The 56,088-nt window shown below is 61.6% G+C and carries 53 protein-coding genes (2 of these 53 running past the window's edge); 27 read left to right on the top strand and 26 right to left on the bottom strand.

Annotated elements, in window-relative coordinates; genetic code table 11:
* Nucleotides 1-326, top strand: partial view of a 3-hydroxyisobutyrate dehydrogenase gene (mmsB, locus tag ACEPP2_RS10550; RefSeq protein ID WP_395516567.1) — the 3' portion only. Its footprint begins 559 nt before the window's first position; only the last 326 of its 885 coding nucleotides appear in the window; the start codon falls outside the window, past its left edge; it ends in the stop codon at nt 324-326.
* A 14-nt stretch (nt 327-340) separates the two neighbouring features.
* Here mmsB and ACEPP2_RS10545 read toward each other — a convergent pair whose 3' ends face one another.
* Entirely contained in the window at nt 341-1,006 is a 666-nt protein-coding gene (locus ACEPP2_RS10545; RefSeq protein WP_152339353.1) for a sulfite oxidase-like oxidoreductase, read from the bottom strand.
* A 105-nt stretch (nt 1,007-1,111) separates the two neighbouring features.
* Here ACEPP2_RS10545 and ACEPP2_RS10540 point away from each other — a divergent pair, with 105 nt between their 5' ends.
* The 3 genes from ACEPP2_RS10540 to ACEPP2_RS10530 all read left to right on the top strand — a co-directional run bounded on the left by ACEPP2_RS10540 (nt 1,112) and on the right by ACEPP2_RS10530 (nt 4,618).
* Entirely contained in the window at nt 1,112-2,284 is a 1,173-nt protein-coding gene (locus ACEPP2_RS10540; protein WP_152339354.1) for an aminotransferase, read from the top strand.
* Between the two features lie 64 nt (nt 2,285-2,348).
* The gene (locus tag ACEPP2_RS10535) at nt 2,349-3,605 is read left to right on the top strand and encodes a DUF763 domain-containing protein (protein WP_395516566.1); all 1,257 of its coding nucleotides are present in this window, start codon (nt 2,349-2,351) and stop codon (nt 3,603-3,605) included.
* A 44-nt stretch (nt 3,606-3,649) separates the two neighbouring features.
* On the top strand, nt 3,650-4,618 hold the full coding sequence (locus ACEPP2_RS10530) for a TIGR03885 family FMN-dependent LLM class oxidoreductase (protein ID WP_395516565.1): 969 nt from the start codon (nt 3,650-3,652) through the stop codon (nt 4,616-4,618).
* A 14-nt stretch (nt 4,619-4,632) separates the two neighbouring features.
* Here the strand turns inward: ACEPP2_RS10530 and ACEPP2_RS10525 are convergent, their stop codons facing one another.
* The 5 genes from ACEPP2_RS10525 to ACEPP2_RS10505 all read right to left on the bottom strand — a co-directional run bounded on the left by ACEPP2_RS10525 (nt 4,633) and on the right by ACEPP2_RS10505 (nt 10,515).
* On the bottom strand, nt 4,633-5,832 hold the full coding sequence (locus ACEPP2_RS10525) for a pyridoxal phosphate-dependent aminotransferase (RefSeq protein ID WP_395516564.1): 1,200 nt from the start codon (nt 5,830-5,832) through the stop codon (nt 4,633-4,635).
* Between the two features lie 20 nt (nt 5,833-5,852).
* On the bottom strand, nt 5,853-6,488 hold the full coding sequence (locus ACEPP2_RS10520) for a TetR family transcriptional regulator C-terminal domain-containing protein (RefSeq protein WP_077545876.1): 636 nt from the start codon (nt 6,486-6,488) through the stop codon (nt 5,853-5,855).
* Nucleotides 6,489-6,603: 115 nt separating this feature from the next.
* A complete protein-coding gene (locus tag ACEPP2_RS10515) occupies nt 6,604-7,845 on the bottom strand; it encodes an MFS transporter (protein WP_077545877.1) in 1,242 nt (413 codons plus the stop codon).
* Nucleotides 7,846-8,105: 260 nt separating this feature from the next.
* On the bottom strand, nt 8,106-9,110 hold the full coding sequence (gene cydB, locus ACEPP2_RS10510) for a cytochrome d ubiquinol oxidase subunit II (protein WP_395516563.1): 1,005 nt from the start codon (nt 9,108-9,110) through the stop codon (nt 8,106-8,108).
* A complete protein-coding gene (locus ACEPP2_RS10505) occupies nt 9,100-10,515 on the bottom strand; it encodes a cytochrome ubiquinol oxidase subunit I (protein WP_395516562.1) in 1,416 nt (471 codons plus the stop codon). The genes cydB and ACEPP2_RS10505 overlap by 11 nt, the downstream gene beginning before the upstream one ends.
* 297 nt (nt 10,516-10,812) lie before the next feature.
* Here ACEPP2_RS10505 and ACEPP2_RS10500 point away from each other — a divergent pair, with 297 nt between their 5' ends.
* Complete coding sequence (locus ACEPP2_RS10500) at nt 10,813-11,082, top strand: hypothetical protein (protein WP_395516561.1); 270 nt, start codon at nt 10,813-10,815, stop codon at nt 11,080-11,082.
* A 40-nt stretch (nt 11,083-11,122) separates the two neighbouring features.
* Here the strand turns inward: ACEPP2_RS10500 and ACEPP2_RS10495 are convergent, their stop codons facing one another.
* Nucleotides 11,123-11,878 carry an endonuclease/exonuclease/phosphatase family protein gene (locus ACEPP2_RS10495; protein WP_395516560.1) on the bottom strand — a complete coding sequence of 252 codons (756 nt, stop codon included), beginning with the start codon at nt 11,876-11,878 and terminating at the stop codon, nt 11,123-11,125.
* Nucleotides 11,879-11,939: 61 nt separating this feature from the next.
* On the opposite strand from ACEPP2_RS10495, the gene ACEPP2_RS10490 reads away from it, so the two are divergent.
* A complete protein-coding gene (locus ACEPP2_RS10490) occupies nt 11,940-12,884 on the top strand; it encodes a putative bifunctional lysylphosphatidylglycerol flippase/synthetase (protein WP_395516559.1) in 945 nt (314 codons plus the stop codon).
* Here ACEPP2_RS10490 and ACEPP2_RS10485 read toward each other — a convergent pair.
* On the bottom strand, nt 12,864-14,366 hold the full coding sequence (locus ACEPP2_RS10485) for a phospholipase D-like domain-containing protein (RefSeq protein ID WP_395516558.1): 1,503 nt from the start codon (nt 14,364-14,366) through the stop codon (nt 12,864-12,866). The two genes, ACEPP2_RS10490 and ACEPP2_RS10485, sit on opposite strands and share 21 nt — an antisense overlap.
* Nucleotides 14,367-14,810: 444 nt before the next feature.
* Here ACEPP2_RS10485 and ACEPP2_RS10480 point away from each other — a divergent pair, with 444 nt between their 5' ends.
* Nucleotides 14,811-15,317: a ferritin-like domain-containing protein gene (locus ACEPP2_RS10480; protein ID WP_142587381.1), complete on the top strand. Its 507-nt coding sequence runs from the start codon at nt 14,811-14,813 to the stop codon at nt 15,315-15,317.
* Nucleotides 15,318-15,328: 11 nt separating this feature from the next.
* On the opposite strand, the gene ACEPP2_RS10475 is transcribed toward ACEPP2_RS10480, so the two are convergent.
* From ACEPP2_RS10475 to ACEPP2_RS10410, 14 genes are all read right to left on the bottom strand, one after another.
* Complete coding sequence (locus tag ACEPP2_RS10475) at nt 15,329-15,526, bottom strand: hypothetical protein (RefSeq protein WP_152335754.1); 198 nt, start codon at nt 15,524-15,526, stop codon at nt 15,329-15,331.
* Nucleotides 15,527-15,691: 165 nt separating this feature from the next.
* The gene (locus ACEPP2_RS10470; RefSeq protein ID WP_395516557.1) at nt 15,692-15,907 is read right to left on the bottom strand and encodes a hypothetical protein; all 216 of its coding nucleotides are present in this window, start codon (nt 15,905-15,907) and stop codon (nt 15,692-15,694) included.
* Between the two features lie 109 nt (nt 15,908-16,016).
* Nucleotides 16,017-18,182: a glycoside hydrolase family 5 protein gene (locus ACEPP2_RS10465; RefSeq protein WP_395516651.1), complete on the bottom strand. Its 2,166-nt coding sequence runs from the start codon at nt 18,180-18,182 to the stop codon at nt 16,017-16,019.
* Nucleotides 18,118-19,185, bottom strand: a complete 1,068-nt coding sequence (locus tag ACEPP2_RS10460) for a glycosyltransferase (RefSeq protein ID WP_395516556.1) — start codon at nt 19,183-19,185, stop codon at nt 18,118-18,120. Before ACEPP2_RS10460 ends, ACEPP2_RS10465 begins: the two co-directional genes overlap by 65 nt.
* Nucleotides 19,182-20,303, bottom strand: a complete 1,122-nt coding sequence (locus tag ACEPP2_RS10455) for a glycosyltransferase family 4 protein (protein WP_449619207.1) — start codon at nt 20,301-20,303, stop codon at nt 19,182-19,184. The genes ACEPP2_RS10460 and ACEPP2_RS10455 overlap by 4 nt, the downstream gene beginning before the upstream one ends.
* Before the next feature lie 372 nt (nt 20,304-20,675).
* Nucleotides 20,676-21,956 (bottom strand): glycosyltransferase family 4 protein, encoded by a 1,281-nt coding sequence (locus ACEPP2_RS10450; protein ID WP_395516555.1) that lies wholly within the window; start codon nt 21,954-21,956, stop codon nt 20,676-20,678.
* The gene (locus ACEPP2_RS10445; protein ID WP_395516554.1) at nt 21,953-22,723 is read right to left on the bottom strand and encodes a polysaccharide deacetylase family protein; all 771 of its coding nucleotides are present in this window, start codon (nt 22,721-22,723) and stop codon (nt 21,953-21,955) included. The genes ACEPP2_RS10450 and ACEPP2_RS10445 overlap by 4 nt, the downstream gene beginning before the upstream one ends.
* A complete protein-coding gene (locus ACEPP2_RS10440; protein WP_395516553.1) occupies nt 22,720-24,048 on the bottom strand; it encodes an O-antigen ligase family protein in 1,329 nt (442 codons plus the stop codon). Before ACEPP2_RS10440 ends, ACEPP2_RS10445 begins: the two co-directional genes overlap by 4 nt.
* 10 nt (nt 24,049-24,058) lie before the next feature.
* Nucleotides 24,059-25,678, bottom strand: coding sequence for a GumC family protein (locus ACEPP2_RS10435; RefSeq protein WP_395516552.1), 1,620 nt, complete (start codon nt 25,676-25,678; stop codon nt 24,059-24,061).
* Nucleotides 25,679-25,783: 105 nt separating this feature from the next.
* Nucleotides 25,784-26,857, bottom strand: a complete 1,074-nt coding sequence (locus ACEPP2_RS10430; RefSeq protein ID WP_395516551.1) for a GNAT family N-acetyltransferase — start codon at nt 26,855-26,857, stop codon at nt 25,784-25,786.
* Between the two features lie 77 nt (nt 26,858-26,934).
* On the bottom strand, nt 26,935-28,245 hold the full coding sequence (locus ACEPP2_RS10425; RefSeq protein WP_395516550.1) for a lipopolysaccharide biosynthesis protein: 1,311 nt from the start codon (nt 28,243-28,245) through the stop codon (nt 26,935-26,937).
* 5 nt (nt 28,246-28,250) lie between these two features.
* A complete protein-coding gene (asnB, locus tag ACEPP2_RS10420) occupies nt 28,251-30,218 on the bottom strand; it encodes an asparagine synthase (glutamine-hydrolyzing) (protein ID WP_395516549.1) in 1,968 nt (655 codons plus the stop codon).
* 93 nt (nt 30,219-30,311) lie between these two features.
* Nucleotides 30,312-31,685, bottom strand: a complete 1,374-nt coding sequence (locus ACEPP2_RS10415) for an FAD-containing oxidoreductase (RefSeq protein WP_395516548.1) — start codon at nt 31,683-31,685, stop codon at nt 30,312-30,314.
* Nucleotides 31,682-32,158, bottom strand: coding sequence for a DUF4126 family protein (locus ACEPP2_RS10410; RefSeq protein ID WP_395516547.1), 477 nt, complete (start codon nt 32,156-32,158; stop codon nt 31,682-31,684). The genes ACEPP2_RS10415 and ACEPP2_RS10410 overlap by 4 nt, the downstream gene beginning before the upstream one ends.
* 202 nt (nt 32,159-32,360) lie before the next feature.
* Here ACEPP2_RS10410 and ACEPP2_RS10405 point away from each other — a divergent pair, with 202 nt between their 5' ends.
* The 5 genes from ACEPP2_RS10405 to ACEPP2_RS10385 all read left to right on the top strand — a co-directional run bounded on the left by ACEPP2_RS10405 (nt 32,361) and on the right by ACEPP2_RS10385 (nt 38,827).
* Nucleotides 32,361-34,184 carry a sensor histidine kinase gene (locus ACEPP2_RS10405; RefSeq protein ID WP_395516546.1) on the top strand — a complete coding sequence of 608 codons (1,824 nt, stop codon included), beginning with the start codon at nt 32,361-32,363 and terminating at the stop codon, nt 34,182-34,184.
* Entirely contained in the window at nt 34,181-35,551 is a 1,371-nt protein-coding gene (locus ACEPP2_RS10400) for a sigma-54-dependent transcriptional regulator (protein WP_142587369.1), read from the top strand. Before ACEPP2_RS10405 ends, ACEPP2_RS10400 begins: the two co-directional genes overlap by 4 nt.
* A 211-nt stretch (nt 35,552-35,762) precedes the next feature.
* On the top strand, nt 35,763-36,746 hold the full coding sequence (locus ACEPP2_RS10395; RefSeq protein ID WP_142587368.1) for a tripartite tricarboxylate transporter substrate-binding protein: 984 nt from the start codon (nt 35,763-35,765) through the stop codon (nt 36,744-36,746).
* Nucleotides 36,747-36,846: 100 nt separating this feature from the next.
* On the top strand, nt 36,847-37,308 hold the full coding sequence (locus tag ACEPP2_RS10390) for a tripartite tricarboxylate transporter TctB family protein (protein ID WP_077549849.1): 462 nt from the start codon (nt 36,847-36,849) through the stop codon (nt 37,306-37,308).
* Nucleotides 37,309-37,321: 13 nt separating this feature from the next.
* On the top strand, nt 37,322-38,827 hold the full coding sequence (locus ACEPP2_RS10385) for a tripartite tricarboxylate transporter permease (RefSeq protein WP_077549848.1): 1,506 nt from the start codon (nt 37,322-37,324) through the stop codon (nt 38,825-38,827).
* 17 nt (nt 38,828-38,844) lie between these two features.
* Here the strand turns inward: ACEPP2_RS10385 and ACEPP2_RS10380 are convergent, their stop codons facing one another.
* The gene (locus ACEPP2_RS10380; RefSeq protein WP_395516649.1) at nt 38,845-39,855 is read right to left on the bottom strand and encodes a LacI family transcriptional regulator; all 1,011 of its coding nucleotides are present in this window, start codon (nt 39,853-39,855) and stop codon (nt 38,845-38,847) included.
* Nucleotides 39,856-40,136: 281 nt separating this feature from the next.
* On the opposite strand from ACEPP2_RS10380, the gene ACEPP2_RS10375 reads away from it, so the two are divergent.
* The 8 genes from ACEPP2_RS10375 (at nt 40,137) to ACEPP2_RS10340 (ending at nt 48,124) form a co-directional block, all read left to right on the top strand.
* Nucleotides 40,137-41,387 (top strand): ABC transporter substrate-binding protein, encoded by a 1,251-nt coding sequence (locus ACEPP2_RS10375; protein ID WP_395516648.1) that lies wholly within the window; start codon nt 40,137-40,139, stop codon nt 41,385-41,387.
* Between the two features lie 99 nt (nt 41,388-41,486).
* Complete coding sequence (locus ACEPP2_RS10370) at nt 41,487-42,413, top strand: carbohydrate ABC transporter permease (RefSeq protein WP_152339380.1); 927 nt, start codon at nt 41,487-41,489, stop codon at nt 42,411-42,413.
* A complete protein-coding gene (locus ACEPP2_RS10365) occupies nt 42,410-43,291 on the top strand; it encodes a carbohydrate ABC transporter permease (RefSeq protein ID WP_281976405.1) in 882 nt (293 codons plus the stop codon). The genes ACEPP2_RS10370 and ACEPP2_RS10365 overlap by 4 nt, the downstream gene beginning before the upstream one ends.
* Before the next feature lie 5 nt (nt 43,292-43,296).
* On the top strand, nt 43,297-44,400 hold the full coding sequence (locus ACEPP2_RS10360) for an ABC transporter ATP-binding protein (protein WP_281976406.1): 1,104 nt from the start codon (nt 43,297-43,299) through the stop codon (nt 44,398-44,400).
* 72 nt (nt 44,401-44,472) lie between these two features.
* On the top strand, nt 44,473-44,742 hold the full coding sequence (locus ACEPP2_RS10355) for a hypothetical protein (protein ID WP_077549843.1): 270 nt from the start codon (nt 44,473-44,475) through the stop codon (nt 44,740-44,742).
* A 38-nt stretch (nt 44,743-44,780) separates the two neighbouring features.
* The gene (locus ACEPP2_RS10350; protein WP_077549842.1) at nt 44,781-45,011 is read left to right on the top strand and encodes a hypothetical protein; all 231 of its coding nucleotides are present in this window, start codon (nt 44,781-44,783) and stop codon (nt 45,009-45,011) included.
* Between the two features lie 307 nt (nt 45,012-45,318).
* Nucleotides 45,319-46,968: an HWE histidine kinase domain-containing protein gene (locus tag ACEPP2_RS10345; RefSeq protein WP_077549890.1), complete on the top strand. Its 1,650-nt coding sequence runs from the start codon at nt 45,319-45,321 to the stop codon at nt 46,966-46,968.
* 46 nt (nt 46,969-47,014) lie between these two features.
* A complete protein-coding gene (locus tag ACEPP2_RS10340; protein WP_395516545.1) occupies nt 47,015-48,124 on the top strand; it encodes a DNA topoisomerase IB in 1,110 nt (369 codons plus the stop codon).
* Here the strand turns inward: ACEPP2_RS10340 and ACEPP2_RS10335 are convergent, their stop codons facing one another.
* Together ACEPP2_RS10335 and ACEPP2_RS10330 are read right to left on the bottom strand one after the other, a co-directional pair.
* Nucleotides 48,125-48,685: a type 1 glutamine amidotransferase domain-containing protein gene (locus tag ACEPP2_RS10335; RefSeq protein ID WP_077549840.1), complete on the bottom strand. Its 561-nt coding sequence runs from the start codon at nt 48,683-48,685 to the stop codon at nt 48,125-48,127. It abuts the gene before it with no gap.
* 36 nt (nt 48,686-48,721) lie between these two features.
* Nucleotides 48,722-48,916, bottom strand: a complete 195-nt coding sequence (locus ACEPP2_RS10330; RefSeq protein ID WP_281976409.1) for a hypothetical protein — start codon at nt 48,914-48,916, stop codon at nt 48,722-48,724.
* Between the two features lie 357 nt (nt 48,917-49,273).
* Between ACEPP2_RS10330 and coxB the strand changes: the two genes are divergently transcribed.
* From coxB to ACEPP2_RS10305, 5 genes are read left to right on the top strand one after another with little or no spacing between them, the layout of a single operon-like run.
* Nucleotides 49,274-50,155, top strand: coding sequence for a cytochrome c oxidase subunit II (gene coxB, locus ACEPP2_RS10325; protein WP_281976410.1), 882 nt, complete (start codon nt 49,274-49,276; stop codon nt 50,153-50,155).
* Complete coding sequence (ctaD, locus tag ACEPP2_RS10320) at nt 50,152-52,662, top strand: cytochrome c oxidase subunit I (protein ID WP_395516544.1); 2,511 nt, start codon at nt 50,152-50,154, stop codon at nt 52,660-52,662. Before coxB ends, ctaD begins: the two co-directional genes overlap by 4 nt.
* Before the next feature lie 3 nt (nt 52,663-52,665).
* The gene (locus ACEPP2_RS10315; protein WP_077549837.1) at nt 52,666-53,049 is read left to right on the top strand and encodes a hypothetical protein; all 384 of its coding nucleotides are present in this window, start codon (nt 52,666-52,668) and stop codon (nt 53,047-53,049) included.
* Complete coding sequence (locus tag ACEPP2_RS10310) at nt 53,046-53,681, top strand: cytochrome c oxidase assembly protein (protein WP_395516543.1); 636 nt, start codon at nt 53,046-53,048, stop codon at nt 53,679-53,681. Before ACEPP2_RS10315 ends, ACEPP2_RS10310 begins: the two co-directional genes overlap by 4 nt.
* Entirely contained in the window at nt 53,678-54,733 is a 1,056-nt protein-coding gene (locus tag ACEPP2_RS10305) for a c-type cytochrome (RefSeq protein WP_395516542.1), read from the top strand. Before ACEPP2_RS10310 ends, ACEPP2_RS10305 begins: the two co-directional genes overlap by 4 nt.
* Nucleotides 54,734-54,931: 198 nt before the next feature.
* Here the strand turns inward: ACEPP2_RS10305 and ACEPP2_RS10300 are convergent, their stop codons facing one another.
* A complete protein-coding gene (locus ACEPP2_RS10300; RefSeq protein ID WP_077549834.1) occupies nt 54,932-55,198 on the bottom strand; it encodes a hypothetical protein in 267 nt (88 codons plus the stop codon).
* 170 nt (nt 55,199-55,368) lie between these two features.
* Between ACEPP2_RS10300 and ACEPP2_RS10295 the strand changes: the two genes are divergently transcribed.
* A complete protein-coding gene (locus tag ACEPP2_RS10295; protein WP_152339390.1) occupies nt 55,369-55,572 on the top strand; it encodes a membrane lipoprotein lipid attachment site-containing protein in 204 nt (67 codons plus the stop codon).
* A gap of 69 nt (nt 55,573-55,641) precedes the next feature.
* Nucleotides 55,642-56,088 carry the 5' portion of a glycogen debranching protein GlgX gene (gene glgX / locus ACEPP2_RS10290; protein ID WP_152339391.1) on the top strand. Its footprint extends 1,632 nt past the window's final position, so 447 of the gene's 2,079 nt are visible here — the first part of the coding sequence; the start codon lies at nt 55,642-55,644; its stop codon lies off the right edge, out of view.

Raw genomic sequence — 56,088 nt, 5'->3', positions numbered from 1 at the left:
TCGTACTGGGGGAGAAGCTGGGTCTGTCCCACCAGGCACTGTTCGATGTCGCCTCGACCTCGTCAGGCCAATGCTGGTCGATCAACACCTATTGCCCGGTGCCAGGCCCGGTGCCCACCTCGCCGGCGAACAACGGCTACAAGCCGGGATTTGCCGCGGCGCTGATGCTGAAGGACCTGAAGCTGTCGCAGGACGCCGCTGGCTCGGCGGGCGCCAAGACGGAAATGGGAGCCCATGCGGCGGATCTATACGAGCGGTTTGCCGCGCTGGGGCACGGAGGCGATGATTTCTCCGGGCTGATCAACTTCCTGCGGGAGGGAAAGTAAGCCCCTCCGCCCGCTCAGTCATCGGCGTAACGCTGCTCGGCCCACGGGTCGCCCCGCATGTGGTAGCCGTTCTGCTCCCAGAAGCCGGCGCGATCGGATCCGATGAACTCGATCCGCTTCAGCCATTTCGCGCTTTTCCAGAGATACAGGTGCGGTACCACAAGCCGCACGGGACCTCCGTGTTCGGTCGCCAGCGGTTCGTTCTGCCAACTGTGGGCGAGGATGGCATCTTCTGCCGCGAAGTCGGCAAGCAGGAGGTTGGTCGTGTAGCCATCATAGCTCGTCAGCATGACGGCAGCTGCGTCGGCCTTGGGGGCGACCATGTCCATGACGTCCCGAGTCGAGACACCCTTCCAGTCATTGTCGTAGCGGGACCAGGTGGTGACGCAGTGAATGTCGGAGCGGCGCTCCGTCTGAGGGAGGGCGAGCAGGGCATCCCAGTCCAGCGAGCGAGCGTTCTCCACGAGGCCTGCAACGTCAAGACGCCATTGTGCCGTCGATACCTCCGGCTGCTCACCGAGATCCAGGACCGGCCAGTTCTTCACTAGGTGCTGCCCAGGCGGGAGCCGTTCGGTCTCAGGGCGCGCGGTCCTGCCCGTCAGGAAGCGGCCTTCGTGTGCCCATGCCCGTTTGCTGCGCGTCAGCTTGCTATCCTCGGGATGGGTAGGCTCGTCGCCCATGACATGTCCTTCCGTGAGATCTCGTCCTTGCCAGAGGCAATAAACTGGTAGATGTGGAGGCCAAATCAATGCCAGTTGCCGCAATCGCCTCTATTCGGATTTCCCATGCCTGCCTTCAATCCCCTCGTCGAGAAGCTCGCCCCGCCGCCCGTCCCCTCGGTCTTTGCCTGGGGCAGGGCATATGACGGGTCGCGCGGCCCATTGATCGATCTGTCGCAAGCCGTACCGGGCTATCCGCCGCATCCCGACATGCTTACCCTGCTCGGTGAAATGGCCTCTTCGACCGCCTATTGCGGCTACGGTCCAATCGAGGGGGACGCCGATCTGCGGCGAGCCTATGCGGAGCATGTGAGCCAGGTCTATGGCGCGACGCTGACACCTGAAAACACCCACGTCACTTCGGGATGCAACGAAGCCTTCGCCAGTGCCGCCATGACGGTCGCCGGCCCCGGCCAGACAGTGCTGATGACCAATCCCTTCTACTTCAACCACGACACGACGCTGGCAATGATGGGCGTCAAGATGCGCAGCGTTGCCTGCCGACCGGAGGACGGGTTCCTTCCGAAGCCCGATACGATAGCCGCTGCCATCACGCCCGAGGTGCGCGCTCTCGCGCTCGTTTCGCCGAACAACCCCACAGGAGCCGTCTATCCACCCGACCTGCTGCTGGCGATCTTCGAGCTGTGCCGCGCAAAGGACATCTGGCTGATCCTCGATGAAACCTACCGCGATTTCCTACCCGAGGCAGGCCGTGCACCCCATGGCCTCTTCGCCCAGGGTGATTGGCAGGAGCGCCTGATCAGTCTCTACAGCTTCTCGAAGTCTCTCTGCATCCCCGGTCACCGCCTGGGTGCGATCACCGCCGGTGCGAAGACCGTCGAGCAGATCGCCAAGGTCATGGACAATCTGCAGATCTGCGCGCCGCGGTCCGCGCAGGCTGCTGTCGCGCGGGCCCTGCCGATCCTGGCGGGCTGGCGGGAAGGTAACCGGCAGGAAATCGTCCGCCGTGCTGAGGCGCTGACGGTGACGATGGCGAAGCTGCCGGAGTGGCGGGTCGATTCGCTCGGCGCCTATTTCGCCTTTGTCCGTCATCCCTTTCCGGCGCTCGGATCGGCTGACGTGGCCGAGCGACTGGCCAGGGAGGCGGGGGTGATCTGCATTCCCGGCGCCTATTTCGGTGAGGGCCAGGAGGCCTACCTCCGTTTTGCCTTTGCAAATGCGGATGTCGAAACCATCTCTCTGCTGAAAGAACGGCTGGGGGATTTCCGGCCGGCCTAATAGAATGATCCTGTTTCGTTCTCGGATTCCAGCTATATAAGCTTGATCTGGAGAAGGACCGGCCATGGCACAGAGAGCAGGCAGCGCTGATCTTCCGCTTCACGGCGGCCGCGTTCCGCAATGGCTCGGGCAGCGCATGACCCGCCTCGGCGCGCTGATCACCGAGGCTGTGGTCCACCACTACGGCCGCGACGAATTCCTCCGTCGCATGGCGCATCCATTCTGGTTCCAGTCCTTCGGCGCCGTTATGGGCATGGACTGGCATTCCTCCGGCATCACCACGAGCGTGATCGGTGCGCTGAAGCGCGGGCTGACGCCGCTTTCGGCAGAACTCGGCATCCATGTCTGCGGCGGACGAGGACAGCATTCGCGCAGGACACCGGACGAACTCACGACAATCGGCGATCGCGTCGGGATCGACGGAGCGTCTCTCGCCACCACCAGCCGGCTCGTCGCCAAGGTCGACAGTGCGGCCGTGCAAGATGGCTTCGATCTCTACCTGCACGGGTTTATCGTGACGGACGACGGGAAATGGGTGGTGGTGCAGCAGGGAATGAACGGCGACCGGCGACAGGCCCGGCGTTATCACTGGCTGTCGGAGGGGCTGGAGAGCTTTCTGGACTCGCCCCATGCGGCGATCGAAGGGCGAGAGCAGGGCCGGATCGTCAACCTGGCCGACCGGCGGGCGGATGCGTCCCGCATGTCGCAACTGGAGATGCTTTCAAGCCTCGGGCCGGACCGGATCGTCAGCGAGCTCGTTTCATTCGAGCGGCGCGAAACGCCCCTCGATGCGGCGCAGCCGATGCTGCCGCATCTTTTCATGCCTGCCCATCACGATGTCCGCGAGAAGGATGTCAACATGAAGCGTCTTCACGGCACGCTGGCAGCGGCGGCGGACCGTGGACCCGCCGACTTCCAGCAATTGCTGCTCACGCCCGGTGTCGGCGCGCGCACGGTGAAGGCGCTTGCCATGGTCGCGGAAGTCGTTCACGGCGCCCCCTGTCGCTTTTCCGATCCCGCGCGTTTCTCGCTCGCTCACGGTGGGAAGGACCGCCATCCGTTTCCCGTTCCGCTCAAGGTCTACGATGAGACGATACGGGTAATGAAGTCTGCGGTCAGCAAGGGCAGGTTGGGGCGAGAAGAGGAACTGCAGGCGCTGAAACGGTTGGACGATCAGGCGCGGCGCCTGGAGCAATATGCGACTGGCCCGGATCTCAAGGAGATCGTGGCTGGTGAATTTCGCGATTCTCCCGCCCTGGGCGGACGCAGCATCTTCGGGTGGGAAGAAGAACTTGCAGCCCGCGGCTTGAAGCGAGGCTGACGTTTTCAACGGAACCAAGCGAGCGTTTCGGCCTTCTAGGTGCCATGACGATCATCGGTTACCACGCCTCCCACGAGCAGTTTTCCCCAAGCGAACTCGTCGCTTGCGTCCAAGCGGCGGAAAATGCGGGCTTCGGAGCTGTCATGTCTTCCGATCATCTGGCGCCCTGGAGCGAGCGGCAGGGACAATCAGGTTTCGTCTGGACCTTCCTCGGTGCCGCCATGCAGGCGACGAAGACGATTCCCTTTGGGCTGATTACCGTGCCGATGGGCTGGCGATATCATCCGGTGATCACCGCCCAGGCGGCGGCGACCCTCGGAGAACTCTTCCCTGGCCGCTTCCCCTGGATGGCGGTCGGGAGCGGGCAGGCCCTCAGCGAGCACGTGGTCGGGGAGCGCTGGCCGTCCAAGCCCGAGAGGAATGAACGGCTCCTGGCTGGGGTCGAAATCATCCGGTCGCTGTGGGATGGCAACACCGTCAGTCGCGAGGGCCCCATCAGGGTGGATGAGGCAAGGCTCCACACCTTTTCGCGAGAAGCTCCAAAGGTTATTGCAGGCGCACTTTCCATCGCCACAGCCGAATGGGCGGGAAAATGGGCGGACGGGCTGATCACGATCAACCAGCCGCGAGACAAGCTGTCCCAGATTATCGAGGCTTTCCGTCGTGGCGGTGGAGAAGGGAAGCCGGCCTATCTTCAGGTTCACGTTTCCTATGCCCCGACTGAAGCAGAAGCCCGCGAGAACGCATACGATCAGTGGCGGAGCAATACGCTGCCCGCCGCAGTCGCCGAGACGCTCAGGACGCCGGAGGAGTTCGATGCTGCCTGCGCCCGGGTCAGGCCCGAAGATATGGACGAGTTCGTCCGCATCTCGGCCGATCCCTCTCGCCACGTTGCGTGGTTCGAGGAAGACATGGGCATGGGTTTTGAGCAGATCTACGTCCACAATGTCGGACGCAATCAGTTGCAGTTCATCGATGTCTTCGGTGCGCAGGTCATTTCACGGCTGAAATGACCTGCCTTTGCCGCTCAGGCGGTCGCGCGTCGTCCTTCCGGCGCCATAAGGCGATCGGCGAGGTCCGAGATGCGCTTCATGGCGATGAGCAGCGTATCGTCGGGAACCGTAAGGGAGATGCGCAGGAAGCCGTTGGCCTGCCGGCCGAACGATCCTCCGGGCATGACCGCGACACCTTCCTGCTGCAGAAGCTCCCAAGCAAATTGAAGCCCGGTGAGGCCGGTTGCGGAGATGTCGAGAAGGATGAACATTCCTCCTTCCGGCAGCATGGGTCTCACAAGGTTGTTGCCGGCGAAAGCCTGGGCTGCAATCTCCGCGCGCCGGCGGTAGTTCGCGCGCATGGTCGGCGCCATGTGGAAGTCCTGCGAAAGCGCGAGCGCCGTCATGTCTGCAATGAACGGCTGGACACCAAAGAGCATCGTCTCGGAGACGGGAAGCAAGCGGTTGCAGAACTCTGCAGGGCCTGCGGCCCAGCCGCTGCGGAAGCCCGGCGCCGCATGGGACTTGGAGATCGACGAGACCACGATGGTCCGCTCTGCCAGTTCCGGCATGTCGAATGGCGATGCAAACGGGACGTCATCGAACACCAGTTGCTCATAGACCTCATCGCAGACGATCCAGAGGTCGTGCTTGCGGCAGATTTCCCCGATCGCGGAAATTTCACGGGCCGTCAGTACGGCGCCAGTCGGATTGTGCGGTGTATTGAGGAGCACCACGCGTGAGTTCGGCGTGATCGCCCGTTCGAGGTCCTCGGCCTGCATGTGGAACCGCTTCTCAGGACGAAGCGGAACCATAACCGGATGGGCACCGGTGGACGCGATCACCCCTTCATAGGTTGCGTAGAGCGGGTCGCCGACGAGTACAGCATCACCGGTTTCGACCAGGCCCGTCATCACGGCGTAGAGGGCTGTCTGGGTGCCGGGGAAGCAGAGGAAGTTCTGCTCCGTCACCCCGGTGCGGCGCTTCGCGTACTTCTCGACCAGTGCCTTCAGGACCGAAGGCTCGCCGCGTCCATTCGAGTAACGTATGCGTCCGGAATGCATGGATTTCGTCGCCTCGTCCAGGAGCGCCTTGTCCGGCGCGACATCCGGTTCGCCAATAGTGAGCTCGATGATATCGGCGCCCTCCTGCTTCATCTGGCGAGCGGCGGTGTGCACCGCCCAGCGGCCGGAACCGAGATCGGCAAGACGGTTTGTTATGGAGGCGTAGCGCATTTTAGGTCCTCTATTCATCTTCAAGCCAAAGACAGATCGCCCGGTGGAAGCCTCAGCAGGGCCTCCACCGAGACGATGGCTGTCCCGGCAATTTCGTTGTCTTCGAACATGTCCGGCGCGAGCGTTCCTTCGAGCCAGAGGCCGTCGATCAATCCGTTCAGCGCAATCGCATAGGAGCGGCACTCGGCGGCGCTCACCGTCCGCTTCCGATCTGCAAAGAAGTCCGAGAGGAGTTTTTCCAGTTCTCCGAGGAAGGCCAAATAGCTCTCGCGATGAATGGCGGCGAATGCGGGATCGAGCGGGATGTGGCTGATAAAGGCGGCCCACAGGGACAGCGTACGACTGTCGGTCACGGGTGGCGTGACGTTCGCGACGATGAACTGGCGCAGCCGGGTGCGTGGGTCATGTCCTTGAGCCGCTGCCGTGGTGGTCTGCGTGATGCCGTTCATCAATTGCCGGTAGGCAGCCTGCAGCATCTGGTCCTTGGTCATGAAGTAGTGACGGATCAATCCGGGCGTCACACCGGCGCGCGCCGCGATCTGGCGCACCGTTGCGCCCTCTATTCCAGCTTCTGCAATACAGTCCAGCGTTGCTGCGATGAGCTCTTCTCGCCGCTCGCCTTCGCTGGCACGGTGATAACTGCGGCGCGTATTCATGCAAGCCTTGGTCCAGTGGAAGGGAACATCCGAGATAGGGACACGGTGATATCACTTTCGTGTCCACCGTATCCGCTGTTGTTATACGTTTGGATAATAACCTGCAAGCGCCAAGTCAGCGGCGTCCATTGGCGAGCCGGGTCGCGGCAGGCAGCCGACGCAGGTACAGCATGGCAGCAGCGCCGACGAAGGGTCCGATCGCAAGCACGGAGAAAGTCCATTGCCATCCGCCCAGCAATTCGGCCAACCTGGGCAGCGCCCAGATCATGCCGATCGTCAGCGCGAAACCCATGCCCATCTGCAGGGAGAGAGCGGTGCCGATGTAATTGCGGTCGGCAAGTTCGGTGACCGCCGCCGAGAACTGTGCGGAATCGCCAATGATGCTGATCCCCCAGACGACGACCACGATGGCAAGGAGCCATAGCGGTCCGTCATAGGCGAAGCCAACGGTCAACGCGCAGAGGCCGGAGGCGATCATCATGCCGGCCGTCGTCGCCGTGCGTCCGACGCGATCCGAAAGCACCCCGCCAGCGAAGCAACCGACCACACCGAGAGCCACCGTGGCAAAGGTCAGGAGGGATGCATCCTGCGCCGTGCCGTAGTCGCCGGCCTCGAAGGCCGCCGTAAGGTAGGTCAAGAGCCATGCCCACATGGCATAGAGTTCCCACATGTGACCGAGGTATCCGATATTTACGAGGGCAACATGGCGGTCGCGCAGTACACGGCCGATCTGGTGTGGGTCGAACATAGCCTTGCCGTACGGAAACGGACCCTCTCTCACGCAAAGCAGGAAGAGCACCATGCTTGCAAGCGCTGCGATGGTCGACAGCACGACGACCTGCTGCCAGGCGATTGCGGAGGTCGTGCCACGGAAAAGATGTGGAAGAGCTGACCCGGCGGTTATCGCTCCGATCACGGCGGCGAAGGCAAGGCCGCGGCCGGCCACGAACCACGTGGAGACGAGCTTGAGCGCGGGCGGATAGACACCGGCGAGCGCGAAACCGGTGATGATCCGGCAGAGGATCGCGACGATGGGAGGCGGCTCGAGTAAGAGGGCAGCATTGGCGATGACGGCCAATGCAGCCGATCCGGCCATGAGGCGGTTCATCCTGATCAGGTCAGGCAGATTGAAGAGGCTCGCAAGCAAGGCGCCGGTGACGAAGCCGATCTGGACCCCATTGGTCAGCCAGGTCGCTTCAGCGGTCGAGAGGTTCCAGGCGCGGGTCAGCTCTGGAGCGATGGCGGTCGCTGAAAACCAGGTCGAGAAGGACAGGACGACCGCACAGCAGAGAAGGGCAAGGGTCGTCCAGCGTTGGCGCGCTTCGCTATCCCGTTGCACCAGTGGTTCTGCGGCCAAGTCCCATCGCCTCCTTACATGCCGATGCGCCGCATCCCGCGTCCGCTCAAGCGTTAGGCGACTGTAACCTGTTTGACGGTGGCGTCCAGCCGCTGCGTCCCGCTTGGTGGCAGGTGGTGTCGGCGCGCACGGCGTCGAGAGATGGACTTATGTACCGAGCCAGAGCTTGATGACCAGCCCGACGACAGTCACTGCAAGGACGCCCGCCAGCCACAGGCCGACGAACCACGCAAGCCGCCTGAGGGCCCCAGACGCTGCCATTAGTGGTAGCCTTCCTCGGGATCCACCTTGCCCCGGAACACCCAGTAGGCATAGGCGGTGTAGGCGAGGATCAGCGGCACGAGGACCAGCGCACCGACCAGAAGGAAGGCTAGGCTCTCGTCGGGAGCGGCAGCATCCCAGATCGTTACCGAGGTGGGGACAATATAGGGATAGAAGCTGATCCCGATCCCGGCATAGCCGAGCACGAAGAGACCAAGCGACGCAATGAAGGGACGGCTGTCGTGATGGGTGCGCAGGCCGTGGGCCAGCACCAGGAAGCAGGCGGCGACCAGAGCGGGGACGATCAGGCTGAAAGCTGCGGTCGGCCAGCTGAACCAGCGCTGGAGATAGAGCGGCTCGAGGAAGGGCGTCCAGAGGCTGACGATACCCATGGCCACCAGCGTGGCGACCCCGGCCACATAGGCATAGCGCCGTGCTCTTTCCGCCAGTTCTCCGCTCGTCTTCATGATCAGCCAAGTCGCCCCGAGCAGCGCATAACCGATCAGGACGGCCAGCCCGGTGGTGACGGAGAAGGGCGTGAGCCAGTCCCACCAGCCGCCCGTATACGCCCGGTTCTCAACCGGAATTCCCTGCACCAGTGCCCCCAGCGCCACGCCTTGGGCAAAGGCTGCGACCACTGACCCGCCCGTGAAGGCCCAGTTCCAGAGAGGCTCTGCCCGTTTGGTGCGCCAGCGATATTCGAAGGCGACGCCTCGGAAGATCAGCCCAAGCAGCATGGCAATGATCGGAGCATAGAGCGCCGGCAGGATGGTAGCGTAGGCAAGGGGGAAGACGGCAAGCAGCCCGCCGCCGCCGAGGACCAGCCATGTTTCGTTGCCGTCCCAGACGGGCGCAACGCTGTTCATCATCACGTCCTTCTCATGCTTCTCCGGGAAGAACGGGAAGAGAATGCCGACGCCGAGATCGAAGCCGTCGAGGATGACGTAGGCGAGGACCGCGAAGGCAATGATGGCGGCCCAGATGAAGGCGAGATCAAGCTCCATGACGCACTTCCTCGTGTTTGGCTGCCTGAGGGGCAGGCGTAATACCCGCCGTACGGATCGGGCCTTCATCGAGGTCGCCCATCGGATCGCGCGGCAGGCGGGACATCAGCCGGAGAATATAGAAGGTGCCCGCACCGAAGATCAGGAAATAGACAATGATGAAAGCGATCAGCGAAGTGGCAACCGCCGGTGCCGCAATCGGCGAAACGGAATCGGCCGTCAGAAGATGACCGTAGACGGTGAACGGCTGTCGCCCCACCTCGGTAGTGATCCATCCCGCCAGGACTGCAACAAATCCTGCAGGTCCCATCACAATCGCAGAGCGGTGCAGCCAGTCGCTGCCATAGAGTGAGCCGCGCCAGCGACAGTAGAGGCTCCACAAGCCGAGGCCGAACATCGCAAAGCCAATGGCGATCATGATGCGGAAGGACCAGAAGACGATCGGGACCGGCGGATGCAGTTCTTCGGGAACTGTGTCGAGACCAGCCAGAGGTGCATTCAGGTCGTGCTTCAGGATGAGACTGGAGAGCTTCGGGATCTCCACTGCGTAGTCGACCCGTTTCTCCTCAGGATTGGGGAGGCCAAAGAGGATCAAGGGGGCTCCATCGGGATGACTTTCGTAGTGGCCCTCCATGGCCATGACCTTGACCGGCTGATGCTCGAGCGTGTTGAGGCCGTGCATGTCGCCTGCGAGGATCTGAAGGGGTGCGACGATCGTCAGCATCCACATGGCCATTGAAAACATCGTTCCCGCGCGAAGCGGCGATGTGCGGCGCAACAGGTGGTAGGCCCCGACAGCCCCCACAACCAGTGCAGTGGTCAGATATGCTGCCAGCACCATGTGCACCAGCCGGTATGGGAAGGAAGGGTTGAAGATGATGGCCCACCAGTCTTCGGGCACAAACTGCCCTGCGTCGTTCATGGCGAAGCCGGCCGGCGTCTGCATCCAGGAATTCACAGCGAGGATCCATGTCGCCGACATCAGCGTGCCGAAGGCAACCATGAGCGTGGCGAAGAAATGCAGGCCGGGGCCGACGCGCTTCCTGCCGAACAGCATGACCCCGAGGAAACCGGCTTCGAGGAAAAAGGCCGAAAGGACCTCGTAGCCCATCAGCGGACCGATGATGGGCCCAGCCTTGTCGGAGAATACGCTCCAGTTCGTGCCGAACTGGTAGGACATCACGATGCCCGATACCACGCCCATCCCGAAGGCCAGTGCGAAGATCGTTTTCCAGAAGTCGAAAAGCTCGAGATAGACTTCCTGCTTCGTCCACAACCACAGGCCCTGAAGCACCGCCAGATAACTTGCGAGTCCGATCGAGAAGGCGGGGAAGATGATGTGGAAAGAAACAGTGAAGGCAAACTGAACCCTGGCCAGGAGTGTAGCGTCGAGGTTTTCGAGCATCGTCCATCCTCACTTAACAACTGCAGCGACGGGTCCGCTGGTTGGAAAATGGGTTGAATGCCAGGGAGGTCAATACGGACGGATTGACGCAGAGCCGTCGGAAGAAAGACGGCGCACTCCCGAAGGAGGCGCCGAGTTGGGGAGGGTACTATGACGCTGTCGTCCGCATTCTACAGCTTTCGACGGGTGATCAACCGCGGACGCAGTAGAAAGGTTCCCGCTGTCGAGACAGGTTTCGGTCCGGAACAATCGCATCCGGCTCAGGTTCGGGTGCGAGATGTTGAAAGGAAGGTCAAGATGAGCAAATCGGTAGAGACCACCGACCATAAAGAAATCCGCAACTGGATCGAGGAACGCGGCGGTCACCCGGCGCGCGTCAAAGACTCTGGCGAAGGAGGCATCCTACGGGTGGATTTCGGCGAGCCGGAAGAGTCGCTGGAGCCGATCGAGTGGGATGACTTCTTCGACATATTTGACAAGAACGAGTTGTGCTTCCTCTACCAGGACGAGACCGCCAGCGGGAAGACCAGCCGGTTCAACAAGTTCGTATCTCGCGGCAAGAGCTGACGCGCTCGGCGGAACAGGTTCCCGAGGATTAGCGCGCCATTCAAAGGCGAATGGTTGCCAGCAGCGGCAGGTGGTCGGATGCCCTGCGTGTCAGCGAAGTGGAGATCACTTCCGCGTCCAGCACTTCGATGCCCTCCGATACGAAGATGTGATCGAGGCGCATCACCGGATAGCGGGATGGGAAGGTGGGCTGCGGCCGGCGCGGCGCTTCCAGTTGAACATCCTTCAGATGCTTCGTAACAAGGCGATAGGAGGCGGACCTGCCGATGGAATTCAGGTCGCCGATGAGGATGCGTGGTTTGTCCGCATTGTCGGGATTGCCGAGCCAGCCGGGACCAAGCAGTGTCGTCATCTGGCTGACGCGATCCCTGCGGCGCAAGCCCAGGTGAGTATTGAAGACCTGGACTGTCTGATCTCCGGCAGTCACTTCCGTCCACAAGGCCCCGCGCTGCTCGCCAGAGGATGGAAGCATGGCTCCCTTGACGAATCGCATAGGTAGCGCGGTCAATACAGCGTCGCCATAGCGTTCTTCGGCCACGTGAAGTGCCGCATGGAAGTGAAATTCCATGCGCAGGAGCGACGCCACGACGTGTACCTGATCAGCGCCACCGGTCCGTCGGCGCCCGACATCCAGTTCCTGCAGGCCGATGATATCGGGAGCAATGCTTGCGATCACCTCGGCAATGCGCGCACAATCGAGCTTTCGGTCGGTGCCGATGCAACTATGGACGTTGTAGCTGAGGACCTTGAGGATGGTGCCGGGCTTGGCTGGTGGTTGCTGCGGAGTGGCTGACATGAGCGGGGGAACCCGTTTGTCCGGTTTTCGTTCCCCGTTCACGAACTGAGAGAGGGAGCGGATGGTCACGAGGCGACGCGTTTTCAAGATTCTGGCTGCATTGGCGATCGTGGTCGCGGCCTTCCTCGTCTACCGTAGTCTCGGACGCTATAGTTTAGAGGAGATCCGGCTGTCGGTGGGTTCCATCCCGCAGCAGAGATTGCTCTTCGCCTTCGCATTCGTCGTCGGCTCCTATACGTGTCTCTCTGGTTTCGACTGGCTCGCCGTGCGCTATGCGGGTCACGCCTTGCTCTATCGGCAGGTGGCGCTTGCGTCCTTTTGCAGCCTTTCCATCGGCCACAATGTGGGGATGGCTGCCCTGAGCAGCGGTGCGGTGCGCTACCGCTTCTATTCTCGCTGGGGGCTTTCGGGCGAGCAGGTTGCCAAGGTCATCATCTTCTGCGGCGTCACCGTCGGTCTAGGCCTGGTTACCCTTGCCGGTTTAGCGCTGACCATAACACAGGGGCGGGGCGGCGACCTGCTCGGCATCAACGAGGTGACAGCGGTTACTCTGGGCTGCATCTGCCTCCTGGTGCCGACGCTGTACCTGCTGATCTGCTGGCGCGTAGAACGGCCCCTTATCCTGTATCGGTGGAGCTTCCAGCCACCCTCCGTCTGGCTTGCCCTTGGCCAGATCGCGGTCGGCACGCTCAACTTTGCCTGCGTCGCCGCATGCATCCATCAACTCATGCTGGGCATTTCTGCGGTCAACTACCTGACGGTGGCCACTGCCTATGTCACTGCGAACATCGCTGCCCTGATCAGCCACGTGCCCGGAGGCCTGGGTGTGCTGGAAGCCACCATTCTCGGCGTTCTTCCCATCGATGCGTCGATCGGCGCGCTGGTTGTCTTCCGGATCCTGTACTTCTTCGTTCCGCTGATGGTGGGCGTGCCGACGCTGGTGGCGAGCGAAGCCTATTTTCGCCGCCAGCCGCGCAGGAGGATATCAAAGCAGCCGGCGGGTTAGGCGGGAAAAGCTCCGCTTCGCGAAGGCCAGCATGGGGCGAATTGGCCAGAAGGGCTGCTTCGGATCGATGATACCCGTGCCCACGACGGATTCCGTGTCGCCCTCCTTGGGACCGACATGAAATTGACGCAGCCCGCGTGGGGATGTGTTGAGTGCGTCGATCGCTGCGATGAGGGAGCCTGTGATGCGGATCTGTTCGGACACCTGCTCGGGTGACGCGTCCAGATGTTCCGCAATGAGATCGTCGCGCACCCGTTCGATCGCCTGGCGTCCTTCAGCGCTATATGTCTCCAGGGCAATATCGCATTCGGTGTCCAAGCCTTCAGACCGGTTATTGAGGTTCGAGGAGCCGACGCGGATGAAACGATCATCGACGATGATCACCTTCGAATGGACCACGATCTCCCGGTCATTGCCCTGTGCGTCCGGGGTTACCGCATAGTAGACACGCAGCCGGTTGTACCGATCGGCCCGCATGAGCCTGCGGATCAGGCGGTTGCGGTTCTTGCCCATCATCAGTTGCTCGAGGAAGCCGTGGGACTCGCGCGTCACGACGACCACGATCTCCGGCCCCCGCGGCTCCTTCAGCCGTCGCGCAATCGTTCTGGCGACACCGAAGGAAGCCAGATATTGCGTCTCGATATACAGGTGGCGCCCCGCAGCGCGTAACGCGTCATGGGTCAGGCGGATGGCTTCCCTGTGGCCGCGCCGACCCTTCCATTTCCAGGCTTCGGTCAGGGCCAGTGCCGCAGAGCAATCTCTCAAGGTGGCGTCGAGATCGTCAGGCCAGGGGTTGGGGCCTTCGAGGGCGGGTAGCGGCTGAAGTGTCTCGCCTGTCAGCTTGCGCCATCGGCGCCGCGCGACATCACCTATCAATACGGCTGCAGGCCCAGTGACAATACTCTGGACATCATGAACCGGGCCATAGGCCGTGCCGTCGGGAGATTTCCGGAGAGGGTTATCAGATCGATGCTCGCGATCATCCCATCTGCGGGCGGTGAGGTCGATCCCGCCGAGAAACGCGGTTTTATCGTCGATGGCGACGAGCTTCTGGTGATGGCTGGCGCGCAGCGGATGGTCGAAGTCGAATTTCAGGGTGATCCGCTCGTGGTCGCTCCAATCCATCCTGCCGAACATCTTCAGGCTCTTGCCGGAGTAGACCGGCCCCATGCCCCAAACGATGAGCCGCACCTCCAGGTCCGGCCGGCTTTCGACCAGGCTCCGAAGCCGCTCGCCGAGCGTCGGGCAGTCCGGATCTTCCGGTCTCAGTCGAATATCCGGATTAAAGTCCCAGCCGATGATGAAGATAGAGCGCCGGGCATGCTCCAGAACCTGGTCCAGGCGGCGGAAGTAATCGGCCCCGTCGACCAGGAATGCAGCTTTCTCAGCGCGGGAACTGCGCCATGCATTGTGTCCGGGCTTGATGATTGGATTTGTACGGGATTCCTGGTCTGCCGGAAAAGCGGTTGTTGTCACGTCCACCTACGCACCCCTTGATAGCGATCGTAGATGAACGCGCGCAGGTTACTCTAGTTCCATGAGGTTCAGCCAGCGTACTAGGCGTAGACAGGCGGATCGCTCGTCTCGTCAGGATTGGGTACTGGATCCTCGTCCGGTAGTCGATCTGGTTCAGGCTCGTCGATCGGCGGCACAGGGTTGAGATCCGGTGCCGGGACTGGCGGGGTTTCGTGGGGCTCTCTTGGATCTGGCGAGTTGATGTCCGTCTCCTTTGTACCTGATCTAGTTCTCGATCGCCGCCGCGCCTATCATCGCGTCTGCGTGGCTCAAGTTCCGCATCAGGCGACCTTGTTCCTTGTCGCTACAATCGATGAACTGCAGATGCCGCCCTAAGTTCCCGTTTTTGTCGGAACCGGTCTGATAAAGGTCGAGTTGAGGGTAAGCGCTCGAGTCCCTGAGGAGATCAAGATGCACATGAAGGATCGCTTTATTGCCTGGCTTCGCGACGCGCACGCGATGGAGGAGCAGGCGCTGACCATGCTGACCGCGCAGGCCAAGCGGATACAGAGTTATCCGGAACTGAAGGCGCAGATAGAGAGGCATGTTCTGGAGACGCAGGAGCATCTGCGTCTTCTCCAGGAATTGCTGGATACCTTACCATCCGGTGGGATTTCGCTGGTCAGGGATCTGACGGGGAGACTCGCGGCAACGGCTCAGGGGCTCGGAGGTGTCCTGACATCCGACGAGGTTGTGAGGGGAGCGATGGCGGGTTACGCTTTCGAGCACATGGAAATTGCTGCCTATCGTGTGCTCATCGCTGCGGCTGACGAACTCGGTGAGGTCGAAGCAAAAGCGGTCTTCGAACGAATACTCCAGGAAGAGATTGCCATGGCTGATTGGCTTGAAGGCAATCTGGACGACACCACACGTCTCTACCTTCTCCGGGACGAGCGAGACCTCCAGGCCAAGCGATGAGTTGTGGCAACTTATGCCTGCAGGTGAGAACCTAGATCCTTCTCTTCTCGCAGGCCCTGCTGATAGAGTTCGAAGATGCGAGCGGCGAGCTGGTTGGCCGCTTCCCCCTTGCCGTCCACGCCTCGTGCGGCGCAGGCTGCGCTGAACAGCCTCTGCATGCAGGCCAGATCCTGCGGCTCGAATGCACTTCCCTGAATATGCTGCGTCATTGGTGGCCCTCCGTGGTCCGGAGCAACGTCCTGGCGCCATGTGGTCCCGGCGCTTCCAAGGTATGACGCAAAGCCTACTCCTCCCACGGCAACATGCAAGCGCCGTGGGAGGTTAGAATCGTTCACGAATGGCCGATGTCTGAATTCTCACGCAGACTTTACAGGTTACCTCTCCAGGTGATTGTCCTGGTGGTCGTGAAACTGTTCTGTCTGTACACTCTTGCTGTCTAGACCGCGCTCCTGCGAATGCTGTGCCTTGTCGCGGTTCGACAGGACCATGTTGTCCGGCAGAACATCCTTGTCAACATCGGTGAGTGCTCCGGTTCCAGAGGACTTCCCGTGCGCGCCGGATCCGATGTGCTTTGAACTCGCGTTCGCCATTGCGATTTCTCCTTCCTGTTTGGGCAACCGGCGCGAATGAACGCGCCCCATGCCACCTTCACCCAACCACATCGGTGGCGATTTGATCCCGTTGCCAGCCGATAAGGGATCAGCCGAGTTCCAGCAGGAAGAAGGTTGTCGGACCGAGGGGGGTGTCGTTGCTGAGAGTGAAATCCACGGGGCCAGCGCGTTGAATGACCGGGGGATGGACAATGCCGTCCAGTCCGACCGGCAACAAACGCCAAGAGCCGGATCTCTGAGGCAAGGACAGTGAAATACTTCCCTTTCGGATAAGTACGGGAAGCTTTCCGAAGTCGTCGATCACCCGGTTTGCGGCATCCCGGAACCGCATGCCGGTGTTGCGGGTATCAGTCGCGTAGATAATGAGAATACGCCGGCTTTGCGCGAGGGAAGGGGCGCCATCGATGACCGAGGCCGCCAACAATCCTCCTCCCTCGGCGCCAATGATATGCAGGGAGCCAAGAGATAGGGGCGCTGTGACGGATGAAAACGCCGCAGCTTCCGTTCGCGGCGTAACCACCTGGAGGGTCTTTTTCGCGACATCGAACAGGAGCTCGCGCGTGTCGCTTTCGAAAACCCCGATGGAAGGATCGGTCCGGTTCGTAGAGGCCAGAAGGCCAGCATCTTTCATGGAGCGCAGGTGGTTTTCGGCCTGACCATCCGATCGCGGCTGCCCGATGGTGTAGGGCGTTCTGAGGCCCTCGCTTTTCTGCAGACCGATGCTAGAAACCAGGGCCAGAAACGTCAGCCCATCCGGCTCCGCCGCCTGCATGTCTCCCGTCAGATCAGAAAGGCCTTCGACGAGGAAGGGAATGGTGTTCCTTGCCCGGGAAACATCCTGTCGCCTGAACAGCAGGGCCGCAAGGGTTTCCCCGGCCCGTGCCACCGGATCGAGTGCAATGGCATAGGGAAGCATTGACTGCTTGTGCGCGAACGGCTCCCCGTAGCGCAAGGCAATGGGGCCGTGCCCATGGCGGCAAAGCGCATCCCAGCCCTGCAGGGCTGCGTAGGACGGAACAGCAAGTCCGGCCTCGTAGCGGTAGGGGTTCCAGAAGAGTTGGTCGTATTCACTCATGACGAACGGCTTTCCCAGCCAGCGCGCGGCTGCCGCCATGCGCAGATAGGCTGCCCCATCGCCAATCGAACTCTCGCCCGTGATCTTCGCGCCGGACTGATACCCGCTCACCCAGTCGTGGTAGGTATTCATGGTGACCGCCTGTAGTCGTGAGCGTGTGAGTGCGGTCTGGTTGGTCGGCCAGTTGTTATAGGAGCTGACGAGGCCATCATATCCGAGGCGGCGAACCACCTCCGTCATCTTCTCCAGGAGTGCTTGTTCGGCGCTGACGAAGTAGGCCTGCAGATCCCGCATTCGAGGCGTATCGTTGTATCGGTCGGCGGGCAGTCGGATCGTACTCGACTGCAGGCTTTCGCCTGGCTGCAGGTCATCCCAGGCCTGCTGGAGCTCCGCATCGCTCGAATAACGCCGCTGCAGCCATTCATTAAAGGGCTTACGCAACCCCTCCGGATAGTGGGGTTTCCCATTGCTTTCGAGGACGACGGTCTCGAATTCCATTCCGCCTTCGTTGACAAGGATCAGCAGTGCGAGAGCGTCGTCACGGATCGGAGCGACACCGGTATACGGGTTCACTCCGGCCAGAAGGCTGGTGACCAGTCGTCGCCAGTGAGAAAAAGCTTGTTCATCGTAGTGCATCTCGAGCTTCAATCCCGGAGTGGGGTCCCAGCGATGCTCGATACCGCCATAGCCTCCACTCCAGGATGTGAGGCCATCGATCATCCAGTAGATGCCCTCCTTCTTCAGCGCGGCCATCAGGTAGTGGATCCGGTCCAGCGTCTCGGGGTCGAAGTCGAAATCCCGGTCGCGCCCCATCATCAGGCTGGCGTCGACGAAGTGGAGACGGGCGAGGTTATAGCCGCGCATCGCCAACTGGCGGGCGTAGATGTCGGCAGTGGCGTGATCGGGGAAACCGCCGGAAGCCGGGCTCCAGGCGAGTGACGCACAGTGCAGCCGGAGCGGTTCCGAGGGCGCCTCGGCGCGCGTCATGCGTCCGCCTTCGCCAGCTGTCAGGCGAGCACCGGACCCCTCTATCGGGAGGTTGCGCAGAAAGGGGGAAAAGTCGAGTGGACTGCCTGCCGCGATGACAAGGTTCGTCTCCCGGACCGGAAGCCAGTCATCCGACGCGCTGACAGACTCCGGTCCAGCGATTGCCATCGCCATCCAGACCAGCCGGAGCATTTTCCGCATCCTGTCCTCCCAGTTCGCGGCTCTCGATCCATTGCCGCGGATCTCGTCGCGGCCGAAGATAGCCGAACGGTACGGCGGTGGTATGGAAAAGCCAGGCGACGACGGTGTAAAGCCCCATCGTGAAGCTGCGTTTGCGTAGCGACATCGCGGTGACTACAGCCGCCGCCAAGACAAGTACGGCAGACGCGGCTATAGCCTTCGCCGGAATCATGACCAGCACTGCGAGCGATGCCAGCATCCAGCATGCAACCAGTGCCCACAGCTTCAATTCCGGCAGATCGGCCAGAACGTTCTTCCAGTAGGGCTGTCCTACCGAGGCACGCAGCAACTCTCCGATCCCGAAGAGGTACTTCGTGCGCCAGCGTCGAACCAGCAGTCGATATGAGTTGATGCTGTGGCCGTAGTGTGAGACGAAGCGCCGGTCGAGCCGGTGGAGGAGCCAACCCTGGCTCCGCAACCGCACCCCCAGGTCGAATTCCTCATGGCAATGGAGATTGCGGTCGGTGAAGTAGCCAACGCGCTCGATCGCTGCGCGACGATAGAGACCACCACCATTCATTCGGTCGATGCTGCCAGTCCTTGCCTCGGGGGCGTTTCGCGTCACGCGCCTGGTGTATTCCAAGCTATCGAGCATCTGCTCCTCGACGTGGCCCGTGACACCTGCGACCTTCGGGTTCTTTGCGAGGAAGTCCAGTCCCTCGCCCAGGAAGGTCTCGTCCAGTTCCATGTCGCCGTCGATCAGGCAGATATAGCTGCCTTTGGCATACTGGTAGCCAAGCTGAGGGCCAATGCCGCAGCTTGGTTCGGCTGGAGGCATGATCTGCACGATACGCACCGGATAGCCGGTCGCAATCTCGATCGTGCGATCGGAGGAGCCGCTGTCGGCGACGATGATCTCGCCATCGACGGACGCGATTGCCGCCAGGGCGGTCTCTATGGTCCGCCCAATGCGTCTTTCCTCGTTCAAGGTTTTGATGATGACTGAGACGATCAACTTCGCTTCCCAATCTTCCCGCCAGCAAGGACGGATTGATAGACCGCTGTCGTGGCGCCAGCGATCGAGGACCAGGTGTAGTTCTTCTCCGTATGGCGGATACGGGCGAGGGCATCGTGCTCATCGAAAGGCTCGGCCAGTTTGCGGCGAAGGGCAGCAGCCAGGGCGTCAACGTCCCCCGGCGGGAAATAGTCCTGATCGGGAAGCTCAACCTCATGATTGGCGGGAATATCGCTGGCAAGCACGGGCAGGCCATAGCTCATGGCCTCGAGAAGGGAGATCGGCATGCCTTCGTGGAGGGAGGGCAGAACGAACAAACCCGCCTGCGAAAACAGTCCCGCGAGGTCATCGCCGCTCTGGAAGCCGGTCATCACGACGCCCGGAACGTCTCTCGCCAGGGCCTCTACTTCCTCGTGGTAACGGCTCTTGTGATCTGCTCCACCGACAATGGCGAGTTTCCAGTCGGTGCTGCGCAACTGAGCAAAGGCCTTGATCAGGTCCGTCTGGCGCTTCTCTGGCACGATCCTGGCGACCATGACGACGTAGCGGCGGCGTGTCAGGCCAAACCTCTCGAGAATTTTGGATTGTATAACGGCTGGCCGAACCAGGACACCGTTCGGCACGTGGCTGAGGGGGCGATCGTAGCGTTCCTGCATCGTCTCCGTCACGTCGCGGGAGACGGCAATCGTCGCATGCGACGTCTTCACCGCTAGCCGCTCCCCGAGCCGCAGGATCTTCTTTGCCTTGGCGCCCCATTTCTCGCGGTCGTAGTCGTAGCCATGGTGAGTGGTGACCACCCGCAGTCCGAACAGCCTTGCAAGGGGCACGAGCAGGCCAGGTCCGATTGCGTGGATGTGAAGAATGTGAGGACGCTTCAGGGCCGCATAAAGGATGCCGGAGAAGGTATGGACAAATGCCTCCAGTATCATCGAACGCGGTGCCCGAAGCGGCGTCACCTTCATCCCTTTCCAAGTGAAGGGCTTGGTTTCCTTCAGGTACGGGCGACGCCCGAGAACTTCGACCGACCAGCCATCGCGTGCCAGTTCCTGACCAAGCATCTCAACATGCCGTTCGATGCCTCCCTGAACGTCGGGAACGCCGCGCAGACCGAGCATCATGACAAGGGGTCGGGCGCTCCCGTCGCGATCAGCGGTAGAGCTGGCCGCGGCCAAATCCTTGAGTGCAGGGCGTGGCTGAAGATTACCGGCGACGGGAACCGCAGCCGTCCCATTCGCTCCGACTTGTTCGAATTGTTCAGCCGAGTAGGCATCTGCTCCGTCGAGCGCGGGTGGCGCGATCGACTGCCGCTGTGCCGGCTCAGCTCCCGCCGCTGGCTCCCGATGCTTCGTTTTCATGGTGTCCGGTCCGGAAATCATTTCTGGGTAGGTTCTACAGATGGAACATTCGATTTCCGAAAACGCGATCGGTAGAATTTGATCGATCCTGTGCCTGTTTGGGACAGGACCGGGGAAAAAGGCCTTCCTCGCGTGCTATTGCGGGATCGCTCGCGCCTTGGCGAAGATGCCGGGGGAGAGCTCCCCGTACAGCGCCAGCATCCGTTCGCGGTAGGAGGTACAGGAGAAATCCCGCGAAACCCAATCGCGACCGGCCGCGCCCATTGCTGATCTTCGGGCGGTGCCCAGTGCTGCCATCTGCGACAAGGAGTCGGCAAGGTTCTCTACCGAGCCCGCTGCGGGCGTGAGTCCCGTAGCCCCGACCTTTACCATTTCTGGTATACCGCCGATCGCTGCCCCGATAACGGGACGGCCAAGTGCATAGGCTTCGAGGATGCTGATCGGGGCGTTCTCGTACCATTCCGAGGGCAGCACCAGCGCCTGGGACTGACCGATCAGCCGATGAAGAGCCTCGCCCGCGACGAAGCCCGCAAAGGTGACGTCTGCGCCGGTCTCCTCGACGAGCTTGCGCAGCGATGCCTCTTCCGGTCCAGTCCCGGCGATAATCACCCGCTGCTTCGCCCTCGCAGCAGCCCGGATCAGGGTGGTCAGTCCCTTCTCGGGTGCAAGGCGCCCCGCGAAGGCGAAGTAGTCGCCTTCTTTCCAGCCAGTCTCGAATCCGCCCAAATCGACAAAATTGGGGACATAGCTCAACTGCTCGGCCGGCCATCCCCATTCCATCAGCTTGGCGCGGTAGAAGCGGCTCGGCACGACAATGCGGTCAACCTTGTTGCGGTAGAGGCCGAGCATCCTGTGCAGGACCGTCTCGGCAAAAACGACGGTGCTAAGGGGGAGGGAGTCCTTGATGCACCTGTGCCGAACGACATTGTAAATGCGACCGCCGCGGCAGTCTTCACAGATCCGCCCATCGCGCAGCATCTTGTAGGCCGGACAGGCGATCTTCAGGTCATGGGCAGTCATCAACACCGGGATGCCGGCCGCTTTCAGCGTGGAGAAGATCGCCGGTGAGAGGTGGTGGTAGACGTTGTGGGCGTGGGCGATGTCCGGCGGCGCCTCTGCCATCAACTTCTTCAGCCGGGACTGCGCCTCGAACGAATAGATGACCTTGGACGCCTGCAGGACCTTTCCAAGTCCACCAGCTTCCCGGCCATATTCGATCTCGGAGACAAAATGCTCGGACCAGCGTGATGGCAGGTTCTTCTCGTGCTGCATCGAGAAGGGAACGACATCCCAGCCCGCTTCCTCGAAGAGCGTCGAGTGGTCAAGGAAGACTGCCTCCGCCCCGCCGCGCCGGTAGAAGTAGTTGTTGATATTGAGCAGGCGAGGCGGTGAGGCATTGCGAGCAACGAAATTCATCGGACGCCCCCCCATCCAAGCCGACCAACCGCTTCGGCAACGGTGACCACCTGACAACCCGTCCGAACCGCGTGCTCGACCAGGCGGTCGAAGGTATCCGGCCTACAGCCGTAAGGAGTGGGGCGGTCGGCGATGTCATGGGTGAAGAAGATGAGCCAGCCGCTGTCGGCAACGACGTCGTCGATCCAACGGGTCAGTTCTCGCGCGTGCTTCTCCGGCTGGCGAATTTCGACGGATTTCAGCATCCACGGGTCCACGTGTCCCCGATTGATCGCCTCGCCAGCGCCGCGACAGGTCGCATAGCGAGCCTTCAATGTCTTCCGTGCCAGCGGCCAGGCGGCATTGTATGGGAACGCGAAGTTTGTGGGAGCGCGGCTCACCCCCGCTTTCTCGAGGAACTGCCTGTTTCTGTCGAGGTCCGGGGATAGAGCGCCGCCATAGCTGCGGACGCTGCGATGGGCGAAGGTATGGCAGCCGATTTCATGGCCACGCCCTTCCAGTTCCTGGCAGCCGCTGGGCGAGATCAGCGTCCGGTCTGGCTCGACTTGTCCGGCGACGCCGCCGGCAATGTAGAAGGTACCGCGCACTCCATGCTTCTCGAGGATTGCCGCTCCATTCGTGAGGGCGGTGTCGGGTACGTCGTCGAAGGTGAAGGAGACAAGGGGAACCTTGGTCTCGACAGTGCGGCTTCTGGAGGCCAGGCGCCAGATCAGCCGGTTGCCCAGGCGGTCGATGAACTGTCCCAGCGACGGTGAGGATTGCTTCATGACGCGCAGGCCTCCCTAGGTCGTTCCCTGACCTGCTGGGCGTCGGCCTCGTACCGAAGACCGAAAAGCGCCAGCGCGAACATGAACCAGGCGAGGTTGTAGCCGCTCGCGCTTTCGAAAAAGAGACTCTCCAGCGTGGACGCAAAGAGAAGGTAAAGCCAGATTCTCAAGAAAAGCCGCGCCGCATGGCTCGGCGGGCCGGCCTTTTCCAGACGATTGAAGGCGCGCAAGGGAACAGCGAGGAACCAAATGAGCGACAGGATCAGGCCGGGAAATCCGACGCTGAGCAATATCTCCACATAACCGTTATGGCTATGAGCAGCTTGTACCGCCCAGGTTTCGATGCCTGTGCCCCCATAGACGAGTTCCTCGGTGCGCCAGAACGACTTCAGGCCATATCCAGTCAATGGGAACTCGGAGACGGCATTCATGGCGAGCCTCCATATGTCGGCCCGGTTCGTGAATGTCGCGTCGACACCAAGTGACGTAATGAAGCTCGTCAGTCCGGGCGATACGGCCGCCCCTACGGCGACGACGTTTACCAGCAGCACACCGCCAAAGGCGATGGCGGTTCGTAGCCACGCGAAACGCTCGAAGATGAACGTCAGCAGCAGGATGGCGGGAAGCATGGCCGAGGCAGTCTTGCCGCCTGTGTGAAGCAGAAACCATACCGATCCTGCCAGCAGAACAAGACCCGTCCACTTCGACCAGGCGCGCATGACGAAGATTCCGCAGAACGCCAACAGCACCATGGCGCTTGCAGCATTGTTCTTATGCGGGAAGTACCCGCGCCACAGCCCGGCATGCATCGGTTCCATGACCTCTGCTGCCGAATGGATCGAGAAGTGCGGGAGAAAGTAGAGCCCGTAGTAGCAGAGCAGAAGAACAGCGCCGGTGCCGATTGCGATAAGCTTCGCAAAGTGAACTTGCGATCGCGGGAGAAGAAGGCAGCAGTTGGCGCCCAGGACGACAAGGTAGGAAAGGATCAGGGCCTTTAGGCTGTTCAGCGTGTGATTGGAGACCAGCGAGGCCAGCAGGAACCATAAGAAGATCGGTACTGTCAGTGCCAGAGGCTGTAGCAGCTTGCCGCGCATGGGGGTCGCCATTGCCATGGCCACGGATGCAAGCGGCAGGCAAAGGAACAGAATCTGGTTCAGTTTATTGGAGTTGTCGGTCGCGATGCTGGCGCTGGCCTGCAACGTCAGGTCGACAAAGGGATTGAGCGAGATCCAAAAGAACAGGAAGATCCCAAGAAACAGCAGTCCGCCCAAGACCTTCCTGTCCATGGCGAAGGGAGAAATTGCCTCTGCGCCAGCGCTCCTCAACTGAACCTCCTCAGGCAAAGCGCCGGCCCAGGCCGGAGCTTGCTCTCCACAGATGTCCCCACAGGCCAAGTCCGAGTGCAAGGATGATTCCAAGAGCGGCACCAGCCGCTGCTCCTCCCGCGGCCATTATGATCGTCCGGGGCGGCCAGCTCTTTGATTTCGGCGGTACGGCTGGGGAGATCACCCTGACATTGGTGGTGTCGATCTGTTGGCGCTCGGTGATCTGGGTGGTGCGGGCGAGAAATGTCTCGTAGACCGTTGCCTTGGCCCGCGCCTCCCGCTCCAGCTCGCGAAGCCGCACCTGCGCATCATTGTTACCATAGACGGTCGTCCGCCCATCCTCGGCAGTGCTTCGCAGTTCCTCCAGGGCCGCCTTTGCCTGTTCCGTATCGGTCCTTGCGGACTGCAGAATGCGTCGGGCTTCGTCGGTGATGGCGTTTTCGAGCGCCGCCTCTTCGGAGCGCAGGGCGATCAGGCGTGGATGCCGGCTGCCGTAGGTCCGCTCCATGGAGCCAATCTGCTGGCGCAGCACGTTATAGCTACCGCGAAGCGTCGTCATTGCCGGGGACTCGAAGACCGCCGCCGTGGCCGCCTGGCCGTTGGCAACCGCGGCCTGCATCTGCGCGTAACGGGCATCCGCCTGGATCAGTCTCTGCTGCGCTTCAACGACCTGTGTATCGACCAGCGAGGAGATACGGCTGTTCGCCAACTCACCCGCCGTCGCCTGCAGGTCGTTTTCCCGCCGGAATGCTTCCACTTTCTCCTCGGCAGCCGTGACAGCCGCCCGGAGTTCGTCCAGCCGCTCGTTCAAGCCCGCCGCAATACGCCCGGCACTCGTCGCTGCCGATTCGAACAGTTCCGCCTCGAAGGCGCGCACGATGGATTCCGACAGCCGGACAGCCTTGTCAGGCTCTTCGCTCCAGACGGAAAGGACAACCACAAAGGACCGCTCCTCACGGCGCGCGTCTACCCGTTCACTCAGTTGGCGCAGGACACCCAGTTCCCTGTCCTGCAGGGAAGTGGCCGGCGAGAAGATACGGAAGAGCGGCTCGAGAAGGCCCGGCTTCACGAATTCCGGATCCTCGGTCAGGTCCAGATCGGAGATGACCTGTCGAAGCACGTTTCGCGACGTCAGCACCCTGAGGCGGCTCTCTACCTCCAGCAGTTGCGCCTCGCGCTCCGGGTTAGACGCGAAGACATCATCCGAGACAACGTTCAGGTTCTGCGGGTCAATGATCAGGTCGGTGTAGACGGTGTAGCGGGGCGTGGCAGTCAGTCCGTAGGCCACGGCTGCACAGACGCCCAATATCGTAGCGACGATGACCAGAAGCAGTCGTTGCTGCAGCCACAGGAGAATGTCCGCCGGGCCGAGCTCGCGCAGGCTGCGGAGCTGTGCGTTAAGCCGGTTTTGAATCGATGCGCGACGGCTGTCCGGAGCCTGTTCTTCCGTCGCGTTGTCAACCTCGGGGGTATTGCCTCGGGTCTCCGGAACTGCGAGCCGGCGATATGTTTCGGCACCCTGTTCTGTCCGTGGGTGGCCGATGAGGTCAAGGAGCGATGCGGGAGAGCGACCCGGCGACGCCTGGCCTGCGTCCGGTTGTCGGGTTTCAGGCTCCTTCGGCCGATACATCTCCTACCTCCAACCGGGCCGGGTCGCGCGGGGAGAGCGCGGTTCTGCGACAGCGAATATCCTGTTGAAGCTAGTCTCGCGCGATGAATATTGGGTTAATCCGGTTCAGCGGAAGTCCGTCAGCAGCCGGCTCCAGCTTTCGGAGGCGAGGCCGCCGACGTAGAGATCATCATGCACGACGGCATTGCGCACATCCTTGCGATCCGTCGTCATGCAGAAGTAACCGCGGTTCACAAAGCTCGTCCTGCCGGTCCGCAGCAGCGCGTTCATCAGGAAGGGCTGCGCCATCCCGCGCGCCGCCACATGCCCCGATGCCTCGAGCTCGGCGAACATCGCTTCGACCACTTCCACCTCGTGCCCCGGCTCGCTCAGCACGTTCAGCACATGGGCCGTCCGGCGGGGCCTGTGGAAGTAGATACAGGCTCCGATCTCCTTGTCCTCTCGGTCCAGCAGGACCTTGGATGTCAGCGTGCCCTGCATCCGGTTCGAAGCAGCGTTTTCGAGCAGCCAGACAAACTCATCCTTCGACCAGGAAGGGCGCAGGGAAAAGTGGCGCGTCATTGTTTGGAAGCAGTGCAGCAGTCTGTCGACGTCCGCAGTGACCCAACGCCCCCGCAGTTCCTGCCGTGCGGCAAGCGAAGGCATCATGCGGCGTGCCATTTGGTCGACGGGATGCGCGGCGATGGAGAGGAACGGCGCGTTCAACCACGGCAATTTCGTCCGTATCCGCTCCATCATCGCGCCTGTCGGGCGGAATGACCGGCGCCATTCCAGGCTCTGGACCGGAAGCATGCTGCCGCCTCCGGCCATCCAGTGGTCGGCACTGACGGGAGAAGCGTTGTCGGAGAAGCAGAACTCCGGATTCGAGACCCGGATGGCGCGGGCGATGCGTGCCGCCCCCGCCAGTCCTGCTCTGCCATCGGCCATGAAGGCGCAGAGGAGGCGTGCGGTGATCCTCCTGTTCTCGATTTCGAAGGTCATGGGTAGCGCCAGGAGCGCGCTGTCAATCCGCCCGGCGGCGTTTCGGTGCACGAGAGATCCAGCTTCTTCCGTGTAGTTGGGGGAAGAAAGGAAGAGGTGATCCAGGTAGGCGACCAGATCTCGGGAAGGTGCCTTGGCCACCTGACGGAAAGCCTGGTTGAAAAGGCGGCCAACATCCTCAAGGTCGCCCCAGGACATTGGCTGCACCCCGCGAGATGGGGCTGGCGTCGAAGACCCTACAGGTGAAGGAGCGTGGAGGGCGGGGGCGGAGTGGTTCATTCGGCCGGTACACCGGACCGAATGGAGAGGCCACCATTACGGGATCTGGCGAGGACGCGGAAATAGACCAGCCAGGCCGCGATCGTCATGACGATCTCGATCACATAGTAGGAGACGATCGTACCAGCCGGCGGGGCATACCAGGTCGCCCAGGCGGCGAGTGCGGCCCCGAGCAGGCTGCCGCCGCCAAGAACCGCGCCACGGGACCCCTGGTGTCCGGCCGCGCCCAGCGCCTCGAGCGCGATCGCCCAGCAGGAGACCGGGATCAGCACCCAGCAGAGGTAGCGGACGAACTGCACGAGCGAGGTGTACTCGTGCCCGAACAGGTAGGGCAGCACCGGTGCCAGCAGGAAAACGGCCACGGCCGCTGCAACACTGATCGCAAGCGCCACGAGGAAGATCCGTCCCACCCGCGCCGAGGCATGGTGCAAGCCGGCGGCGCTCGCCCGGGCGGTTCCGGGATAAAGGATGCGGTTGAGGGCATCCACCGAGAGGTAGCTGCTCTCGATGATCCGTCGGGCAACGCTGTAGCTGGACATGATCTCGGCGCTGGTCACGAGGCTCAGCACGACGAGATCGGCATTCTGCCTGGCCGCCTTCAGAATAAACGGGATGCTGAAGTAGAGGCCGAGCCTGAGCTCTTCCCGGACTATGCGGAACCGAGGTGGGCCGAGAGGGCGCAGAGCGGCGACGCACGCAGCCAGAAACAGAGCGTGGGCCACAAATTGCCAGATGATCCAGCCCTGCAGGGTCGAGACCCCGAAGACGATACAGGCGAGCGCCGCTGCGGCAGTGCGTATCAACGCAAAGCCCATGACAGCCTTGTTTGCAGCCCCGAAGTTGGAGAAGGCGATGAAGACCTGTTCCGTGAAAAGGATGGCCCGGACAAGGACGATATTCGTCGCCAGCATCGTCGTAATCAGCAGGACGTTTGCCAGCCGGCTCTCGGCGACCTGGAAGAAGAACGGCAGGGCGGCGGCGCCGATCACAAGCAGAAGAAGCCCGGTTGTCGCGATCAGGATGAGATTGTGACCCAGGAACGTCGGGTAGATTGCCTGGTCCCGCGCGACCCTGCGCACGAGGCATTCCGTCGCCCCTAGTCCGCAGAGATGCACGGCGACGTTGGAAAGAGCCGTTATGGCAACGAAAAGGCTGAACTCATCGACGCCGAGGAAGCGGGCGAGGATGGCGAAGGTGAGGAGCTGCGCGGCCGAGCTGACGATCAGGCTGCCGCCCGATGCGGCATAGGCTGCCGCGTGCGGCAGGAGGGCGCGAAGGTTGCGGATCCGCGACGCGTGCTCACCCATTGCGCTCACCCTGCAACAGGCGCCGCGACGCGGGCGGAGGCGACGCCATGACGGTTGTTTTGCACGAACTGCCGATGCCACAATTGGGTGGAGAGGATGCCGACGAAGGCGGCGTTGTCGCGGAAGCCGGTCAGCGGGCGAGAACGGGATTTCTCGTGAAGGCGCGAGACGGCGCGGGGATTGAAAAGTCCGGTGCCCGCGATCGCCTGCTCGCTCAGGCACTCTCCGACATAGGCTTGAGCCTGCCCGTCGAGGAAGGAACTGCTGTCCGGCGCCCGGTAGGGCTGCTTTGGCCGGTGGATAATCGTGTCAGGGACAAGGCCTTTCGCCAGGCGGCGCAGGATGTGCTTTTCCTCGAGCCCCTTCAGCTTTGCCTCAGGCGAAAGCCGGCAAGCGAATTCCACCACCCGATGATCGAGGAACGGGAAGCGGCCCTCAACCCCGTGTGCCATCCCCATCCGGTCGCCCTGGCTGGAGAGGATGTAGCCCGGCAGGAGAAAACGCGCCTCGAGATATTGAGCCTGGTGGAGCGGATGCCAGCGGCGAAAGTCCGGTGGGAGGCGCGACGCCAGGTCTTCGGCAGCATCGTAGCGGCCAAGGGTTGCCTTGAGCTCATCCGAATAGAAGATCTTTGCGGCGGTGGTGCTGCGGAAGCGCGGCCGGTGTGAGAAAAGCAAGTCGTCGGGCCGGTCGGTGCCAGCGCCGAAGTAGGCCGCCAGGTACTGGGGTGATTGCTGCTTCAACCCCGGCAGATAGGGGTAGAGCTTGCGGAACAGATGCGGCCGGATGCGGGAATGCGGTTGGCGGCCGCAGAAGCGCCGGACGCGTGCCTCGCGAAAGATATCGTAGCCGGCAAACACTTCGTCGGCACCCTCGCCGGTCAGCACCACCTTCATCCCCTCGCCTCGGACAAGGCCTGAGAGGCGGTAGAGAGGCGCGGGGGCAGTCCTTAGAACCGGGCGTTCCGCATGGCGCACCACGTCTGGAAAACACGAGGCGATTTCCGAGCCGGCGCAGCGGACAGACCGATGGTGCGTGTTCAGGCTTTCGGCAACAAGCCGCTGGAAGCTGCTCTCGTCATGCTCGGCGCTGTCGAAGGTTACGGAAAATGTGTTGAGGCCGCTCGGAGCCATCGGAGCCGCGAGCGCAGTGATGAGGGAGGAGTCTAGGCCTCCGGAAAGATAGGCTCCCACCGGCACGTCGGCGCGCATGCGCAGTCGCACCGAGTCTGTCAGGAGTGCCTGCAGTTCCTCCTGCCGATCAGCTATCCGGCCGGGATCGATATCCCGCACGTCCGGAAATTGCATCGTCCAGTAGGCCCTGTCCGTAACCTGGCCGCCTTGCGCTATCAGGACGTGGCCGGGATCTAGCTCAAGGATCCCCTTGAAGGCGGTGCGCGGCGCAATCGGCGCCCACATCGTGAAGATCTGGTCCAGCGCGAACGGATCGAGTTCCGCCTCCACGCCTGGGACCTCCAGCAGCGCCTTGATCTCCGAGGCAAAGTAGAGAGTGTCACCGGAACGGGTGTAGAAAAGGGGACGGACCCCCATCCTGTCACGGGCCAGAAGGAGACGCCGACGTCGACCGTCCCAGATGGCGAAAGCGAAATCGCCGTTCAGGTGCTGGAGGCATTGCTCGCCGACAGATTCGTAGAGCTGCAGCAGAACTTCGGTATCGGTTTGGGTGCGGAAACGATGACCCTTTGCTACCAACTCGTCCCGCAGTTCGACATAGTTGAAGATCTCGCCGTTGAAGGTGATGACGATGTCCCCCGTGGAGTTGCTCATCGGCTGCCTTCCGTCGGAAAGGCCGACGATCGAAAGGCGCACATGGGCAAGACCCACGCCGTCTGCGGTGAAGGTACCGCGTCCGTCAGGCCCGCGATGGGCAATCGCCTCCGCCATTCCGTTAAGGAGGCGTTCTTTTCCGCCGGGATGAGTTGTTTCACCCATAAATCCTGCAAATCCGCACATATCCGGCCACCTTCTCGCGCCGAGAACCTAGCGGAAACGCCTGCAATCCGAGTTAAGAATGATCTGCAAAAGGCGGAAACGGTGAACGGAAGCTTAAGGCGGTGACATCTCCGAAATCACCGTCGGCCAGAGCTCGGATACCGTCGGATGGATTGGTACGGCCCAACGAAGCGCATCGACGGTGGCTCCCGCGTTCATGATGTCCAGGACGCCGTGGATCGCTTCGTCCCCGCCGGTGCCAAGGATGGCGGCTCCAAGGATCTGCCTGGTGTCGGCGTCAGCGACAATCTTCATGAAGCCCTGCGTCTCTCCCTTCTCGATCGCTCGCCCCACGCGGCTCATCGGACGCCTGCCAACAAGGACCTTCTTTCCCGCCTTCAATGCTTGAGCTTCGGTCATCCCCACGCGCCCCAGGGGCGGGTCGATATAAAGTGCATAACCCAGGATACGGTCCGAGACACGCCGGTCTTCCCCATCGAGGAGATTGGCAGCGACGATTTCGAAGTCGTTGTAGGCGGTGTGGGTGAAGGCGCCTTTGCCGTTGCAGTCGCCCAGAGCCCAGATGCCTTCGGCCGTCGTTGCGAGGTCGTCGCCAATCTTGATATAGCCGTGGTCGTCGACTTCCACCCCTGCCGTGTCGAGGCCGAGGTCATCTGTGTTGGGTCGCCGGCCCGTCGCCATAAGCACGTCCGATCCGATGATGGTCGGTGCGCCTTCACTGCAATCCACGCCGACGGCAACGCCATCCGGATGAGGCTCCAGTCGAATGCATTCGGCCCCGATCCGTACCTGGATGCCCTCCGCCTCCAGGATCTCGCGTATAGCGTCGGAGACGTCGTGATCCTCCCGACCGATGAGGCGCTCGCCTTTCTCGATCACAGTGACCTCAGCGCCGAACCGGCGGTACATCTGCGCAAACTCCAGCCCAATATAGCTGCCGCCGACGATGACGAGGTGGCGGGGCACCCGCTCCAGCAGGACGATGCTGCTGTTGGTCAGATAGGGCACCTGATCGACACCGGGAAAATCGGGAATGGCGGCCCCGCCGCCGACGTTCAGGAATATCCGCGGCGCCCGCAGAAGCTCCTCGCCCACCCGTATGACGTGGCGGGACTCGAAGCGTGCATGGCCTTCGATCAGCCTGCATTTCTCCATCGATTGCAGCCAATCGCGATTGTTCTTTCGCGCGTTCAGCGTCACCTGGTGAGAGCGCGCCATGACCTTCGGCATGTCCACCGTCGGCACACCTTCCAGTTCAATGCCGAAATCGGACGCGCGGCGCGTCAGGTGGGCAGCGTAGGCGCTGGCAACGAGCGCCTTGGTCGGCATGCAGCCGGTGTTGACGCATGTGCCACCCACATGCTTGCGTTCGATGATTGCAACGGACATTCCCGCCGCCGTCAATCGTCCCGCGAGCGGCGGGCCCGCCTGACCGGTGCCGACGATGATGGCATCGAAATCCTTCATGAGGCTGCAAACACGGTGAGTGCGTTGATGATCAACCAAGCGCCGACGATCGCAATCGCGTCCTCGATGAATGCCGCGGGCGCATCGCGCCGGAACGCCTTGGCCATTACGGACCGGAAGGCCGCGCCGCCCAATGTTCCGGCGACAGCGCCTACTGCTCCGGCTGCAAGGCCGCCCGTCCATTGCCCGAAGCCTGCGCCGATCGCCGCGCCAGCGACGGCTCCCATGATGACCCTGGTTGCGAACTGAATTGGAACGGTTCGGCTTGGTGTGGCGGGAAGCTGATCTGCCACCAGTTCGGCGACGGCGAGTATAGTCAGGATCAAGGCAGCCCAGATCGAGCCCAGGAAGGTCATCCAGGTGCCTGTCAATCCTATGAAACCGAAATAGGCTCCCCAGCTTGCCGCCGCAGGCGCGGTCATGGCGCGCAATCCGGCGATCATACCCATCAGCAATGCAAGCAGATAAATCATTAGGCGCCTTTCTTCGAACGATGTCTCTAATGCTCATCGAGGCGGTCATGTGATGCAAGCACGACCACAAGATTAGTCAAGCGGAAAGCGCCGCCGCGGTCCTTGATCCCGACCGGGATGGCTTGTTGACTCTGCCGAAGCGTATGGAAACCGGCGCGGTATTCTCTATGATGACAAGTCGTTGTCCGGGGGAACTGCTGTCTTGCGTCGTCGTACCGCCATCCTGTCCCTAGTTTTCGTCGCACTCAGTCTCGGCGTGATATTCGGCGGCGGCGAGATCGTCGCGCGCCGGTACATGGACGAAACGGCTGCCCAAGCCGGCACGACGCTTCGTCTGGCGGTCTCGGCACTTGAAGGTCACCTGAAGCGTTACGAAGCGCTGCCTGCGCTCATCGCCGAGCAGGCTCTGGTCGAGGAGCTGGTGCAGAAGCCGCATGACGAGCAACTGCGGGAACGGACCAACCGGTACCTGAAGGAGATCAACACCCTTCTCACGTCCTCCGACATCTATGTGATGACCCCGGACGGCGATACGATCGCCGCGAGCAATTATGACAGTCCGCTGAGCTTTGTCGGCGAGAATTTCAGCTACCGGCCCTATTTCCAGGACGCCGCCAACGGCAAGCAGTCTCGCTTCTATGCTTTGGGTACCACGTCGCTGAAGAGGGGCTATTATTTCGGTTCGCCTATCAAGGTGGCCGGTGCCGTGCTCGGCGTCATCGTCTTCAAGGTCGATATCGATGGCATAGAACGTTCTTGGACCGGCGGTGACAGCCGTATCTTCGTGTCGGATCCGGAGGGCATCATCTTCATGACCGGCTCGCCGGAATGGCTTTACTCTGCGATCGAGCCACTGACGCCCGAACGTCTCGCCCGCACCGAAGCTTCGCGCCGGTATGCCGATGCCTGGCTGCGGGAATTGCCGATCCGTCGCGGTAGCTATGCCGGACACGATAGCATCATGATTGCCGATACGGCCGGTGAGCGGGAATATCTGGTGGTATCGACGCGGATGCCGGAGGCAGGGTGGACGGTCAACGTGCTCATGGATACCGGCACCGTCCGTGCTCAGACCAAGACCACCGTCATCGCGATCCTCCTGTTCATCTGCCTCGCCGCACTCTTCCTGGCAATCATCATGCAGCGCCGGGCGCGGCTGAACGAGCGGATGCAGATGCAGGCGGAGGCAAAGCATGAACTGGAGAGGCGGGTTGCGGAGCGTACGGCCGATCTTGCCCGCGTCAACAGTCGCATCGAAAAGGAGATCGCCGAGCGGCGACTGACGGAGCAGCGCCTTCGGCAGACGCAGGCCGATCTGATCCAGGCGGGCAAGCTCGCCGGGCTCGGGCAGATGTCGGCTGCCCTTTCGCACGAGTTCAACCAGCCGCTTGCGGCAGCGAAGACCTATGCAGAAAGCGCGGACGTCCTCATCGAACTGGGGCGTGTCGACGAGGCTCGTGACAATGTACGGCGCATCTCGGCACTGATCGATCGGATGGCATCGATCAGCAGGCATTTGCGCAACTTCGCTCGCAAGCCGAACGAGAAGCTGGGCGCGATAACCGTCAGCGAAGTGGTGAAGGATACGTGCGAGATCGTTGATGCACGCCTGAAAATCGCCAAGGCGGAGCTCCGCATCGACCTGCCGCCGGATCTGCCGCAGGTCAGGGCAGGGGCTGTTCGTCTGCAACAGGTTCTCGTCAACATCATCACCAACGCTGCCGACGTGGTGGAGGGGCAGGAGCACAGGGTGATCGAGCTCTCCGCGCATCATCAGGCGGGCAAGGTCGTGATCCTTGTCCGGGACCAGGGGACGGGAGTTGCGGCAGCGATACGGGAGCGGATATTCGATCCCTTCTTCACCACCAAAGGTGTCGGCAAAGGGCTCGGGCTTGGGCTCTCGATCTCCTACAACATCATCAAGGACTTCGGTGGCAGCCTGACCGTGTCGGATCATTCCGACGGCGGCGCGGTCTTCCGCGTCGAGCTCCATGCCGCTTCCGAAGCCCTGAAGGCGGCAGAATGAGCGAGCAGCGGGTCTTTTTGGTCGACGACGAGGAGGAGTTGCGCCGTTCCACAGCGCAGGCGCTGGAACTCTTCGGCCTGCCGGTCGTCACCTTCTCCAACGCCGACCATGTGCTGGAGCTCATGGGCTACGGGTTCGACGGCGTTGTGGTTACGGATATCCGGATGCCAGGAACGGACGGGATGACGCTGCTGCATCGGATTCGCGACCTCGACAGCGAAATCCCCGTCATCCTGGTCACGGGTCATGGTGATGTGCAACTGGCGGTGAAGGCGATGCGGGAGGGAGCATACGATTTCCTGGAAAAACCCTTCACGCCCCAGCATCTCGCCGGCGTGATCCGCAGGGCGATGGACAGACGAGGCCTGGTTCTCGAAAACAGGCGGTTGAGGGCGGTTGCCGGCAAGCGAGACGACCTCGAGGCGCGCTTGCCCGGACGAACCCAGGTCATGGTGGATCTGCGATACCGGATCCGGGCCATCGGAGCGACGGATGCCGACACGCTGATCATCGGCGACACAGGGGCCGGCAAGGAGGTGGTCGCCCGTGCGCTGCACGATATCAGCCCGAGGGCAAACCGTCCCTTCATCGCCATCAACTGTGCGGCCCTGCCGGAGAATCTGATCGAAAGCGAGTTGTTCGGCCACGAGGCCGGTGCCTTCCCCGGTGCCATCCGCGCCCGCTTCGGCAAGTTCGAGCACGGGCGAGGCGGCACGATCCTGCTGGACGAGATCGGGTCGCTTCCCTTCGACTTGCAGGCGAAATTCCTTCGTGTCCTGCAGGAACGTGTCATCACCCGCCTTGGATCGAATGAGGTCGTCCCGCTCGACGTCCGCTTCATCGCCACCAGCAAGGTCGACCTGGAGGCGGAAGTGGCTGCCGGGCGCTTCCGTGCCGACCTTCTCTACCGTCTCAACGTGGCGACAATTCATGTCCCGTCGCTGGAACAGCGCCGTGCCGACATTCCACTCCTGTTCCTGCAACTGGTCCGTGAAGCAGCGGCCCGCTACGGCCGGGAAGATGCCGAGGTGCCGCCGGATGTGATATCCGCTGTTGCACAGAGGGAGTGGCCCGGCAACGTTCGGGAATTAAGGAATGCCGCGGATCGCTTCGTTCTAGGCCTGGACGCAGGTCCGGGTGACCCCTTGATTATCCGCGAGGGAAGCGAGAGGCTTTCCGACAAAGTCGCAGCCTTCGAGCGCAGCGTTATTGCGAGTGCCATTGCTGCGCACGGCGGAGCCCTGCGACCAGCCTATGAGATGCTCGGGATCTCGCGAAAGACTCTTTACGAGAAGATGCAGAAATACGGATTGGACAAGAAGATGCTCAGTCCAGAGCAAGCGGGCTCGGAAGACCGCGAGAGCTGACGCCTCGTCGATCCGTCCTAATGGGTGGATTTCCACCCGTTATTCTCCGGTCTTGTTTCCTTTTCCACCCATGGCTCTGATCAGACAAGGCTCTATCGCCCGTCAAACAATCATCAACAATTGCCTCGTGGTAAATTGCGGCAACAAGGTGCATCCCGGCTGGCGACGGAGGAACTTGCGCCCGCTGATTACTGTATCGTGGAGGAATCTCATGAAGATACTTAACGCTGTTCTCGGCGCGACCGCTGTTGCCGCCGTTTCCCTGTTCTCTGCCGGCGCCGGCGCACAGACCTACCCTGACCGTACGATCACTATGGTGGTACCGTTTGCAGCAGGCGGCCCGACCGATACGGTTGCCCGTCTTGTAGCGGAGTCGATGTCCAAGGATCTTGGTCAGCAGGTGATCGTGGAGAACGTCGGCGGTGCCGGTGGGACGCTCGGGGCGGCTCGGGTCGCCAATGCCGAGGCTGACGGCTACACCGTGCTGCTGCACCACATCGGCATGGCGACCAGCGCGACGCTCTACCGCAAGCTGCCCTACGACACCCTCAATGCATTCGAGTACGTGGGGCTGGTGACCGAAGTGCCAATGACGATCGTGGCCCGCAAGGACCTCGAGCCTACCGACATGGCCGGCCTCATCGAATACGCAAAGGCCAACAAGGATACCGTGACCGTTGCCAACGCCGGTATCGGCGCTGCATCGCACCTGTGTGGCATGCTGTTCATGAGCGCGCTCGAAACGCCGCTCGTAACGGTACCCTATAAGGGCACCGGACCGGCCATGACCGATCTTCTCGGCGGGCAGGTCGACATCATGTGCGACCAGACGACCAACACGACCAAGCAGATCCAGGCAGGGACGATCAAGGCCTATGCCGTGACCTCTCCGGAGCGCCTAGACGTGCTGAAGGATATTCCCACGACCGCCGAAGCCGGTCTCGCGGACTTTCAGGTCGGCATCTGGCACGGCATCTACGTGCCGAAGGGCACGCCCGCCGAGGCCGTGGAGCGCCTTTCCAAGTCTCTCCAGGTTGCGCTGAAGGACGAGAATGTCGCGGCCCGCTTCGCAGAACTCGGCACCGAGCCTTCTCCGGAAGCGGATGGCACGCCTGACGCCTTGAAGGCGAAGCTCGAAAGCGAGATTGCACGCTGGAAGCCGGTGATCGAAGCTGCCGGCCAGTACGCGGACTGATCTCCGTCAACATGTTGACGCCGATCCTCTCCCTTCAGTGGGCGAGGGTCGGCTTTGCGGCGCCGTCTCGCCGGCGCCGCCTCCTCTTAACGGAGCGACCATGAAAGCCTTCAGATTTGACGTCCCCAATGTCATTTGCGGACTCCTGTTTATTGCTCTCGCCCTCTTCTTCGGCATGCAGTCCTATGATTTGGACCTGGGAACGGCCTTCCGCATGGGGCCAGGCTACTTTCCCTTCGTCCTTGCCTGCTGCCTTGCGCTATTCGGATTAATTCTCATCATTCAGTCAGTTCGCGTCGAGGGCGAAGCCATCGGACATATCGCGTGGCGAGGCATGCTATTCATCCTGCCGGCACCGATCTTCTTCGGCTTCACCGTCCGCGGCCTCGGCTTCGTGCCGGCGCTGTTCCTGACCGCGTTGATTGCGTGCTTTGCTTCGAGCCGTATGACGCCGGTCACTGCCGTGCTGCTTTCCGCTGGCCTGACGATCTTCTGCTTCCTCGTGTTCAGCTACGGGCTCAATCTGCCGTTCCGGTCGGTCGGCCCCTGGCTGGGCTACTAAGGGAGGACGCGACATGGATTTCATCAGCAATCTCGAACTGGGGTTCGCGACCGCAACTTCGTTCAACAACCTGTTCTTCTGCCTTATCGGTGTCCTTCTCGGAACTCTTATCGGCGTCCTCCCGGGGATCGGACCAACGGCGACCATTGCCATGCTGCTGCCGATCACGTTCCAGCTGGAGCCGGTCTCCTCGCTGATCATGCTTGCGGGGATTTATTACGGTGCGCAGTATGGCGGATCGACGACGGCGATCCTCATCAACCTGCCGGGCGAATCCTCATCGGCCGTGACGGCGATCGACGGCTATCAGATGGCGCGAAAGGGCAGGGCGGGCGTCGCACTCGCAATCGCTGCGCTCGGCTCGTTCTTCGCAGGCAGCGTCTCGACCTTCCTCGTGGCGATCTTCGCGCCGCCGCTCACGGCAATCGCCCTGCAGTTCGGTTCCGCCGAGTACTTTTCCCTAATGGTCGTGGGTCTCGTCTCCTCCGTGGCGCTTGCCCATGGCTCGATCATCAAGGCGCTTGCCATGGTCACGCTCGGGCTCCTGCTGGGGCTGGTCGGTACGGATATCTATACGGGCACACCCCGGTTCACGCTGGGCATTCGCGAATATGCCGACGGCCTCAATTTCGTGGCAGTCGCGGTTGGTGTCTTCGGCATTGCCGAAATCCTTCGCAACTTGGAAAGCGAAAAGACCCGGTCCCTGCTGATGGCCAAGGTCACCAATCTCTTCCCGACCAAGGACGACTTCAAGCAGATGGTTGCGCCGGTGCTGCGAGGCACGGCAATCGGTTCGGCGCTCGGCATATTGCCAGGTGGCGGTGCAATCCTCGCAGCCTTCGCCTCCTACACGGTGGAAAAGAGGGTTTCGAAAAACCCTGAGGAGTTCGGCCAGGGGGCAATCGCAGGCGTGGCTGGACCTGAATCCGCGAACAATGCCGGCGCGCAGACCTCGTTCATTCCGCTCCTGACGCTTGGCATCCCTGCGAACCCCGTGATGGCGTTAATGATCGGCGCCATGATCATCCAGGGAATCGTGCCGGGTCCGAATGTGGCCACCGAGCAGCCGGCGCTGTTCTGGGGCATCATTGCCTCGATGTGGATCGGCAACCTGATGCTCGTGGTTCTGAACCTGCCCCTGGTGGGGCTCTGGGTGAAGCTCCTGACCGTGCCTTACTACGTGCTGTTCCCGATCATCATGGCGTTCTGCTCGATTGGGGTCTACAGCGTCAACTCCAACGTCTACGACCTCTATGCCGTCGCCTTCTTCGGGTTCATCGGCTACGTGCTGGCAAAACTGCGGTGCGAACCGGCACCCCTGCTGCTTGGCTTCGTGCTTGGCCCGTTGCTGGAGGAGAACCTCCGGCGTGCGATGATCCTGTCGCGCGGCGACCCGACCACCTTCTTCACGCGGCCGATCAGCGCGACGCTCCTCATCATTGCGCTTGCGGTCCTGGTCGTCGTGCTGCTGCCGAGCGTCAGGAAGAAGCGCGATGAGGTCTTTCAGGACGAGGACTAAAGGAAAACTGCAGGTGCTCAGATCGAATGGAGCACCTGCAGTTCCGAAACCTGCGGCTGCTCCGCGATCCGCCGCAGCAGCAGGCGGCCCATGGTCGCACCCGCTGCAGCAAGGTCCTCATAGATCGTTTCGACGCGTGGCCTGATCTGGTCGAACAGGCCAGATGTCTGCTTCGCAACGAGGTGGATGTCGCTGCCGAGATGCAGGCCCTTGTCATAGGCGGCCGCCATTGTGGCGAGCGCGGAGACCTCGCCGCCGCAGATGAAGCCGTCGGGAGGCGACGTCTCGCTCAGCAGGCGAAACATCGCCAATCTTATCTCCTCCGACTTGCTGTCGAGCGTGACGTCCCCCGCGATCTCGAAGGGAGCGCCGGCTTCTCGGACGGCCGTCATGAAGCCATGCCGCATATGGTGGGCGAAGGTGAACCTGTCCGGTGGTAGGATGATACACAGTTTCCTTGCGCCCGCGGAAATCAGTTTGCGGGCAGCCTCGTAGGCAAAGGCATAGTTGTCGAAATCCACATAGGGATGCTGCGTCGCGAGTTCCGTCCTGCCGTGACAGATGAAGGGAAAACCCCGTTCCAGCAGCAGCTTCACCCGTTCGTCGGACGGCTCGGTGCGGGTGAAGAGAATGCCGTCGGCCATTCGGTTGCGCATGATGTAGCGGACCGGGTCCAACGGTGGCGTGTCTGAGAAATGCGGGGTGATGACCAGATGATAGGGCGTGCCCCGCAATGCCTCGGTAAGGCCGTTGATCATCGACGTCGCGTAGCCGAGAATTTCCTCGTGTGGATCGAGCACCAGGCTGATCACATTGGTGCGGCCGGTGCGAAGCCGCTGCGCCGCCCGGTCGGGGAAGTAGCCGATCTCCTCTGCCACCCGCCGCACACGCTGGCGGGTTTCGAGCGCGATCTGCGGCGCGTCGGCCAAGGCGCGCGATACCGTTGTGACCGCCAGGCCCGTCAATTCGGCGAGGGTCTTCAGGGTCGGCTTTACGTCTTCCGTGCCGTAGGGTCGGGTCTGCGGCATCAAGGTTGACGCAGCGCCTCTCTTCTTCCGATTGCTCATCGGCGTAGCATTTCTCCACCGGGGCCGATCCCAGCTCCCGCGATAAATATATCGTTATAAATTTGCGGGGCAATGACCTCTCCCTGCAGTGGAACAAAAAATGACAAATGATAACAGCCGGATGAATCGACGGTGCGAGACGCTTCAATCCATGTGGCTCGGGTTGACAGCCCCCGTGTTTGTATCGTTATAAATCGACTTATCCGGAGAGGAGCCCGGATCAAGAGGAGATTCCCATGAAGATCGAAACATTTTCAAAGCTGGCCGCCGGCGCTGCCATGATTGCGCTGACGGCCGGGGCAGCGAAGGCCCAGGAAAGCGTTGAAGTGCTGCATTGGTGGACGTCTGGCGGCGAGGCTGCCGCGCTGAACGTCCTGAAGGAAAACCTGCAGAAGCAGGGTATTGGGTGGCAGGACATGCCGGTTGCCGGCGGCTCTGGCGTGCAGGCGATGACGGCGCTTCGCGCCCGTGTCACCTCCGGCGATCCGCCGACCGCAGTACAGATGCTCGGTTTTGATATCAAGGACTGGGCGGAAATGGGCGTGGTGGGCAACCTCAACGACCTCGCGACGGAGCAGGGTTGGGACAAGGTCATCCCCGCAGCCCTTCAGGAATTCTCCAAGTTCGACGGCGACTGGATCGCCGCGCCCGTCAACGTCCACTCCACGAACTGGCTGTGGCTGAACAAGGCCGCTCTCGACAAGGCTGGCGGCGAGCCGCCGAAAAACATGGACGAACTGTTCGCGCTGCTCGACAAGTTCAAGGAACAGGGCATCACGCCGCTCGCACACGGTGGCCAGCCCTGGCAGGACGGCACGCTGTGGGAGTCGGTCGTCCTCTCCGTGGGCGGCATGGACTTCTACAAGAAGGCTGTGATCGATGCAGATGCCGAAGCGCTTTCCAGCGATACGATGCGCCAGGTCTTCGACAACATGTCGAGACTGCGCGAGTACTTCGACGCGAACTTCTCCGGGCGCGACTGGAACCTTTCAACTGCGCTTGTCATCGAAGGACAGGCGGGCGCCCAGCAGATGGGTGACTGGTCGAAGGGTGAGTGGCTGCGCGCGGAGAAGAAGCCGGGCGAGGACTTCGTCTGCATCCGCTTCCCCGGGACGCAGGGCTCGGTGCTCTTCAATTCGGACCAGTTCGTGATGTTCGACGTTGGTGAGGACAAGCGCAATGCACAGCTCAAGATGGCTGCAGCCGTCGAGGATCCTGCCTTCCAGATCGCCTTCAACACGGTCAAGGGTTCGGTCCCGGCACGGACAGATGTTCCGGACACGGAATTTGACGATTGCGGCAAGAAGGGCATGAAGGATCTTGCCGAGGCTGCTGCAAGCGGTAACCTCGCAGGGTCGCTGGCTCACGGCCACGCCCAGCCGTCGTCAGTTAAGGAAGCCGTGTTCGACGTCGTGACCCAGCATCTCAACGGCCAGATCACGACCGATCAGGCGCTCGAGCGCTTGCCGCAGGCCGTTGCAGCGGCTCAATAAGGCTGCGACCTTCAGACATCTCTGAAAATGGCCGGGAATTCCCGGCCATTTTCTCACCCAGTCCAAGCGAGTTGAGCCGGGATCTGCCGGAGGTGGTGCATGACAACCATTGAGCCCGTTCCCTACGTCACGCCCGAGCGACCACGACGCAGGCTTGCGGAGCGTCTCGGCGCCGCGTTGCCAAAGATCGTGCTGGCACCGTCCTTCGCGATCAGCCTGATCTTCGTCTACGGATTCATCCTGTGGACTGTCTACCTGTCCTTCACGCGCTCCCGGATCCTGCCGATCTACGACCTTGTCGGCTTTGACGCCTACTACCGCCTCTGGTCCCAGCCGAACTGGTACATGGCGATCAAGAACCTCGCGATCTTCGGGGTTCTCTATATCAGCCTCTGCATCGCCATAGGCCTGTTCATTGCGATTCTGATGGACCAGCGCATTCGCGCGGAAGGTGTGTTGCGGCCGATCTTCCTTTATCCGATGGCGCTTTCCTTTGTCGTTACCGGCACTGCCTGGAAATGGTTTCTCAACCCGGGGCTCGGGCTGGAGAAGACGATGCACAACCTCGGCTGGGAGAGCTTCAAGTTCGACTGGCTGATCAATACCGACATGGCGATCTATACCATCGTCATTGCCGGCGTCTGGCAGGCATCCGGTTTCATCATGGCGATGTTCCTTGCAGGCCTGCGCGGCATAGACGGGGAAATCATCAAGGCGGCGCAGATCGATGGCGCACCGACCCTTGCCATTTACCGGCGGATCATCATCCCCATGCTCCGGCCTGTCTTCTTGTCCGCCGTCATCGTGCTCGCGCACATGGCGATCAAGTCTTACGACCTCGTGATCGCGCTGACGGGCGGCGGCCCCGGCAACGCGACCGAGCTTCCGTCAACCTTCATGTATTCCTACACCTTCACGCGCAGCCAGATGGCCGTCGGTTCCGCAAGTGCGGTGATGATGCTGATGGGCATCACGGCGATCATCGTTCCCTATCTCTATTCCGAGCTTCGGGAGAAGCGCACATGAGCGCCGCCAGCGATTCCGTCAGTGCAGGTTCGGCGAGAACCGCGCGCATCGTGATCTATACGCTTCTGCTCATTTTGGCTGCAGTCTACCTCCTGCCGCTCTACGTGATGCTGACGACTTCCTTCAAGTCGCTCGCCGAGATCCGGGGCGGCGACATGCTGGCCCTGCCGCGCGATCCCTCCTGGGCCGCCTGGACGAAAGCTTGGGGAGACGCATGCATCGGCGTGACCTGCGAAGGCATCAAGGGATACTTCTGGAACTCCATCAAGATGGTGGTGCCGGCGGTGGCGATCTCCACGGTGCTCGGTGCGCTCAACGGCTATGTGCTGACCAAGTGGCGCTTTCCCGGCCACAAGATCGTCTTTGGCCTCATGCTGTTCGCCTGCTTCATTCCCTTCCAGGCGGTTCTCATTCCCATGGCGCGGGTGCTCGGTATCTTCGGCCTTGCCAATTCGACGTCCGGCCTCGTCTTCGTCCATGTTGTGTATGGTCTCGGCTTCACCACCCTGTTCTTCCGCAACTATTACGAAGCCTTTCCGGATGAGCTGATCAAGGCGGCAATGATCGACGGCGCCGGCTTCTTCAAGATATTCTGGCGGATACTGCTGCCGAGTTCGGGCCCGATCATCGTCGTCACCGTGATCTACCAGTTCACCAATATCTGGAACGACTTCCTGTTCGGCGTGTCCTTCTCCTCCGGCTCGGAATCGCCGATGACCGTCGCACTCAACAACCTCGTTTCCTCATCCACCGGCGTCAAAGAATACAACGTCGACATGGCGGCGGCCGTCTTCGCCGCCCTGCCGACGCTCTTCGTCTACATCGTCGCCGGACGCTATTTCGTGCGAGGCCTGATGGCCGGCGCAGTCAAGGGATAACCGCAATGAGCTTTCTTCGGATCAGCAACCTCTACAAGAAGATCGGCAACAACGAGGTTCTGAAGGATATCAACGTCGAGATGGAGAAGGGCGACTTTCTTGTCCTGGTTGGACCGTCGGGCTGCGGCAAGTCCACCCTGCTCAATGCGATTGCGGGGCTGATGCCGCCGACCTCCGGCGAGATTGTCCTCGACGGCCAGGTCATCAACGACCTGCATCCTTCCAAGCGGGACATCGCCATGGTGTTCCAGAGCTACGCGCTCTATCCAAACATGACGGTGGAGGAGAACATTGGATTCGCGCTCGAGATGCGCGGCGTAGGCAAGGCGGAACGCGCCGAGGCCGTCAAGAATGTCGCCGGAACGCTGCAGATCGAGCATCTGCTGAATCGGCGGCCGAGTCAGCTTTCGGGCGGGCAGCGCCAGCGCGTGGCAATGGGTCGGGCGCTGGTCCGGCAACCGCGCGTCTTCCTGTTCGACGAGCCGCTCTCCAATCTGGATGCGAAGCTACGCGTGGAGATGCGGGCCGAGATCAAGTCGCTGCACCACAATACCGATGCCACCATCATCTACGTCACCCACGACCAGATCGAGGCGATGACCCTGGCAACAAAGATCGTCGTCCTCAAGGATGGCGGGATCCAGCAGGTCGGCACGCCCTCGGAGATCTACAACCGCCCCGCCAACCTCTTCGTGGCCGACTTCATGGGGTCGCCCGCCATGAACATGCTGAAGGGCCGTACCGTGGCAGACCACGGCGTGCGTCAGATTGCGCTCTTTGGTGGCAAGGTGAACGTGGCCATGCCTTCGTCCGTGACGACAGACGTTCCGGACGGCAGGGAGGTCATTCTCGGCCTACGGCCGGAAGGCATCACCGACGAAGGGATGGTCGACCCCACCGCCCATGCGATCGCAAAGGTTGAGGCCGATGTGAGCCTTGTGGAGCCGACTGGCTCGGACACCTTCGTGACTGCCCGCCTCGCAGGTGAAACGTTCACGGGACGTGTGCGTGCCGATGTCGCCATCGCCCCGAAACAACGCTTCACGTTTGTGTTCAATCTCGACAAGGCCGTGGTGTTCGATCCCTCGACCACGCAGCGTCTCGCCTGAGCCGTCCCACCGGAACAATCATTTCCCGCGTCTGTTGGAAGGTGACCGAAATCACCGAAGAGAGGCGTTATCATGAGCAAGGATCAGACACTGTCTGGCGGCTACCGCAATGAAGCATTGCGGGACGCGCGCGACGTCCCAAGCGATCGACCCCATTCCGCCGACAATCGGGAAAGCCCGTCCGCGGCAACTGCCGAAGATGCCTATGGCCGAAACGAGATGTCAAAGGCGTGGGCACGCGAGTCTTATCGCGCCGATTACAAGCGTGCCGGCACCGGCAGGCGCAACGAATTCGGGTCGAAGCGCGTTGATGGCCGAGAGACGAAGCGCGAGCCGGAGTGACTCCGGCTGCCGGATACTGGCACAGACAGGAGCAGACGATGACTTCCTCCAAAAAACCGGCCGATGCGAAGACAGTCGAGCGTGACGCGAGCGGTCAGTTCGCGAACGTGAAGGCGGGTGGGCACAGTTCTGGGGTCGCGAGCGCAAAACCCACAGTGATTACCGGGTCGGAAGACGCCACTGCACACAAGGCTCCGCCAGGCGAGGACGAGCCCGCGAATGAGTGGGATTCCAACTTCGACGTTGGGGAGCATCCTGCGGATCGATAGGGCGTGCTCGGCCACATGTTTCGAAGCGGCGCAACATTGCTTCGATCTGTGACTCCGCACGTCGGCCGAGGCCGTTGCGAGCAGGCAGCCTTTACCCCGGCACGCAAATTATCATCGCAGACAATCAAAAGATTGGCCCCCCTTTGAAAAGTCGCTAAATAACGTCCTCGTGCATATCACGTGAGGGCGGACATATGAGGCTTTCTGCGGATGCGGCCGTTTCAGACGCCGCGGGAGGTAAGATGTAGTGCGGAAGCTGTTTCGGTTTTCACCGACCTTCCCCACTGCACCGATCAGCGTCTATCTCATGGCCCTTTCAGCGGTCGTGGCCCTGCCGCTCGTGGTGTTTGTGCTCCTCTTGATGATGGAGCTGGAGCGCCGCGACCGCGAGATCCTGGCCGCCAATACCGCAGAGGATGCACAAGTGGTGGCGCGTTCGGTTGAGCGTACCCTGCAGGATATGACGACGACGCTGCGGATTCTCTCCACTTCGCCCGAACTGGAGAATGGCGATCTTCGATCCTTTCACAACCGCACGCAGAACAGCCTTCGCTCCAATTCCCTTTATGTTCTGGCGGTGGACGCCGAGGGACAGCAGCTTCTGAACACGCGCCTGCCCTACGGCACGCCGCTCAGGAAAGTGTCAAATCCATCTGCCCTCGCGACTGCGCTTGAGACGGGCGTCACGCATGTCTCCGACGTCTTCTTCGGCGCAACGAGCGAGCAGTTTGTCTTCAACGTCACAATGCCCCTTCCAGAGAGGATGACCCGCTCTTCGGACGCTGTCGCCTTGATCATGACGCAGAATGCCGCGGATCTTACCAGGGTGATCAGCACGGAAAGCCTGCCTCCCGGCTGGTCGGTCGCGATCGTGGACGGCGCAGGTACGATCATCACGTCCATGGGAGCCAGCAACGCTTCGCCGATCAGTGCCTTCCCACAAGAGACACTGAAATTGATGACGGGTATCAACGGGACGATCGAAGATGTGGACGGCAAGCCACGGCAGATCTACGGATACGGGCAGGTTGTGGGATCGACCTGGAGGGCGGTGATCTGGGGGCCGATCGAGGCTGCCCAGAGTGAAATCGTCGAGGCCTCCCGTAGCCTGATGATCGGCAGCCTGCTCTTTCTTGGTATCGGCATGCTTTGCGGCTACCTGATTGCCCGCCAGTTGCGGATACCCATTCGGCAGATCGCCCAGATGGCGGAGCGTATCGGCAAGGGAGAAATCGTTTCGCCCGTGGAGACGCGCATCCGCGAGGCCAGCCAGATTTCTGTGGCTCTCTCCAACGCATCCTTCGACCGCAGCCAGGCGGAAGATCGGATGCACCTTATCCTCCAGGAACTCGTCCATCGAACCAAGAACATCCTGACCCTGGTCCAAGCCATGATGCGACAGCTGGCTCGCCAGTCAAAGGACATGGATGAGTTCCAGAAGGCGATCTCCGACAGAATCCAGGGTTTGGGAAAGTCTATCGAGGCCCTCGCGATCGAACAGTGGACCGGGGTGCCGTTGCGGCGCCTCGTCACCGTTCAACTTGATACCTTCGCAAATGTCGCGGACCGCGTGGAACTGCAGGGCGACGATTTCCTCCTCCGCGCCGAGGCGGTCCAGAATCTCGGCTTGGTGCTGCATGAACTTGCCACCAACTCCATCAAGTATGGTGCACTTTCAGTTCCTGATGGCCGGGTTCGCATGTCGTGGCGACAGGAAGATCCGTCTGACCCGAAGTCCCTGCTCCACCTGTCATGGGAGGAGATCGGCGGTCCCCCTGCCGTCGAACCACAGACCACCGGCTTCGGCACGACCATCATCAGGCGCCACGCGGCTGCGGCCTTCGGCGGGCAGGTCGATATCCGCTATCTTGCTACCGGGCTCATCTGGACGCTTGTGGCGCCGAGAGACGCTTTCGAGCGTGGTCCGGGCGAGGCGGCGCAGGAATTCCTTTTGTGATTGCGCCGCAGCGGAACGAAGATCAGGGGCCGCCGTTGTTAGGCCCATGGATGCCGTCACAGATCTCCCCACCTTCGACGAACAGTCCCTTAAAGCTGTTGGTCTAACCTATGTGAGCGATGCCGAACCTGGAATTCGCCGCCAAAGAAGGGGTAAGGGCTTCTGCTATCGTCTCCCCGATGGACGCGTTCTCAGTGATCCGGATGAGAAGCGCCGGATCGCAGCGCTCGGACTGCCGCCCGCTTACGAGAATGTCTGGATTTGCATGGATCGCCGGGGACACCTGCAGGCCACGGGCTATGATGCGCGCGGGCGCAAGCAGTACCGGTATCATCCGGAGTGGCAGAGCCTAAGAAGCGAACTGAAGTTCGATCAGCTTGCCCGTTTCGGTGAAGTGCTGCCGCGGATCCGGCGGCGGATCGAGCGGGATCTGGCTCTAGGACTGGAGACCCCCGAGGCGGTCCTAGCCGCGATCATCGCTTTGATGGATACCGCGCATCTGCGCGTGGGCAATCAGGCCTATGCAAAGGAAAACAAGACCTACGGGGCGACGACCCTGTTGAAGCGACACATGACGTTGACGGAAGAGGCCGTGGTCCTTCGCTTCACGGCAAAGGGAGGAAAGCGTGTCAGCCATACGATCAGGCACCCACGGCTCCAGCGGATATTCGAGGAGATAGCTGATCTGCCGGGGCGCCAACTCTTTTCCTGGCCCGATGATGCTGGTACCGCCCATCCTGTCGATTCCGGCCGGCTCAATGCCTATCTCGCCGACGTCGCGGGTTTCCCGGTCTCGGCCAAAACGTTTAGGACCTGGGGTGGGAGCCTTGCCGGCTTTGCCGCCGTCTGGCAGGCGTGCAAGGAAGGTTCGCAACCCCGTGTGAAGCTGATCTGCAAGGCTGCATCCGAGCGGCTCCACAATACCCCTGCCGTCTGCCGCTCCAGCTACATCCATCCGGCCGTGCTGGCCCTCGCGGATGATATTTCGCCGGTGGAACGGCTGCTCAAGAACGAGCTCGAGCTTCCGCAGCTGCGTGGCTTGCGCACCGATGAGCGGCGTCTGCTGGCAGTATTGAAGAGCTCGAGCCTTCAGACGCAAACGGGTGCGGCTGCGGACCCCCTCCAGCGGTGGAGGGCCGCAGCCGCAGAGGCATGATCAGGCGGCGCGACGGGCGTGGCGGCCTTCCTTGACTTCCTCGACAATCTTGGCGACGAAGGGCTGCAGGTCCTTCGGCGAGCGCGAAGTGATGATGCCGTTGTCGACAACCACGGCCTCATCCACCCACTGCGCGCCAGCGTTACGAAGGTCGGTCTTGATCGATGAGTAGGACGTTGCCTTGCGGCCGCGCAGCGCGTCGGCTTCTACCAGAAGCCATGGCCCATGGCAGATGGCGGCTACGGGTTTTCCGCTCTTCACGAAGCTCCGGACCAGTTCTACTGCATCCTCGTCGGCGCGTAGTACGTCCGGGTTGATCTGGCCGCCGGGAAGCACGATGGCGTCGTAATCCTCGACATTGACGTCCGAGATTACGAGATCGACATCGACGCTATCGCCCCAGTCCTTCTCGTCCCAGCTCTTGATCTGTCCCGGCTTGATCGAGGCGATCCGCACCTCAGCACCCTGTTTTCTGAGTTCCTCAAGGGGAACGCGAAGTTCCGACCGCTCATAACCATCGGTCGCGAGAATGAGAATGGACGCAGACTTGAAGTCAGCCATTATTTGCTCCTGTTGCGTTCGTTACGTGTGCGAGGCTTAAAGCCTGCCGCTGGAGAGGTCCCGCCCGTTGATCGACGCCGGTACGCTGATTTCCTCCTGGGGCCCCTTGGGCAGGGGAAGTTCCACGGCCTCAGGTACCAGGACCTGCACTTCTTCGGATGCATGCTCCATGTGCAGATCAGGATTGGAGGTTCTGGTCCGGCCAAACAAGCGCTGGAGAAAATTGAACATCGTCGATCTTCCTTCTTGAAGGCCTCTCCGAGGAGCAAACCCGCGAGACCCTCCTTGGTTCCACTTTCTTTCCCCTTGAAATTTAACTTGAACCCCTTCCGGGAACAAATCTTCTTTGGATCGGTTACGCCACGAGGCTTTAGGGTGACGCGGACGGGAATACCGGGGGGTGAATTGACGCGAGATACAGCTTGCCTGAGCGTTGGAAGAGACGAGCCAAGGCACCTCACTGCCCGCCTTGTCGAGCGGAGGCAGAGACTATCTAGGCACACCCCTTGGGTAATCGCCGTTCCCCTACTGACCTCCTGCAGCGGTATTCAGTCTGCCCTGGATCCGGCCGGTCCCGAGGCTTCTGACGTGGCCCGACTTTTCTACGTCATGCTGATCGGAGGTGGCCTGATTTGGGCCGCCGTGGTGCTGGTGCTGTTCTATGCCGCACGCAAGGCGCGCGAGCCGCATTCTGAACGGGTGGCCGGTCGCGTCATTCTCTGGTGCGGGGCGATCGGTCCGGTGATCGTGCTGACGATGCTCCTTTCCTACGCCGTCTGGCTGATCCCAAACCTGCGACCCTGGTCTTCGGCCATTGCAGAGGGCGTTCGCAAGATCGAGGTTACCGGAGAACAGTTTTGGTGGCGGGTGCGCTATCTGGATGAGCAAGGCGAGGTCCTTCTGGAACGCGCGAACGAGATAAAGATGCCGGTCGGCCAGCGTGTGGTCTTCCTCGTCAAGTCTCCGGACGTCATCCACTCCTTCTGGGTTCCCTCCCTCGGGGGCAAGATGGACATGATTCCGGGCCGAACCAATCACATCATGCTGGAGGCGTCCAAGCCCGGCATCTATCGCGGTGTTTGTGCCGAGTTCTGCGGTCCGTCGCATGCGCTGATGGCTTTCTTCGTGGAGGCACTCGAGCCCTCGGATTTCGAGGCGTGGCTTGCGGGGAGCGGAACAGCCGAGACCGATGGAGCCAGCGACGGGCATGCCCTTTTTCTGAGACACGGCTGTGGAGCCTGCCATGCGATCGACGGAACGGAGGCGCAGGGGAGGATCGGTCCGAACCTCACCGCCTTCGGCGCGCGCGGCAGCGTCGGCGCCGGAACCATGCCAAACACGCCGGAAAATGTCGCCCGCTTCATTCGTCACCCCTCCGAGATCAAGCCAGGATCACGGATGCCGTCCTTCGGGATGCTTCCAGACGGAGATGCCGAACGTATCGCCACTTACCTTGCGGGGCTGAAATGACAGAGGTACTCGGCGATTTCTCTCCCGAGGAGCGGGCTGCGCAGGAGGAGCGACTGCGGAAGGTCTGGAAGACGCCGGGCGGCTGGCGTTACTGGACCTCCGTCAACAACAGCGAAATCGGCCTCTGGTACGGCGTCGCCTCATTCGGCTTCATGCTGTTTGCTGGCGTGCTTGCATTGCTGATGCGGCTGCAACTCGCGGTGCCTGACAATGATCTGCTGACGGCCGATTTCTTCAACCAGGCCTTCACCCTGCACGGCACAGTGATGATGTTCCTGTTTGCCGTACCGATCTTCGAGGCGATCGCGATCTTCCTCCTTCCCTCCATGCTGGGCGCCCGGGAACTGCCGTTTCCGCGCCTCTCCGCCTTCGGCTTCTGGAGCTTTCTCCTCGGTGGCATCTTCGTCTGCGGCTCGATCTTCTTCAATTCGGCGCCGAGCACCGGCTGGTTCATGTATCCGCCCCTGGCGACGAACAAGGAATTCTCGGGGATCGGCGCTGACATATGGTTGCTGGGCCTCTCCTTTATCGAGGTCGCATCCATCGCTGCCGCCGTCGAGATCATCGTCGGGATCATGAAATGCCGCGCGCCCGGCATGCGGATCAACATGATGCCGATGTTTGCATGGTATCTGCTGATCGTGGCGGGCATGATCCTGTTCGCGTTCCCGCCGCTGATTGCTGGCGACCTCCTCTTCGAAATGGAGCGGATGTTCGACTGGCCGTTCTTCGACGCAGAGCGCGGCGGGGACCCGCTCCTCTGGCAGCATCTGTTCTGGATATTCGGTCATCCGGAGGTCTACATCATCTTCCTGCCGGCCATCGCGCTGATGGCGATGATCGTGCCGACTTTTTCCCAGCGGCCGATCGTGGGCTATTCCTGGATCGTGCTTGCGGCGGTGGGAACCGGGTTCCTGAGCTTTGGCTTGTGGGTCCACCACATGTTCACCACCGGCCTGCCGCAGATATCGCTTGCCTTCTTTTCTGCGGCGTCGGAGGCAGTCGTCATTCCGACAGGCGTGCAGATATTCGTCTTCATCGCGACGATGCTTGCCGGCCGGGTGATATTCTCGGTGCCCATGCTGTTCGGTGCTGGCGGCCTGATCACCTTCGTGATCGGCGGGTTGACGGGCGTCATGGTGGCGCTGGTGCCGTTCGACTGGCAGGCGCACGATACCTATTTCATCGTGGCCCACCTGCACTACGTGCTGATCGGCGGGATGCTGTTCCCGGTGGTCGCCGGCATCTACTATTACTTCCCGTTCGTCACCGGCAAGAAGCTGAGCGATGCTTGGGGCAAGGTGGCTTTCTGGCTGATGTTCATCGGCTTCAATGTCGGATTCTTCCCGATGCATTTCTCGGGGCTTCGCGGCATGCCGCGCCGGGTCTTCACATATCCCGAGGATATCGGCTGGGACTGGTTCAACCTGGTCTCCACCATCGGCGCCTTCATCTTCGCCAGCGGCGTCCTCACCATCGTCGTGGACATCTTCAGGCCCAAGCCGAAGATTGGCGACCTCAATCCCTGGCGATCCGGGACGCTCGAATGGACGAACGATCCCGATGAGAACTGGGGAATGCGATCGGTTCCGATCATCGAGAGCCGCTATCCACTCTGGGACCAGCCAGACCTCCAGAAGAATATCGACGAAGGACGCTATTACCTTCCGGATGCCAAGTCGGGTCGACGCGAAACGCTCGTCACCTCAGTGCTGGACGCCGAGCCTATCCAGTGCCTGCGCGTGGGAGGCACGTCCTATGTCACAATCATCGCCGCCATGGCACTGGGTGGCGTCTTCATCGCGCTGACATTCCATTGGTGGGCGGTGACGATCGTCTGCGCGATCATCACGCTCCTTGCCATCCTCTACTGGCTGTGGACGGGCACGGCAGAGATACCGGAGGCACCGGACATGGACGTCGGCCTTGGCAAGCGCCTGCCGATCTACCGTTCAGGTCCGGCTTCAGTCGGGTGGTGGGCGATGTTCATCACCATGGTGGGTGACGGCACAGCCTTTGCCAGCCTGATGTTCGGCTACTTCTTCTACTGGACCATCCATAGCGACTTCACTGCCGGTCTCGGCGGGCCCGGTATCCTCTGGCCGATGACGGCACTCCTGCTGTTTCTCATTTCATGGGGCCTCATGCTGGCTGCGCGACACCTCAACCGACAAGACAGCCCAGGTGGTGCCCGTGCCGCGCTCTGCCTGTCCTTGATCGTCACGGTTGCCGCCGCGCTGGCGGGGTTGCTCGGCCCCTATACCCATGAGATGCAGCCCACTGTCCACGTCTATCCGGCGACGGTCTGGATCATCGCGATCTGGACCGTAGTCCATGCGGGGGCCGGCTGCATCATGCAGGGCTATTGCCTCGCCCGAAGCCTCACCGGCAGGATGACCGCGCGCTATGACCAGGACATCGTCAACGTCACCCTTTACTGGCACTTCCTGACCGTAACCGCCGTGGCATCCTTTGGCGTGCTTGGCCTCTTTCCGTTGATGAGGTAGGCCATGCGACACATCCTGCCCCGCGAAGTGGAAACCCTGTGGACGCTGTTCACGGCGCCGGTCGTCTGGGCGCTGCACTTTATGGTCTGCTACGTCGTAGTCGCGATCTATTGCGAGAAGGCTGCCCTTTGGGGCATCGAGTTCGGCACGATCAGGGTTGCGCTTGGCGCGGTCACGCTGCTTGCATTGGCAATGATCGTCCTGTCGGCCTATCTCGCCTGGCGTCAGTGGGGGTTCGGCTCGGGCGATCCGCCGCATGACCAACCGACGGCCCTGGACCGCCGCCGCTTCCAGGGTTTTGCCACGCTGCTTCTGTCGGGGCTGAGCTTCGTCGCCGTAATCTATGTCGCCATCCCGCTGATCCTCATCGACGGGTGTTACCAATGAGGAGGGCGTCTCTCGCGACGGGTCTGCTTCTCTTGGCGGTGGCATGGATCATCGTACTGCCCTTCGGCGGCCGGGAATCCTTCACTATACACATGATCGTCCACATGTCGGTGGTGGCAGGCGCTGCTCCGCTGCTTGCAGTCGGGCTGTCCGGCTCCCGTCATGACCTTACTGTACGCTGGCCATGGTTCACACCGGTCATCGCCTCGCTCGTTGAACTCCTGGCAGTATGGGGATGGCATCTTCCGGCTGCGCGGGTGATGGCTGAGGCGTCCTGGATTGTCACGGCGCTGGAGCAGGCGACGTTTCTCGCGGCCGGACTGCTGCTCTGGCTTTCCTGCCTTGGCGGCGCTCAGGAGGGGCGGGAGGCTCGTCAGCTTGCCGGCACCTTCGGCCTGCTGTTCACGTCCATGCACATGACCTTGCTCGGTGCCCTGCTTTCGCTGTCACCGCGACCGCTCTACGGCATCGAAAACGTCACATGCTTCGGCGTCACGCTGGGGGCTGCCGTCGACCAGCAGGCCGGCGGCGTCGTGATGTTGCTCGTCGGAGCGGTCGTCTATCTCCTCGGCGGCGTCCTGCTGCTGTCCTCGGCCTTGGGGCCACGCGAACATTCGGGAGGGCGTCTGTGATCGTCCGGCGCAAGTACATCATCGCAGCGGCTGTCCTGCTCCCGGTCGTCGGACTTCTCGTGGGTTGGTCGGGCCTCATCGGCGTGAGGGCGAGTACCGGACACTTGGCGGTGACCGACTGGTTCCTTCACTGGGTCATGCGAAATTCCGTCCGCACCGCCGCGCTTTCGCATGAAGCCCCGCCGCTGGACCATCCCGCCTTGCTTCCCCCTTCGGCGGGCCACTACGAAATCGGCTGCGCCATGTGCCACGGCTCGCCGGCGCGGCTACGATCGGAGACGGTAAAGCAGATGCTTCCGGAGCCGCCGGATCTGGCGCCCCTTATTTCAACCTGGACGGACGAACAGTTGTTCGAGATCGTTCAGCACGGGGTGCGGTTCACCGGGATGCCGGCCTGGCCGACCCAGGAGCGGCCGGACGAAGTATGGTCAATGGTCGCCTTCCTGCGCCAGTTACCCGACATGGATGCCAATCGCTATCAAGAGCTGTCGGGGCTATACCCGCCCCCCATGGAAGGAGAGGTGGATGATCTGCCGCTCAGCTGCGAGAGCTGCCATGCAGAGCGGAGGCTCGACGCGGAGAGCCTCGTGCCGAGCCTTGCGGGACAGTCGGAGACCTATCTTCTAGAAAGCCTGCGGGCTTATGCCGACGGAAGGCGTGCAAGTGGTATCATGCAGTTGGCGGTCAGTTCGCTTCCGGAGGAAGCCTTCGGCGACCTCGCACGGTTCTACGCCGAACAGGAGCCGCCAGTGCGCAATCCCGCGGACATCGATGCCGGACTGGTCGAGCACGGACGAATGCTGGCACAACAGGGGCGAGCTGCCGACAAGATCCCGGCCTGCCTGTCCTGTCACGAAAAGCCCGATGGAAATCCAGCCTACCCGAGGCTTTCCGGGCTCAGCCGCCCTTATCTCACACGCCAGCTCCAGCTGTTCGTCGACGGTGTACGGGGCGGAACCAAGTATAGCCACCTGATGAATGAGGTGGCGAAAAATCTCAAACCCGAAGATGTCGCGGCCGCCGCGGCCTATTTCTCACAGCGATCAGAATGACCCAGACCTGTCAGATCGGTACCACCATCATGTAACAGGCGGCGACGACCATCACGAGTCCGGCAGCTTCGACCCAATCCTTGACCATCTGTGCCTCCCTCCATACGCGTTTGGCGATATGGTGAGTGAACGAGCGTGGTGGCCATCATGTTCCACATATGAGACGCGAATGTGTCGAGTCTGTCACGATTATGGCGCCTAGGAGGCGTCTGCAGCAGCACGTGCTTGCGCCGCCTGAAGAACCGTTCGCAGCTCCCGGGCGGCGGCATTCTCGATTGCAAAGCCACTCTCGGGGAGTACGCCAGGATCCTCTTCGTTGTCCTTGAAGGTCGCGTCGTCGCGAAGCCTCTGGATAAACCGGGTGATCTGCATTTCACCGCCGATCATGGCGGCGAGCATGTCGATCATCAGTTCCCGGTGGGCGTTCAGCCGACCTTCCAGTTCCTCGGGTGTCAACGTGCTCATGGCTTCATTCCTCCTTGGCGGGAGAAATAGGCGTTTTGCTTGAAAGGGAACCCGTGAGGGGGCGCCAAAGTTATTCGCGGGAACCAGGACGCCGAATGGTGTCTGCCGCGATACCGCAAGCCGAACCTTCCAAGGCGTGCCGGATCGACGGACATGAGGAAGGAAAACCGATGAAAAAGCTCACGATCGTTCTGACTGCTGGCCTGCTCCTCAGCGCCTGCAGCGATGGCGGCAACAACCAGTCCCAGCCCATTGACAACACCCCGACAGGAGGAGCCGCCGCTCCTGCCCAGACAGATGCCGACCCCACTCCGCAGACCGGCAGTGGCGGGCAAAGCCCGGTCGAAAGCCCCACCGGAACCGAGAAGCGATAAATCGGCTGCTCCTGCGGGAACGAATGCTGTGGCGCCCCATTGTTAGATGGTTCTTCAATGGGGCGACGTATGAAAAGCGACAACGCGACTTTCAATATCTTGCCGGGCAGCTGGACTGAGCTCGGTGCGATCTATGACGGCGAAGGCACCAACTTCGCTGTTTTCTCCGCCCACGCCGAAAGGATTGAACTCTGCCTGTTCGACAGCAGCGGCAAGACAGAGATCACGCGGCTTGAGCTGCCTGAATATACCAACGAGATCTGGCACGGCTACGTCCCAGGGCTGAAACCTGGAGCGCTTTACGGGTATCGTGTTCACGGCCCCTATGATCCCGAAAACGGTCATCGCTTCAACCCGAACAAGCTTCTTGTCGATCCGTATGCACGAGAGCTTGTGGGCGACGTGGATTGGAACGATGCCCATTTCGCCTATGACCTCCTTCACGAAGACAAGGACCTCACGTTTGATGAGCGTGACAGCGCCCCCTTCATGCCAAAATGTCGCGTCGTCGATCCG

The sequence above is a fragment of the Pseudorhizobium flavum genome (assembly GCF_044142885.1).
Taxonomy (GTDB): domain Bacteria; phylum Pseudomonadota; class Alphaproteobacteria; order Rhizobiales; family Rhizobiaceae; genus Neorhizobium; species Neorhizobium flavum.
The sequence above is the reverse complement of the archived record's forward strand: the minus strand, read 5'-3'. Positions and strand labels throughout refer to the sequence as shown.

What these genes read in the sequence shown, in the direction of transcription:
- ACEPP2_RS10545 (WP_152339353.1), bottom strand. Translation starts at nt 1,006, where the DNA reads ATGGGCGACGAGCCTACCCATCCCGAGGATAGCAAGCTGACGCGCAGC.
- ACEPP2_RS10540 (WP_152339354.1), top strand. Translation starts at nt 1,112, where the DNA reads ATGCCTGCCTTCAATCCCCTCGTCGAGAAGCTCGCCCCGCCGCCCGTC.
- ACEPP2_RS10535 (WP_395516566.1), top strand. Translation starts at nt 2,349, where the DNA reads ATGGCACAGAGAGCAGGCAGCGCTGATCTTCCGCTTCACGGCGGCCGC.
- ACEPP2_RS10530 (WP_395516565.1), top strand. Translation starts at nt 3,650, where the DNA reads ATGACGATCATCGGTTACCACGCCTCCCACGAGCAGTTTTCCCCAAGC.
- ACEPP2_RS10525 (WP_395516564.1), bottom strand. Translation starts at nt 5,832, where the DNA reads ATGCGCTACGCCTCCATAACAAACCGTCTTGCCGATCTCGGTTCCGGC.
- ACEPP2_RS10520 (WP_077545876.1), bottom strand. Translation starts at nt 6,488, where the DNA reads ATGAATACGCGCCGCAGTTATCACCGTGCCAGCGAAGGCGAGCGGCGA.
- cydB (WP_395516563.1), bottom strand. Translation starts at nt 9,110, where the DNA reads ATGGAGCTTGATCTCGCCTTCATCTGGGCCGCCATCATTGCCTTCGCG.
- ACEPP2_RS10505 (WP_395516562.1), bottom strand. Translation starts at nt 10,515, where the DNA reads ATGCTCGAAAACCTCGACGCTACACTCCTGGCCAGGGTTCAGTTTGCC.
- ACEPP2_RS10500 (WP_395516561.1), top strand. Translation starts at nt 10,813, where the DNA reads ATGAGCAAATCGGTAGAGACCACCGACCATAAAGAAATCCGCAACTGG.
- ACEPP2_RS10495 (WP_395516560.1), bottom strand. Translation starts at nt 11,878, where the DNA reads ATGTCAGCCACTCCGCAGCAACCACCAGCCAAGCCCGGCACCATCCTC.
- ACEPP2_RS10490 (WP_395516559.1), top strand. Translation starts at nt 11,940, where the DNA reads ATGGTCACGAGGCGACGCGTTTTCAAGATTCTGGCTGCATTGGCGATC.
- ACEPP2_RS10480 (WP_142587381.1), top strand. Translation starts at nt 14,811, where the DNA reads ATGCACATGAAGGATCGCTTTATTGCCTGGCTTCGCGACGCGCACGCG.
- ACEPP2_RS10475 (WP_152335754.1), bottom strand. Translation starts at nt 15,526, where the DNA reads ATGACGCAGCATATTCAGGGAAGTGCATTCGAGCCGCAGGATCTGGCC.
- ACEPP2_RS10470 (WP_395516557.1), bottom strand. Translation starts at nt 15,907, where the DNA reads ATGGCGAACGCGAGTTCAAAGCACATCGGATCCGGCGCGCACGGGAAG.
- ACEPP2_RS10465 (WP_395516651.1), bottom strand. Translation starts at nt 18,182, where the DNA reads ATGCTCCGGCTGGTCTGGATGGCGATGGCAATCGCTGGACCGGAGTCT.
- ACEPP2_RS10455 (WP_449619207.1), bottom strand. Translation starts at nt 20,303, where the DNA reads ATGATGCTCGGTCTGCGCGGCGTTCCCGACGTTCAGGGAGGCATCGAA.
- ACEPP2_RS10450 (WP_395516555.1), bottom strand. Translation starts at nt 21,956, where the DNA reads ATGAATTTCGTTGCTCGCAATGCCTCACCGCCTCGCCTGCTCAATATC.
- ACEPP2_RS10445 (WP_395516554.1), bottom strand. Translation starts at nt 22,723, where the DNA reads ATGAAGCAATCCTCACCGTCGCTGGGACAGTTCATCGACCGCCTGGGC.
- ACEPP2_RS10435 (WP_395516552.1), bottom strand. Translation starts at nt 25,678, where the DNA reads ATGTATCGGCCGAAGGAGCCTGAAACCCGACAACCGGACGCAGGCCAG.
- ACEPP2_RS10430 (WP_395516551.1), bottom strand. Translation starts at nt 26,857, where the DNA reads ATGTCCTGGGGCGACCTTGAGGATGTTGGCCGCCTTTTCAACCAGGCT.
- ACEPP2_RS10425 (WP_395516550.1), bottom strand. Translation starts at nt 28,245, where the DNA reads ATGGGTGAGCACGCGTCGCGGATCCGCAACCTTCGCGCCCTCCTGCCG.
- asnB (WP_395516549.1), bottom strand. Translation starts at nt 30,218, where the DNA reads ATGTGCGGATTTGCAGGATTTATGGGTGAAACAACTCATCCCGGCGGA.
- ACEPP2_RS10415 (WP_395516548.1), bottom strand. Translation starts at nt 31,685, where the DNA reads ATGAAGGATTTCGATGCCATCATCGTCGGCACCGGTCAGGCGGGCCCG.
- ACEPP2_RS10410 (WP_395516547.1), bottom strand. Translation starts at nt 32,158, where the DNA reads ATGATTTATCTGCTTGCATTGCTGATGGGTATGATCGCCGGATTGCGC.
- ACEPP2_RS10400 (WP_142587369.1), top strand. Translation starts at nt 34,181, where the DNA reads ATGAGCGAGCAGCGGGTCTTTTTGGTCGACGACGAGGAGGAGTTGCGC.
- ACEPP2_RS10395 (WP_142587368.1), top strand. Translation starts at nt 35,763, where the DNA reads ATGAAGATACTTAACGCTGTTCTCGGCGCGACCGCTGTTGCCGCCGTT.
- ACEPP2_RS10390 (WP_077549849.1), top strand. Translation starts at nt 36,847, where the DNA reads ATGAAAGCCTTCAGATTTGACGTCCCCAATGTCATTTGCGGACTCCTG.
- ACEPP2_RS10385 (WP_077549848.1), top strand. Translation starts at nt 37,322, where the DNA reads ATGGATTTCATCAGCAATCTCGAACTGGGGTTCGCGACCGCAACTTCG.
- ACEPP2_RS10380 (WP_395516649.1), bottom strand. Translation starts at nt 39,855, where the DNA reads ATGCCGCAGACCCGACCCTACGGCACGGAAGACGTAAAGCCGACCCTG.
- ACEPP2_RS10370 (WP_152339380.1), top strand. Translation starts at nt 41,487, where the DNA reads ATGACAACCATTGAGCCCGTTCCCTACGTCACGCCCGAGCGACCACGA.
- ACEPP2_RS10365 (WP_281976405.1), top strand. Translation starts at nt 42,410, where the DNA reads ATGAGCGCCGCCAGCGATTCCGTCAGTGCAGGTTCGGCGAGAACCGCG.
- ACEPP2_RS10360 (WP_281976406.1), top strand. Translation starts at nt 43,297, where the DNA reads ATGAGCTTTCTTCGGATCAGCAACCTCTACAAGAAGATCGGCAACAAC.
- ACEPP2_RS10355 (WP_077549843.1), top strand. Translation starts at nt 44,473, where the DNA reads ATGAGCAAGGATCAGACACTGTCTGGCGGCTACCGCAATGAAGCATTG.
- ACEPP2_RS10350 (WP_077549842.1), top strand. Translation starts at nt 44,781, where the DNA reads ATGACTTCCTCCAAAAAACCGGCCGATGCGAAGACAGTCGAGCGTGAC.
- ACEPP2_RS10345 (WP_077549890.1), top strand. Translation starts at nt 45,319, where the DNA reads ATGGCCCTTTCAGCGGTCGTGGCCCTGCCGCTCGTGGTGTTTGTGCTC.
- ACEPP2_RS10340 (WP_395516545.1), top strand. Translation starts at nt 47,015, where the DNA reads ATGGATGCCGTCACAGATCTCCCCACCTTCGACGAACAGTCCCTTAAA.
- ACEPP2_RS10335 (WP_077549840.1), bottom strand. Translation starts at nt 48,685, where the DNA reads ATGGCTGACTTCAAGTCTGCGTCCATTCTCATTCTCGCGACCGATGGT.
- ACEPP2_RS10330 (WP_281976409.1), bottom strand. Translation starts at nt 48,916, where the DNA reads ATGTTCAATTTTCTCCAGCGCTTGTTTGGCCGGACCAGAACCTCCAAT.
- ctaD (WP_395516544.1), top strand. Translation starts at nt 50,152, where the DNA reads ATGACAGAGGTACTCGGCGATTTCTCTCCCGAGGAGCGGGCTGCGCAG.
- ACEPP2_RS10315 (WP_077549837.1), top strand. Translation starts at nt 52,666, where the DNA reads ATGCGACACATCCTGCCCCGCGAAGTGGAAACCCTGTGGACGCTGTTC.
- ACEPP2_RS10310 (WP_395516543.1), top strand. Translation starts at nt 53,046, where the DNA reads ATGAGGAGGGCGTCTCTCGCGACGGGTCTGCTTCTCTTGGCGGTGGCA.
- ACEPP2_RS10300 (WP_077549834.1), bottom strand. Translation starts at nt 55,198, where the DNA reads ATGAGCACGTTGACACCCGAGGAACTGGAAGGTCGGCTGAACGCCCAC.
- ACEPP2_RS10295 (WP_152339390.1), top strand. Translation starts at nt 55,369, where the DNA reads ATGAAAAAGCTCACGATCGTTCTGACTGCTGGCCTGCTCCTCAGCGCC.